This window comes from Propionivibrio pelophilus DSM 12018 (assembly GCF_059569095.1).
In genome coordinates this window covers 121189-178859 of the sequence record NZ_JCANUT010000002.1, presented here as the reverse complement: position 1 = coordinate 178859, position 57671 = coordinate 121189, and the positions used below count along the sequence as shown (strand labels likewise).

Here is a 57671-nt window from a genome sequence, read left to right as displayed (position 1 = left end):
CTCGGTGCGGCGGGCCGCGTCGATGCCGGAAAGGTTCTCGGCGAGTTCCGAGAGTACGGTGTTGGCCGTCGCCTCCTTGCGCGCGCGGGCGGCGGCGAGCATGGATTCCGATTCGCGCTCCATGGCCCGGCGCGAGGACTGCTGCAGAGGAATATTTACCTCAACCATCAACTGCCATTCCTTGATGGAGCTTTGATACTGCACCGGCGTCACGCCCAGCATGAAATCGGGGTAACGCTCCTTGTACGTGAGATCGCGCTTTTTCTCAGCGGCGCGGATCGCCGCATCATCGGCGAAAAGGCGCGGATTGCGGGCACGCACCCGGTCTTCGAGTGTGACGTAGTCAAGCTTGGCTGGCGTCGGCAGGTCGGGCAGTCCCTCGGGAACCGCGAGCGGCGCACCGGCAGGACGCCCGAGCAACATGTTGATGCGGGCGCGAAGCATGGTGCTTTCGTTCTCCAGCATGATCAGCTCGTTACGCATGCCGGTCTGCTCCACCTGGGCACGGATCACGTCCTGTTGCATGGACAGGCCACTGGCGTAACGAACCTGGGCGACCTTTTCCAGCCGTACCATCAGGTCGAGGAGTTCGCGAGTAATTTGCTCGTTTCGCTGCAGGAAATACCACTGCGCGTGGCCGGCCTTCAGCCGCGCGGCGATTTCCGCCCACGCGCCGCGGGCGCGCCCCGTGGCGCCGTCGGCCTCGAATCCCGCGATTTCGCGCTTGAGATCACGCTTGCCGTACCACGGAAGTTCCTGCGTGATCGTGTATTTGGTGCTACCGACGCGGCTGGGTGAGAGCGTGGCGTTTTGTTCCCCCATGCGGGTGAGATCCATCAGCTCGATCCGGAAGCGTGGGTCGGGCAGGGCGCCGGCCGGTGTTACCCGTTCGCCGGCCGCATCGGCTTCATGCCGCATCGACGCGAACTCGGGGTTATTCTGCGCCGCGTAGTCGAGCAGGCTGGCGGCCGTAGAGCCGATCGGCACTTCCTGCGCAAGGGCTGCAGGTGCCGACAGGAGCGCGAGCACCACGGCCATTGTCCGCACGGAAAAAGGTGTTGGCATGCGTATCTCCGATTGCCAGGAATCGTTCGTCCTGGGGGTTTTTTTGCGCAGATACTATTTGGCCCGTTCGAACTGCACCACGGTAATAGCGCCATTTACGTTGTCAGCGAGGAAGCGGATCTTGTCGCCTTCCTTCAGCTGATCGAGCCAAGCCGCGTCCTTCACGCGAAAGACCATGGTCATCGGCATATCCATTCCGAGGTTGGTGAGCGGGCCATGGGCCAGGGTGACCTTGCCGGCAGCCTTGTCGATCTTCTTCACTTGACCGTCGACCATCTTCGCCTCTCCTGCAACAGTGGAATGCGAGGACATGGCGCCGTGGCTGCCGTGATCGTTGGCGGCCATTGCAGCCATAGGGGGGATAGCAGCGAGAGCGACGAGTAGGGATGCAATTGTGGTTTTCATGCGTTTCTCTCGGAAAGGTCAGTGTTTGGCGAAGACTTGGGTGCTGCCGTCGTTCTTGACAAGCAACGTTTCATAGGAAGGGGAGTTCGGGACGTCCATGCCCGGGGAACCTGGCGGCATTCCGGGGACTGCGAGCCCGAGCGCCTTCGGCTTTTCCTTGAGCATTCGCTTGATGTCTTCAGCCGGCACATGCCCTTCAAGGAGGTAGTTGCCAATTTTTGCCGTGTGGCACGAACCGAGCTTCTCGGGCATGCCCAGTTTCTTGCGCGTACCCGGAACGTCATCGACCTCATGGGTCTTGACGGTGAAGCCGGCCTTGGTGACGTGTTCGACCCATTTGCCACAGCAGCCGCAGTAGGGGCTCTTGTAGATGTCTATTGTTTGCTGCGCCTGTTGTGCCAGCGCACCGCCGGAACCGAGAGTCAGTAGGGTGAGCAGGATGGGTAACTTCGGTGTCATTGGAGAACCTCCTTGAATTGGGTAGTGGCAGTATGAAGAGACGAACCCGACGGGAAACTGACTTGAGAATTACATTTCTGTAATGTTTCCCGGCTGCAGTGGCATGGCCTGGATAGCAAGACGGCCCTCTGGAGGGCCGTCAGGAGGGGGTTATTGGGAAATGTATTTCAGCGAGTCGAGTCTCGCGACCTCGTCGCCGTGCATGACGATCTTCCGGCCATCCTTGGCTTCCATGGTTTCTCCGGGGAGCATGCGTGTTACCCGGCCGAACTTCGATTCCATGGCCATCTTGCCGTCCTCGAAGACGTACACCGACGAACCATCCTTCAGTTCAATAATCTGCGTTGGCGCGGCACCAGGGGTGAAGTCGGCGAAAGCATGTGCATTCGTCGCCACAATACCGACGAGGCTGAGGGCGGCGATCAGGGCAGATTTGGTAAAGCTCGTTTTCATCGTTTCTCCTTGAAAGGTCAGTTGTTCGCGCCAGACGGAGAGTCGTCAGACGGTGATGCCATCTTAAGAACCCGATCCCGACAGGACGGTGACGGAGAAATTACGTTTCAGTCAGGTTGCCGTGCGGGTTGGGAAAACGCCACCGGCGTCCCGGCATGGCCGGAGCGCCCGTGGCGTGGAGTTCGGTAGAGGCGATCGGTAACGGTTGTCGGAGAGTGCAGAGCAGTACTTCGTTACTTGGCCAATTGAATGTCCGTCACGACCAGCTTTCCGCCCTCGTCCACGGCCATGAAGCGAATCTTGTCACCGGCTTTAACCTTGTCGAGCAATGTCTTGTCCTTGGCCGTAAAAACCATGCTCATCGGCGGCATGTCCAGGTTCTTGATCGGCCCGTGCTTGATGGTGATCTTGCCTGCCTCCTTGTCGATCTTGCGGACCTCTCCGTCGCTCAGTACATGCGCCTCGGTCATCGGCATCGTGCCGTGATTCATGGTGCTCTGGGCGAGACTGACCTGCGACATCAGTGCGGTGGCGCCGAGCAAGGCTGTAGCTGCAAATCGAATAATTTTCTTCATCGTCGTCTCCTCGGTTGTCATTTGCCCTTGTTCTTGGTGTTCGCCGCCAGAACCCGGATCTTGCCCACCATCCCAGCCTCGTAATGACCCGGCAGCAGACAGGCGAAGTCGAATTCGCCACTCCGGTTGAAGGCCCACACGATTTCCCCTTGTTTGGCAGGAGCTACGTGGGCCATGTACGGCTCGTCGTGTTCCATGCCGGGGAACTTCTTCATCAGTGCGGCGTGCGCGTCGAGTTCGTTTTTCGTGCCGAGGACGAACTCGTGCATCGCCGCGCCGTTGTTCCTGTGAATGAATCGGACGGTTTCACCCTGCCTGACTTCGATGCGGCTCGGCGTAAAACGCATGTCGTCGGTCATCAGGATCTCGATGGTGCGCCCGGCGGCTTTTGCGTTACCGGCAATGCCCCAGGGTTTTTGCTCGAATTTTGCTTGGCGACTTGTGGGATGCTCCGCGTCACCATGCGCAATGGCCAGAGACGAAGACGCGAGCAAGCCGGCGAGGACCAGTGATTTTGATAGATGCATCGGGACAGTCTCCGTGTGGAAAAAACAGTTGTTGTGGGTTTTGCGGAAAATCACTGAGAGTGGCTGCGATTGGCCGGTTTGACGGCACGCGCGAGAGGCGGCGATACGTCCCCCTCAGCCTGCGGACGAACTTCCGGGGGCAAGTTCTCCCGCCATTCCCCGGCGACGGTGCCGGGAGGATGTGCGAACGGGCCGGGGTCACTGTAGTCTCGAGGTTTCTGCTCCCGGCGTACCTTGAACACGGTGAACATGCCGCCCATCTCCAGCGGGCCGTACTGGCCGCTGCCGGTCATCATCGGTACCGTGTTATCCGGCAGCGGCATTTCCATCGCGCCCATGTCGGCCATGCCGCGTTCGCCCATCAGCATGTAATCGGGCACGACCTTCTGGATCGTGCCCAGCAGGCCGCGGTGGTCGATGCCGATCATCGTCGGGACGTCGTGGCCCATCGCGTTCATGGTGTGGTGGCTCTTGTGGCAGTGCAGCGCCCAGTCTCCTTCCTCGTCGGCGATCAGCTCGATCTGCCGCATCTGGCCGACGGCGATATCGGTCGTGACCTCGGGCCAGCGCGACGCGGGCGGTGTCGGACCGCCGTCGGTGCCGGTGACGGTGAACTCGTGACCATGCAGGTGGATCGGGTGGTTGGTCATCGTCAGGTTGCCGACGCGGATACGTACGCGATCGTTCAGACGAACGTTCAGGCTGTCGATGGCCGGAAAGATGCGGCTGTTCCAGCACCAGATGTTGAAATCGGTCATCGTGTTGATCTTCGGTGTCCTGCTGCCCGGTTCGACATCGAACGCGTTGAGCAGGAAGCAGAAATCGCGATCGACCTGGCTAATGTGCGGGTGCCTGGTTTTCGGGTGCGTTACCCAGAAGCCCATCATGCCCATCGCCATCTGCACCATCTCGTCGGCGTGCGGGTGGTACATGAAGGTGCCGGGGCGACGTGCCTGAAAATCGTAAACGAAGGTCTTGCCTGACGGAATCTGTGGCTGGGTCAGGCCTCCGACCCCATCCATGCCGTTGGGCAGGCGCTGGCCGTGCCAGTGGACACTGGTGTGCTCGGGCAGACGATTGGTGACGAAGATGCGCACGCGATCACCTTCCACGACCTCGATCGTCGGCCCCGGGCTCTGTCCGTTGTAGCCCCACATGTTGACCTTGAAACCCGGCGCGACTTCGCGCACGACGGGTTCGGCCACGAGGTGGAATTCCTTGACGCCGTTGTTCATCCGCCAGGGAAGAGTCCACCCGTTGAGCGTGACCACGGGCGTGTAGGTCTGTCCCGATGCCGGGAAAAGAGGCGAGGCGGTTTCGGCGCTGTCGCGCATCACCGGATCGGGCAAAGCGGCGAGGGCCGGGCGTGAGACCGCGAGGGCGGCCATGCCGGTGCCAAGCCTGGTCAGGAATTGACGGCGTGGGTTCATGATCGTTCTTCCCTTTCAATGTGCCGCGGAGGCGTTTCCACCGCTCACGCCTTGGCCCAGAGAAACGAATCCTTCCAGTTCGCCCCCGAGCAGCACGTGCTGCAGGTCAGCATCGGCGATCCAGAAGGCCCGCAATGCTTCGGTGGCGGCGATAGCGGCTTCGGCTCGCCGGCGAGCCTCCGCAAGGACATCCCACACGCTCTTGAGCATCCCGTTGTAGTGCAGCACGGTTTCATCGGCCACCAACTCCTGCAGTGTCAGGAGCGTCTGTTGCCGCTGGGCGATTTCGTGGCCGGCGCGGTAGGCGTGCCACGCCAGCGCCGCGTCGGCCCGCATGCGCAGGGCGTTGGCGCGCGGAAGCACTTTCTCCAGTGCCTCGATTCGTTGTTGCACGGCCTTTTCCGACCAGATCGAAGCCGGCAAACCGGGCAGCTCTTCGGGAATATCGACGTCGGAATAGGGGGCGATCAGTCGTACGCTCCGGAGCAGTTCAGCCTGGGCCGTGGCGCGTGCATATCCGGTGTTCGCCACGTCAATGTGCGCCGTTTCCGTCGCAATCCGCACTCGTGCCTCCTGCAGACGGCTCCAGTTGCCGAGCCGAGCCATGCGTGCGCCGAGCTCGCCGGCAGCTTCGGCTGCGTGCAGCGCGACCTCTCTGTTTTTCAGGGCTTGCCGAGCCGCGACAGCATTGATCCATGCCTTTCGTGCGTCAGCCGCTACATCCAGAATTTCGTCGATCTCGTGGACGCGACGGCGCGCATCCGGATCGATATCGTTCAAGCGACCGGCAGCGGCAGGTTCGGCCGCCTGTGGTCCCAGCGTGGCCAACGCGGAGGCTAGCTCAAAGTGCGCGTTCCAGGCTTCGCGTACTGCTGCATCCGGAGTCCTCAGCACGATGCGTCCGACGGGCGTTCCCGCACTGGGCGCAACAGCGAGATTGGATTGTTCCCACTTGAGTACGTCGGCGTGCCCCCGTCCGTACCGGCCTACGGTGTCATTCGCGTCCCGCCAGTCGCCGCCCTCGTCAAATGAAACCGACTGCGCCAGTAGGGTTGCCGAAGCGCCGGCAAGCAGTCCTGCCAGCAAAAATCGACGGATCGAGCGGCAAGTAAATTCTCGGATCACGGTCTCTCCTCTCGCCAAGTCGCGTGCGAATCGAACCTGGCCATTCGCATCCCATTGGCGCAATGGTGTACCGCGCGATCTGACAGAACGCTGACGTGGGAATTACATTTCTGTAATCTTTTGCGGCGGGCCGTGAAAACGACGGAGAATTCCGAGCCTGAGGCGAAAAGAAAGGAAAGTAATGAAGATTCTGGTGGTCGAAGACGAAGCCAAAACCGGCACCTATCTGAAGCAGGGGCTGGCCGAAGCCGGTTTCGTTGTCGATCTGGCAGCCAACGGCTTCGACGGGCTGCATCTGGCAACCAGCGAGGGCTATGATCTGGCGATTCTCGATGTGATGCTTCCCGGCATCGACGGCTGGCAAATTCTCCAGGGCATCCGGCGCGCGGGGAGCGACATGCCGGTGCTGTTCCTCACTGCCCGTGACCAGATCGAGGATCGCGTCAAGGGGCTGGAACTCGGCGCCGACGATTACCTCGTCAAGCCTTTCGCCTTTTCCGAACTGCTGGCGCGAGTCAGGACGCTGTTGCGGCGCGGAAGCAAAAGCAAGGAGGCCGACGTGCTGCGCGCCGCCGATCTGGAACTCGATCTCCTGCGTCGCCGGGCGACCCGTGGCGGGCGGCGCATCGACCTGACGGCCAAGGAATTCGCCTTGCTCGAATTGCTGCTGCGGCGCCAAGGTGAGGTCCTGCCGCGTTCGCTGATCGCCTCGCAGGTGTGGGACATGAACTTCGACAGCGACACCAACGTGGTCGAGGTCGCCGTGCGCCGCCTGCGGGCGAAGATCGACGACGATTTCGAGGTGAAGCTGGTGCGTACCGTGCGCGGCATGGGTTACGTCCTCGACGTGCCGGAGGGGGCGGCGTGAAATCCGTCGGCCGCGCGTCGATCACGCTGCGCCTGACGGCGCTTTTTGCCACGGTGTCGACGCTGGTACTGCTCGCGCTCGGCTACCTGATCGGCAGCACGGTCGAGCGGCACTTCGTTGAACAGGATATCGAGGTGCTCACCGGCAAACTCGATCTGACGCAGCGTATCCTCGAAAGGGCGCGGTCGCGAACCGATCTGGTCGCCGTTCCACAGCAACTCGATGACGCGCTGGTCGGACACCGCGGGCTTGCCGTTGTCGTCGCTCTGCAAGACGGAGAGTTGCTGTTCGCCACCAGCGGCGCGGAATTTCCCGGCGTACTGCTCACCGGCCATCCTGCGTCCGATGTCGCGCATCCGCGTGTCTGGCACACCGCGCGGGGGACGCCGATGCGCGGTATCTCGGCGAGCGTGCCGACCGGCATTGCCGGGGTTCCGGCGGTGGTGGTCGGCGTAGCGACCGACATCACCCACCACGAACGGTATCTGGCCGGATTTCGTCTCACGCTGTGGGCCTTCGTCGCCTTCGCCGCTGTGTTGACCGGGCTGCTCGGATGGCTGGCGGTGCGCCGCGGCCTCGCGCCCCTGCAGGCGATGAAGCGCGAGGCGGAAAACATCACGGCGCAGCGCCTGCACGCCCGCCTGGCATTGGATGCCGTACCGGCAGAACTGGTCGATCTGGCGGATACGCTGAACGCGATGCTGGCGCGACTGGAGGAATCGTTCCGCCGGCTCTCGGATTTTTCGTCCGATCTGGCGCATGAATTTCGCACGCCGATCAGCAATCTGATGACCCAGACGCAGGTGATGCTGTCGCGGCCGCGCTCTCCCGACGAGTATCGCGACGTGCTTGCCTCGAACGTCGAAGAATACGAGCGGCTTTCGCGCATGGTTGCCGACATGCTGTTCATCGCCAAGGCCGAAGACGGACAGATCGTGCCCAACCGGGAAACGCTGGAACTGGCGCCGCTGGTCGACGATCTCGTGGAATTTCATCGGCTGGCGGCCGAGGAAAAGGATGTCGAACTGACGAGCGACGGCGAGGGGGAGATCCAGGGTGACCGGCTGATGGTTCGCCGGGCCATCAGCAACCTGCTGTCCAACGCCATCCGCCACACCCGTGTCGGTGGTCGTGTCACGCTAAGCCTTCGGCACAATGGTTCGGCTGTGGAAGTGGATGTGGCTAACACCGGAGAGGCTATTCCTCCCGAACATCTGCCGCGATTGTTCGATCGCTTTTACCGGGCCGACCCGTCGCGCGCCGGCGAAGGGTCGCACTCCGGCCTTGGCCTGGCCATCGTCAAATCGATCGTCGAGGCGCACGGCGGACATGTCGCCGCATTCTCGGCCGAAGGAACGACCACGTTCAGGCTGTCGTTCGAGCCTTGATTTTCAGAGCGATGTGTCAAATGGTTTGGTATCGTTGCGCGGTTCGCGACAACCCATTTGACTTCAGGAGCATCCCATGAGCGTGATCGGCAACTTTCTCTGGTTCATCCTAGGCGGCGTATTCATGGGCCTGGGATGGTGGCTGGCCGGGGTGCTGGCATTCCTCTCGATCGTCGGCATCCCGTGGGGGCGCGCCTGTTTCGTGATCGGTACCTTCACCTTCTTCCCGTTCGGCAAGGAAGCCATCGACCGGGAGGATCTTTCCGGCCAGGGGGATATCGGCACCGGAGGGTTCGGTGCCCTTGGCAACATCATCTGGTTCATCCTGGCCGGCTGGTGGCTGGCGCTCGGGCACGTGATGTCCGCGATCGCCTGCTTCGTGACCATCATCGGCATTCCGTTCGCCGTGCAGCATCTGAAGCTGGCCGGCATCGCGCTCGCGCCGATCGGGAAGACCATCGTGGACAAGGAGGTCGCCTCGGCGGCACGCGGCCGTCGGGCTGACGAGGAACTGTCGCGTATCAGAAGGGGGTAGTGACGGGGGCGGTGAAACCGCCAGCCGGTGCGCTGGCGGTTCAGCGGAGGGATGAAATCAGTCCTTCCCGCAGCACTGCTTGAACTTCTTCCCGCTGCCGCAGGGGCAGGGGTCGTTGCGGCCGATCCGGGGTTCGTCGTTGCGGATCGTCGCGACGCCGCGTTTGGCCAGCCAGAAGCGATAGATGTCGACCACCGCCTGTGGCAGGTCCTCCTCGCAGTCCTGCTCGATCTCCGTACGCTCGTCGCCTTCCGGCCATTCCTCGCCGTGTTCCCTGGCGGCGGCTTCGGCTTCGCCAGTCAGCACCATCAGGGGGAACAGGCGTTCGTCGAGGTAGTTGGTTTGTTCCTCGGCGTCCTCGCCGCGGCCCTCTTCGAGGCACTCGAACCAGTCTTCCGCCGCTTGGTCGACGCCGGCCAGGTAGGCCTGGCACCACGGCAGGTAGTCGCTCGGACTGTCTTCGGATTCATCCTTCGGGTAGAGCAGCAACACCGGCGGGTTGCCGGCCGCCAGATCGGCTTCAAGCGCCTTGGAAAACAGCCCGATGATCTGCGCGGCCTCCTGGCCGGCATCGCTGTCGAGCGCGTCTTCGCTGCCGAGGATGTCGACCAGTTGGTCGTCCGGGTCGATCTGCGTGGGGCCGGAAAGGGCTGCGCAGAGATAGCCCTGGAGTTCATCCAGGCGCATGGCTTCTTCCAGCGCGGGATCGTCGAGCAGGAATTCCAGACGATCGAGCAGTTGGTCGTCAAGAAGGGAGGGCGTTGTCGCTTGTTCGGTCATGGTGCTTACCCCCGTGTGTTGGATTGGGTGTCGAAATCGACCAGTTCAACCCGCGGCTGCGGTGTCCATCCGTCCTTGCGGTATTCGGCGACCACGTTGGTGAAGATGCCGCCGCGCACGAAGAACTTGGCGGTCACGCGCATGAAGCGGGGTTGAGTGGCCTGTACCAGGTCGTCGAGGATGCGGTTGGTGACGGCCTCGTGGAAGCAGCCTTCGTTGCGGAACGACCAGACGTAGAGCTTGAGACTCTTGAGTTCGACGCAGGTGTCTTCGGGAATGTAGTCGAGGAACAGGGTGGCGAAATCGGGCTGCCCCGTCTTGGGACAGAGGCAGGTGAATTCGGGGATTTCCATGTGGATGTGGAAATCGCGGTGCGGCGCGGGGGTGGGGAAGGTCTCGAGCGTCTTGGAAGGCTGGGTCGTCATGGCTGAATCGGTGGGTGGAACAAGATGCTATTATAGGCGGCCCGGCGCGTGGGTGTCGCCGTCATACCGAGCTTTCAAGACCTTAATTTGCACGCAGCCCCCGGCTGCGTTCTGTTTAATGCGCCTGACAAAACTAAAACTCGCCGGTTTCAAGTCGTTTGTCGACCCGACGACCATCGCCCTTCCCGGGCAGTTGGTCGGCGTCGTCGGCCCGAATGGCTGCGGCAAGTCGAACGTGATGGACGCGGTGCGCTGGGTGCTGGGCGAGTCGAAGGCCTCGGAACTGCGCGGCGAGTCGATGCAGGACGTCATCTTCAACGGCTCGGGTACCCGCAAAGCGGTGTCGCGCGCCTCCGTCGAACTGGTCTTCGACAATTCGCTCGGGCGCATCGCCGGGCAGTGGTCGCAATATACCGAGTTGTCGGTCAAGCGCGTGCTCACCCGCAACGGACAGTCCGAGTATTACATCAACAACCTGCACGTCCGGCGCAAGGACATTACCGACCTGTTTCTCGGCACCGGCCTGGGGCCGCGCGCCTACGCGATCATCGGGCAGGGGACGATCTCGCGCATCATCGAGGCGCGGCCGGATGAATTGCGCGTCTTCCTCGAAGAGGCCGCCGGCGTCACCAAGTACAAGGAACGACGCAAGGAAACCGAAGGGCGGCTCGCCGACACGCGCGAGAATCTCACCCGGGTCGAGGACATCCGCGCCGAACTCGGTTCGCAGATGGAGCGTCTGGAAGGACAGGCGGCGATCGCCCGGCAGTACCGCGAATACCACGACCAGATGACGCGCAAGCAGCAACTGCTCTGGCTGCTCAAGCGCAACGAGGCGCAGGCGGAACGCGAGCGGTTGGCGCACGAGATCGACGCCGCGGTCACGGGCCTCGAAGGGCAGAATGCCGCCTTGCGCGAGACGGAAGCGCGGCTGGAAGAAACCCGGGAACGGCACTTCGCCAACAGCGACGGTCTGCACACCGCCCAGAGCGCGCTGTTTACGGCCAACGCCGAAGTGGCGCGGCTGGAAGCGGAGATTCGCCACCGGCGCGAATCGCAGCATGAATACCAGTCCCGTCTAGCTCAGCTTGCCGAAGACAAGATCCATTGGGAAGGGCAGTTCGAAAAGCTCGAAGCAGATCACGAGCGCTGGCAGGAGTTGCTCCTGTTGGCCGACGAGCGCGTCGAACAGGGCGAAATGCGCCTCGCCGCGCAGCAGGAGCGGCTGCCGATGGCGGAAGACGCCTTCGCCGCGGCGCAGGACGAGGTGGGCAGCCAACGCAACGACCTGGCGCAGGCCGACAAGCGTCTGCAGGTCGAGATCGCCAACCATGGACACGCCCAGCGCTCGCTGCAGATCCTCGCCGGCCGCCGCGAACGGTTGCAGCAGGAACGGGGCGCGCTGCCGGTTCCCGATACCGAAGCGTACGAGATCAAGCAGGAAACGCTGGCCGAATTGCGCGAACGCATCGTCGAGGCGCAGGACGAAGTGGCGAGCCGCCAACGGGAATTGCCCTCGTTCGACCAGCAGCGGCGCGAGATCATGGCCCGCGTGCAGCATGCGCAGAAGGATCGCGCCGAGGCGCACGCTCGCCGTGCGGCCCTGGAGCAACTACAGCGACGGATGCAGGGCGACGGCAAGCTCAACGACTGGCTGCAGCGGCACCGCATCGACAACAGTCACCCGCTTTGGAAGTCGCTGCACGTCGAGGCCGGCTGGGAGGACGCGGTCGAGGCCGTGTTGCGCGAGCGCCTGAATGCGTTGCCGACCGGTGCTGTCGATCCGGCGTGGAGCACAGAGCGCCCGGGAGGCAAGCTGACATTGCTGTTGCCGCAAGCGGTGATTGCCGAGCCGGGCGAGGGCAGCCTGCGCACCCGTATTCGTTGCGACAACCCGGTGCTCTCCGCGGTGCTCGACGAATGGCTTGCCGAAGTCTTTGCCGTTGCCAGCCTGGGCGAGGCGCTGGCGCGGCGGGAAAATCTGAGTCCGGCGGCCTGTTGCGTGACCCCCGCCGGCGACATCGTCACCCGCCAGAGCGTGTTGCTGTTCGCGCCGGATGCGGCGGAACACGGCCTGCTCGAACGTCAGAGGGAAATCGACGAGCTGGCGGGAACGATTGTCACGCTGGAAGAGCGTGTCGAGGAAGAGCAGGGCCGTTTGGCCGAACTTGAAGCGCGGGCGGCGGATGCGCAGAATGCCCTGCAATCGGCGAGAAAACAGCTCGACGACCTGCAGGAACAGGCGCATGCCATCCAGGTCGAGACGCTCAAGCTGGCGCAGGCGCTGGACCGCTTCCGCGAGCGGCAGGCACAGATCGACGCCGCGCTCGAAGAGATGGCTGCGGAGGAAGAGACCGAGAACGAACGGCTGTTCATCGCCGAGGAGGCAATCGAAACGCAGCGCGAAGAAATCCGCGAACTGCAGCAGACGATGAGCGGCGCGCTGGGCCGCCTTGAACAGGCCGAGCGGGCCTTGCGCGACGAGCGCGAGCGCGTCAGTGCCGTCGAACGTGAATTGCGCGAAGCGCAGTTTTCGCAGCGCGAATGCCGCGGCAAGATCGACGAAGTCACCAACAACCGTGCTCTGGCGCAGAAGCAGATCGGCCGCATCGTCGACGAACTAGCTCACTGCGAGGAGAACGCGCAGGCCATGCAGGCAGAGGATCTGGAGCCCAAGCTGCAGGCCGCGCTCGAACAACGGGTCGCGTGCGAACAGGCTCTTGCGGCGGCGCGCGACGCGTTGGAGGTTGCCACCGCTGAACTGCGCGGACTCGAAGAGCAGCGGATGCGGGTCGAGCACAGTCTCGAGCCGCTGCGCGAACGGATCAGTGAATTGCGCCTCAAGGAACAGGCGGCGGCGCTCAACGTCGAGCAACTCGCCGGTCAACTTCAGGAAGTCAACGCCGACGAGGCCGGCCTGATGCCGGAGCTCGCCGGGGTGCGGCCGGGTCCGTTGCAGGGTGCGATCACCGGTTTGCAGCGATCGATCGAAGCGCTGGGCGCGGTCAACCTGGCGGCGCTGGACGAACTCGAATCCGCCCGCGAGCGCAAGGGTTTTCTCGACGCGCAGTCGGACGACTTGACGCAGGCGATGGAAACGCTGGAGAACGCCATCCGGCGGATCGACCGGGAAACGCGCGATCTTCTGCAATCGACCTACGACGCGGTCAACCGCAGCTTTGGCGAACTGTTCCCGATCCTCTTCGGCGGTGGCGAAGCCAAGCTGATCATGACCGGCGAGGAAATCCTCGATGCTGGCGTGCAGGTCATGGCCCAGCCGCCGGGCAAAAAGAACTCGACGATTCACTTGCTGTCCGGCGGCGAAAAGGCATTGACGGCGATCGCCCTGGTGTTCGCCATGTTCCAGCTCAATCCGGCGCCGTTCTGCCTGCTTGACGAAGTGGATGCGCCGCTGGACGATACCAACACCGAACGTTTTTGCGCGATGGTGCGGCGCATGTCGGCCAATACCCAGTTCCTGTTCATCAGCCACAACAAGATCGCCATGGAAATGGCGCAGCAACTGGTCGGCGTGACGATGCAGGAGTCGGGTGTTTCACGCATCGTCGAAGTGGATATGGAAGAAGCGCTGCGGATGCGCGAACAGATCGTTTAGGACGAAATATGACCGAATTGCAGATGGGGTTGATTGGCCTGGGCGCGGTTGCCGTGGTGGGCGTGCTGGGATACAACAAGTGGCAGGAGGTCCGTCAGCGCAAGGCGGCGGAGACGGCGATGAAAGCCAGCCATCCGGACGTGCTGCTTGAGACACCCTCGGATGATGCTTCGCGCGTTCAGACTCATGAGGCAGATGCGTTTCCTGGCCAGGATCTGCAACCGAACAATCCTGAAATCGGCTCGCCGCGTCATGCGCCGCTATCTGGCGAGCGCATCGAGCCGGTTCTCGGTGACGAATCTTTTGCGCAGCCGGGGATTGCGCCAGAGCAGGACGATTCCGCTGCGTTGGACGAGAGTGCGAAAGAGTACGCGCCGTCTCCAGAGGTTTCTCCCGTGCCTGCGCAGGTAGAGATGCCTCCTCCCGCACCACGCCGGGCTGCCCAGGCCCGACCGATGACCGAGACACAACTCTTGACCCCGCACGCCGATTTCATCGCGGCCATCGACGCCGTCGAACCTGCTCCTGCATCGCGCATCGCGGAAGCGCAGCGGGATCTGCAGGCGCGCGTGCGCAAGCCGGTCCGCTTCGTTGGCTACAACGAGGAAAACGGCGAGTGGGAAAGTGTCTCAGGGGAAAGCGCGGCCGAGTACCGCCATCTCCGCGTCGGTCTGCAATTGGCCAACCGGCAAGGTCCGGTGTCCGATGACGAATTGACGGTTTTTTCCGTCACCGTGCAGGATTTTGCCGATCAGCTCATGGGCCTCGTCGAGCTGCCGCATCGCCAGCCGGCGCTCGATGCCGCTGCGAAACTCGATGAGTTCTGTGCCGGCGTGGACATCCAGATCGGCATCAACGTGATCAGCGAGGGGCAGGCGTTTCCCGGCACCAAGCTGCGTGCCTTGGCCGAGGCGGCCGGGATGACGCTCGACGCGGGCAAGCGCTTCGTGCGCCGCGACGACGATGGCAACATTCTCTATGTCCTGCTGAATCAGGATCCGTCGGGCTTTTCCGCGGAAACGATCAAGACACTGAATGCGCAGGGTCTGACCTTCCTTCTCGATGTACCGTGCGTGGCGCACGGGGAGAGGGTATTCAACCAGATGGTCGATACGGCGCGGCGTTTCGCCGACGTCCTTCACGGTGCCCTGGTCGATGACAACCGCCGCCCCCTCTCGGAAAAGGCGCTGGAACCGATCCGCAAGCAGATCACGCAATATCAGGCGGTGCTCGCCGAGCACGACTTGCACGCCGGCAGTCCGCTGGCCCGACGCCTGTTCTCCTGATACGGACGCCGACAGGATGGACGTTGTGGAACGACTGCGGGAACTGCGTGCCGAAATCGAAGCGCACGATCATCGTTATTACGTCCTTGACGATCCGCTAATTTCCGATGCCGAGTACGATCGGCTGTTTCGCGAACTGCAGGCGCTCGAAGCCGCGCACCCAGAACTCGTAACGTGCGATTCGCCGACGCAGCGGGTGGGGGGAAAAGCGCTCGAATCGTTCCGGCCGGTGCGCCACGTCGTGCCGATGCTCTCGATCCGCACCGAGACGGACACGGAGGCGAGCGGCGCCTACGCCTTCGATGCGCGGGTGCGCAACCAGTTGGGACTCGCCGAGAATGATCCGCCGGTCGAGTACGCCGCCGAACTGAAATTCGACGGTCTGGCAATTAACCTGCGCTACGAAGCAGGGGTTCTGGTATGTGCCGTGACGCGCGGCGACGGCGAGACCGGCGAGGATGTCACCGAGAACGTGCGAACGGTCAACCAGGTGCCGTTGCGCCTGCATGCCGCCCATCCTCCCGAAGTGCTTGAAGTGCGCGGCGAGGTGTACATGAAGCGGGCCGACTTCGAGCGCTTCAACGCCCGTGCGCTGAGCCGGGGTGAAAAGACGCTGGTCAACCCGCGCAATGGCGCGGCGGGGAGTATCCGCCAGCTCGACTCCCGGATCGCGGCAACCCGGCCGCTGTCCTTTTTCGCCTACGGTCTGGGCGAAACCAAAGGATGGGCTGTTCCACAGACGCATAGCGAGGTGCTGGATGCCCTCGTTACCTTGGGGCTCCCGGTATGTCCCGAACGCGCCGTCCTGAGCGGCCCCGAGGCATTGGCCGCGTTTCACGCCCGCGTCGGCGAGCGGCGCGGACAGCTGCAGTTCGATATCGACGGCGTGGTTTATAAGGTCAATTCGCTGGCGCTGCAGCAGGAGTTGGGGTTCGTTTCACGCGAGCCGCGCTGGGCCGTGGCGCACAAGTACCCCGCCGAAGAGGCGACGACCGAGGTGCTCGGCATCGACGTGCAGGTCGGCCGTACCGGCGCGCTGACACCGGTTGCACGGCTGGCGCCCGTTTTCGTCGGCGGGGTGACTGTGACCAACGCGACCTTGCACAATGAGGATGAGGTCCGACGCAAGGATGTGCGTATCAGCGACACGGTGGTAGTGCGACGCGCCGGTGATGTCATCCCCGAGGTGGTGCGCTCCCTCCCCGAGAAACGCCCGATTCTCGCGCCGGAGTTTGTCATGCCGGCCACCTGTCCGGTCTGCGGCTCGCACGTCGTCCGGGCAGAAGACGAGGCGGTGGCCCGCTGCAGCGGCGGACTCTACTGCCCGGCGCAGCGCAAGCAGGCCCTGCTGCACTTTGCTTCGCGGCGGGCGATGGACATCGAGGGTCTCGGCGACAAACTGGTCGAACAGCTCGTCGACAACGATCTGGTGCATACCCCGGCCGATCTCTATCGGCTGGATCGGTCGGTGCTCGTCAATCTCGAACGGATGGCGGAAAAATCGGCGGATAACCTGCTGGCGGCGATTGAAGAGAGCAAGCAGACAACCCTCGCCCGTTTCATCTTTGCGCTCGGCATCCGCAATGTCGGCGAAGCGACGGCCAAGGACCTCGCTCGGCATTTCGGCAGCCTGGAACGCCTGCTGGCCGCAGATGAGTCTGCCTTGCTAGAGGTAGCGGATGTCGGTCCGGTGGTGGCGCAATGCCTGCGGCAGTTTCTCGATGAGCCGCACAATATCGAGGTTGTCCGGCAACTTCGCGCCGCCGGTGTCGCCTGGACCGAAGGCGAACCGCAGCCGACCGGCGGAGCACTCTCCGGCAAGACATTTGTTTTGACCGGCACCTTGCCCTCGCTTTCGCGGGAACAGGCCAAGGCGCTGATCGAGGGCGCCGGCGGCAAGGTGAGCGGATCGGTGTCGAAAAGGACGGATTATGTCGTTGCTGGCGCAGAAGCGGGCTCCAAGCTCGAAAAGGCTGTTTCGCTAAATCTGAATGTCATTGATGAGGCACAATTGCGGTCGCTCCTCGACAACTGAAAGGATCTAACAATGAGCAAGCTTAAAAAAGCCGTATTCCCCGTCGCCGGTCTCGGAACCCGTTTTCTCCCGGCGACCAAGGCTAGTCCGAAGGAAATGATGCCGATCGTGGATAAGCCGCTGATCCAGTATGCGGTCGAGGAGGCCGTGGCGGCGGGCGTGACCGACATGATCTTTGTTACCGGGCGGACAAAACGGGCAATCGAGGACCATTTCGACAAGGCATACGAACTGGAAAGCGAGCTGGCACTGCGGCACAAGACCGAAATGCTCGAGTTCGTCCAGAACATGCTGCCGAAAAATATCAACTGCATCTACATCCGCCAGCCCGAAGCGCTTGGCCTGGGGCATGCGATCCTCTGCGCCAAGCCGGTGATCGGCAACGAGCCATTTGCCGTCCTGCTGGCCGACGACCTGCTCGACGGCGAACCGCCGGTCATGAAGCAGATGGCCGACGTATTCGACTACTATCGCTGTTCGGTGATCGGCGTGCTCGACGTGCCGTTGGCCGATACTCGCAGCTACGGCATCGTCAAGTCGGCGCCGGTCGCCGATCGGATCGAGCGGATCGAGGCGATCGTCGAGAAGCCCAAGCCCGAAGAGGCGCCATCGACCCTCGGTGTGGTCGGACGTTACATCCTCACGCCACGCATCTTCCATCATCTGGAAAACGTGACGCCGGGTTCCGGCGGCGAAATCCAGCTAACCGACGGCATCGCTTCGTTGCTGCGCGAAGAGCAGGTCCTGGCACATCGTTATCAGGGCACGCGTTACGATTGCGGCTCCAAGCTCGGCTATCTGCAGGCGACCGTCGAGTTGGGCATGCGTCATCATGAAGTCGGCGAGGAATTCGCCAATTACCTTAAAAAACTGGAACACGAATGACAGATATTCTGGAAGCGAGGGAGATTCTGGGCAACGCGGAGGTCATCCATTCGGCCGAGACCGTGTCGGCCGCGGTAAGCCGTGTGGCCGGGGAAATCACCGAGAAACTGGGTGAAACGAACCCGCTGGTACTCTGCGTCATGAGCGGCGGCGTGCCGTTTGCCGGCCAGCTGCTGACGCAGCTGGAGTTCCCGCTCGACTTCGACTACATGCACGTGACCCGCTACGGCAAGGAAACATCGGGCGGCGCGTTGTCCTGGCGCTCGGCGCCCTGGACGTCGGTGGAAGGGCGCACGGTGCTGATTCTCGACGACATCCTCGATGAGGGCCTAACCCTGGCTGCCATCGTCGAACGGCTGCAGGAGCTCGGCGCGAAAGCCTGCTACACGGCGGTGGCAACCGACAAGCTGAACGGCAAGGTGAAGCCGATTCAGGCGGATTTCGTGGCGCTGACTGTTCCCGACCGTTTCGTCTTCGGCTTCGGCATGGACGTCAGTGGCAAGTGGCGCAACCTCGCAGCCATCTATGCGATGAAGGAAAACTGATCATGCTGGCAGTCATTGGCGGAAGCGGATTGAGCCAACTGGCCAATCTCGATGTGTCACACCGTGAGGTCTTGCGTACTCCCTACGGCGAAGCCTCCGGTGCGGTGACATTCGGGCAGATTTGTGGCCGCCCGGTGGCGTTTCTGGCCCGACACGGCTACGGGCACACCATCCCGCCGCACGAGGTGAATTACCGGGCGAACATCTGGGCACTGTGCAAGCGCGGCGCCACGGCCATTGTTTCGGTGGCCTCGGTTGGCGGCATCCGGGCCGACCTCCGGCCAGGCGATGTGATCATCCCGCACCAGATCATCGACTACACTTGGGGGCGGAGGATGACGTACCACGAGGGGCACGATAGCCCGGTCGTGCACATCGATTTCACCGAGCCCTACGACGGTGCGTTGCGCGCCCAGCTGATCAAGGCGGCCAGACTCGCCGGCGTCGCCGTCAAGGATTCGGCGGTCTATGCCGCGACGCAGGGCCCCCGCCTGGAAACCGCGGCGGAGATCAACCGCTACGAGCGTGACGGTGCCGACGTCGTGGGTATGACCGGCATGCCGGAAGCTGCCTTGGCCAGAGAATTGAATGTGCCTTACGCGGCCATCAACGTGGTGTCCAACTACGCGGCGGGCCGGGCCGACAGTCTCAACGGAATCAGTTTCGACGCCATCGAGGCGGTCCTGCAGGAGTCCATGGGGCACGTGCGCTCCGTCATCGAAAGCCTGGTGGGCTGTGGCGATCCATCCTGTTCTTAGAATGGGCGACCCGCGCCTGTGGCAACGTGCGCGGGAAGTGACTGACTTCGACACCCCCGAGTTGCACGGGCTGATCGCCGATATGGAAGACACCATGCGTCATTTCGAGGGCGTTGGCCTTGCCGCGCCGCAAATCGGCGTCGGGCTGCGGGTGGTGATCTTCGGTTTCGAGGCCAGCGGGCGTTACCCGGACGCCGAGAGCGTGCCGCGCACTGTCCTGATCAATCCGACACTTACTGCACTCTCGGAAGAAACCGAGGACGGCTGGGAAGGGTGCCTCTCCGTTCCCGGCTTGCGTGGAGTGGTTTCCCGCTGGCAGCAGCTCAGGTATCAGGGATTCGATCAGTACGGCGATCCGATCGACAGAACCGTGAACGGGTTTCATGCCCGTGTCGTCCAGCACGAATGCGACCATCTGGACGGTGTCCTGTATCCGATGAGAATGGATGATTTCCGCCGGTTCGGCTTTACCGACGTGCTCTTCCCCGATCTCGATTCAGGATCCGAATGAACAGCCCTAGGGGATTCCCCTACGATTTCAACTGATTCAGGAGTTCCGTTTCGAGCCTGATACGGCTGGAAGCTTCCCCGAGATCACCGTCGGTGATCAGGAAGGTGTCTTCGACGCGCTCGCCGAGCGTGACGATCTTGGCTGTATGCAGGTTGGCGCCGTGTGCTGCGATCACTTGGGCGACCGTGTAGAGCAGACCCGGACGGTCTGCTGCGCTGACGGAAAGGACAAACTGCGCCCCTTTTTCGTCGTTCTCGATGGTGACCTGCGGCTGAATCGGAAAATGCTTGACCTGCCGAGATATCCGCCCTGACGCCGGTGCCTCCGGCGGCCCTTGATGAATCAGCCTGTCCTTCAGTTCATGCTCGATGTAGTTGATCATGCTGCGATCGCTGTCACGCCCGGTGACGTCGAGCATGATGAAACTGTCCAAGGCGTAGCCATGTTTCGTCGTGTGGATACGCGCATCGAGAATGTTGTAGCCGGCCCGGCCGAAGAAGCCGACCAAGCGTGCGAACAAATCGCGCTGGTCGCGGGTGTAGGCCATGACTTCGATGCCGTCGCCATGGGGGTTAAGGCGTGCCTTGACGACCGGCTCCTCGCTGTTGATGCGGTAGTGCAGGGCGCGCGTGTGCCAGGCGATTTCCTCGGCGGAATGCCGCAGGAAGTAAGCGGTGTCGAGTTGGCTCCACAGCTGCTCGTGCGCGGACTCATGGATGCCGTGATAAAGCATCAGGCGAACCGCTTCGGCCTTGCGTTCCTGGATGATTCCCTGTGCCGGGACTTGACCACCAGAGAGCAGGAGACGCCGCGTCTGGTTGAACAACCCCTCCAGCAACTGGCCTTTCCAAGAATTCCATACTTTCGGGCTGGTACCCCGGATATCGGAGACCGTCAGCAGATAGAGAGCGGTCAGGTGACGTTCGTCTTTCGCTATTTTGGCGAACGCGGCGACGACGTCCGGATCGGAAATATCTTGCTTTTGAGCGACGTTGGACATCACAAGGTGATTTTTAACCAGCCAGACGATCAATTCGGAGTCCTCTTCCGACAATCCGTGCTCGCGGCAGAACTCCTCTGCATCGATCGCGCCAAGCTCGGAATGGCCACCGCCGCGTCCCTTGGCGATGTCGTGGAATAGGGCGGCGATATACAACAGCCAAGGGCGCTCGAATTCGCTGATCAACTGGCTGCAGAACGGATATTCGTGAGTAAATGCGGAATCGGAAAAACGCCGCAGGTTGCGCAACACCTGCAGGATGTGCTGGTCCACGGTGTATACGTGGAACAGGTCATGTTGCATCTGCCCCACGATCGTCCCGAATTTCGGCAAATAGCGGCCGAGAATGTCGAACTGGTTCATGCGCCGCAACTCGTGGAGGACACCTCGCTGCTGCTTGAATATCTCGACGAAGCGTTCCTTGTTCAGCGGATCGCTGCGGAAATCGTCGTCGATCAGCTTGCGTGCCCGCCATAGCGACCGGATCGTTCTCGCCGTCAGCCCCTTCAGTTCGGAATGCTGCGCCATGATCAGGAAGGTTTCGAGCATCGCCCCCGGGTGTTGGCTGAACACCCGCTCGTGCATGACATCGAGCAACTGGTGCGCATTCTGGAAGCGCTCGTTGATCGGCTGCGGTGCCTGCTCTGGCGGGGGGAAGATCGCGGCGCCCATGTTCTGCAACAGAATCGTGTTCAGTTGCATGATCGTCTTGGCCGTGCGGTAGTACTCCTGCATGAGCTGTTCGCTGGCCCGCTTCGCCGGCGTGGCTTCGAATCCGAGCTGTTCAGCCAGTGCCGTTTGATAGTCGAAGAGCAAGCGGTCTTCACGTCGCCGAGCATGGAAGTGCAGGTGAATGCGCAATTGCTGGAGGAAGCGTTCCCGTCGCTCCAGCCCTTGCTCTTCCTGGTAGGTGATGAACCCGTGGCGCTTGAGATCCTTCCAGCTGTTGCCATAACCGGTCGCCTGCGCAATCCACAGTATGGTTTGCAGGTCGCGCAGCCCCCCCGGGCTGTCCTTGCAATTCGGTTCGAGGCTGTAGGGAGATTCGTGATAGCGCCGGTAACGTTCTTCCTGTTCGATGCGTTTGGTGTGGTAAAACGCCTGTGGATCAAGGTGGTTCTTGAATTCCGAGACCATCCGGGTGAACAAGGCGTAATTGCCGATAATCAGGCGGGCTTCGACCAGCGCTGTTTGCACTGTCAGGTCGCCTTCTGCCTCCTTGAGGCAGTCTTCCACGGTTCTGACGCTGTGGCCAATTTCCAGGCCGATATCCCAGAACAGCCCTACCAGTTGCTCCAGTTGTTCCGCCAACACGGCGTCCGGGTCAGCGGGCAGCAGGATGAGCAGATCGATATCCGAATACGGCCACAATTCGCCCCGGCCGTACCCACCGACCGCCGCCAGCGCGAGGCTGTCCGAGAAGTGCAGTTCCGTCCACAGATCACGAAGCACTTCATCAACCAGATGACTGCGTTCGTAAAGCAGTCGGGCCGGATCAGGATCCTGGTTGTACTGCTCGCGCAGTTCTTGTTGACCTTTCTGAACCCTCGACTTGTAGCGGGAAAGCAAATCTGATCGGGCTGCAGAATCGAGTTTCATGGGGTCATTCAATCCATTCAGGCGGCGGGCGCATCCCGTCGGAGACAGTGAGAATTTCGTAGCCCGTTTCGGTGACGAGAACGGTATGTTCCCACTGCGCCGAGAGGCTGTGGTCCTTGGTGACGACGGTCCAACCGTCCGCGAGTGTGCGGATCGCGGCTTTGCCGGCGTTGATCATCGGTTCTATCGTGAAGATCATGTTCGGGCGTAACGCGACACCGGTGCCCGGTTGTCCGTAGTGAACGACCTGCGGATCCTCGTGAAAGCTGGCTCCAATTCCGTGTCCGCAAAACTCGCGTACCACCGAAAAGCCGGCAGCCTCGGCGTATTGCTGGATGACGTGGCCGATATCCCCCAGATGTGCGCCCGGGCGAACCTGCTCGATCCCTTTCCACATGCAATCGAACGTGACATCGCACAGTCTTTTTGCCTGGATCGATGCCTCGCCGACCACGAACATCCGGCTGGTATCGCCGTGATAACCGTTCTTGATCGTGGTGATGTCGATATTGACGATGTCGCCATTCTTCAGTTGTCGTTCGCCGGGAATGCCGTGACAGATCTGATGGTTGACTGACGTGCAGGTCGATTTTGGATACGGCTTGTAGCCCGAAGGGGTGTAGTTCAGCGGGGCGGGGATGCAGCCCTGCACATCGACCATATAGTCATGGCAGAGCTTGTCCAGTTCGCCGGTCGTCACGCCGGGTCTGACGAAAGGCGCGATGTAGTCGAGTACTTCTGCGGCGAGCCGGCAGGCAACCCGCATTTTTTCGATTTCGTCGGGAGTTTTCAGAATGATGCTCATGTTGGCGACGCTGGCCGGGCAAAAGGCGAAGAATAAAGTAACGAACCGCCTTAAGCAATTTTATGGCCGGTTGAGCGAAGCGAGATCAACGGAAGAGTCGATCCGCAACGGGGAGGAAATCGGTGGCCGGGACAGCTCCCGGCCCGTACAGCGCTATTTTCAGGCGTTTACTTGCAGTTCGACTCAAGGAACGAGCGTGCCTTCGCAATTTCCTGGCTACGCTGCGCATCGTCCATGAAATATCGTTCGCCTTTTTCGTCCCGCAGCGCGACTCGCTCGCCGGATTCGAGCAACTGGAGTTGCCGGTGTGCGTTGTTGCAGTTCTCCTGCTTGTCAGCGGCAGCGGCTTCCTCCTTGCGGGTCTTTCCGGCAAGATCCTGTGATTCCTTCTGCCTTTTTCGGAAGTCCATTTCGCGTTCGGCAAGCGATTTTTGCGTCGGCGCACTGGTTGAGGAGGTGCCGGCGCCAAATTTTTTCTGCGCTTGAACTGCGCCAACGGGGGGCTTGTCGGAGATTACAGTTTTCCCCTTCTCGTCCTTCCATTGGTAAATCTGTGCGTGGGCCGAGAAGGTGATGGCGGCTACTGCGGCAAGGAGAGCGATTCGTTTCATGGCGGTCCTGAGTCAAGGAGCATGCTGTATAATATGTTTTTGTGACATCGGATTATAGGCCATGCGTGTAATTCAAAAGGCTCTCACGTTTGACGACGTCCTGTTGGTGCCTGCTCATTCCACCGTTTTACCTCGCGATGTCGGCCTCCAGACGCGCCTGACTCGCAACATCTCCCTCAACATGCCCCTGGTTTCGGCCGCCATGGATACGGTGACTGAAAGCCGGCTGGCGATCACGCTGGCGCAGGAAGGTGGCATCGGCATCGTCCACAAAAACCTTTCGCCGAAAGCGCAGGCCGCCGAGGTGTCCAAGGTCAAGCGTTTCGAATCAGGCATCCTGAAGGATCCGATTACGGTCCCGCCAACGATGTCGGTACGCGATGTGGTGGAACTTGCCAGACAGCACAAGATTTCGGGTTTTCCCGTCCTTGACGGCGCTGTAGTTGTCGGAATCGTGACCAACCGGGATCTGCGTTTTGAAACCAGTCTCGATCAGCCTGTTCACAACATCATGACGCCGAGGGAGCGACTGGTTACCGTCAAGGAAGGTGCAACCGTCGAGGAAGGGAAAGCACTGATTCACAAGCACCGCCTGGAGCGAGTGCTGGTTGTCAACGACGCATTCGAGTTGCGTGGGTTGATTACGGTCAAGGACATTATCAAAACGACCGAACATCCGGATGCATGCAAGGATCCGCTCGGTCGCTTGCGTGTCGGTGCTGCCATCGGTGTCGGCGCGGGAACCGAAGAGCGAGCCGAGTTGCTCGCAGAAGCCGGTGTCGATGTGATCGTTGTCGATACGGCTCATGGACATTCCCAAGGCGTTCTCGAGCGTGTGCGTTGGGTCAAGAACAATTTCCCGTCGATCGAGGTGGTCGGCGGTAATATCGCAACGGCAGATGCAGCGATGGCACTCATCGATCATGGGGCCGATGGAGTCAAGGTCGGAATCGGCCCGGGTTCGATCTGCACGACGCGGATCGTCGCGGGCGTCGGGGTTCCCCAGATCACGGCTATTCAGATGGTTTCGGACGCGCTGAAGGGAACCGGCGTACCGTTGATTGCCGACGGCGGGATTCGCTACTCCGGTGATATCTGCAAGGCGATTGCGGCCGGCGGTCATTGCGTCATGCTCGGCGGCTTGTTTGCCGGTACCGAAGAGGCTCCCGGCGAAGTCGAATTGTTCCAGGGGCGCTCGTACAAGTCCTATCGCGGCATGGGTTCGATCGGGGCAATGGCCGATGGCGCGGCAGATCGCTATTTCCAGGACGGCTCGGCCAATATCGACAAGCTGGTTCCGGAAGGGATCGAGGGCCGCGTTCCCTACAAAGGCTCAGTTCTGGCGGTGATTCACCAGTTGATGGGCGGCTTGCGTTCTTCGATGGGGTACCTCGGTTGCGCAACGATTGCCGACATGCACGAGCGTGCGGCCTTCGTCGAGATTACGTCTGCCGGCGTGCGTGAATCGCATGTCCACGACGTCCAGATCACCAAGGAAGCCCCGAACTACCACGTCGACTGATCGTTCATTTCTCCGAAGGGCGGCTTGCGAGCCGCCCTTGTTTATTCAAGGCGCGAAAATGGCTCACCAGAAAATCCTCATCCTTGACTTCGGCTCCCAAGTTACCCAACTGATCGCCAGACGGGTCCGTGAACAGCGGGTCTATTGCGAACTGCATCCCTACGATGTCAGCGAGGATTTCGTTCGCGAATTCAAGCCGAACGGCATCATCCTCTCCGGCGGTCCGAACTCCGTATACGAAGCCGAAGAGTGGCGTGCGCCGCAGGTCGTTTTCGAGTTGGGCGTGCCGGTGCTCGGAATCTGCTACGGAATGCAGACGATGGCCCAGCAACTCGGCGGCAAGGTCGAGAGTTCCGGGAAGCGTGAGTTTGGCTACGCCGAAATCAGGGCGCAAGGTGATTCCAGCCTGTTTCACTCGATCCAGGATCGCGTCGCGCCGGATGGCAGCGCCTACCTTGACGTCTGGATGAGCCACGGCGACAAGGTGACCGAGATGCCCTCAGGCTTCAAGGTGATCGCCGGCAATGACTCCTGTCCGATCGCCGCGATGGCTGACGAATCGCGCAAGTTTTACGCGGTTCAGTTCCACCCGGAGGTGACGCATACCCTCAAGGGCAAGGAAATCTTCGCGCGTTTCGTCCACGAAATCTGCGGTTGCGGGCACGACTGGAACATGCCTGATTACGTGGAGGAAGCGATCGCCAAAGTGCGCCAGCAGGTCGGGACGGAAGAAGTCATTCTCGGACTGTCCGGCGGCGTTGATTCTTCTGTCGTCGCGGCCCTGCTGCACCGTGCCATCGGCGATCAGCTCACCTGTGTTTTTGTCGACAATGGCTTGTTGCGCCTGAACGAAGCGGAGCAGGTCATGCAGACCTTCGCGCGCAATCTCGGTGTGAAAGTCATCCATGTGGATGCCACCGCCCAGTTCATGGGCCATCTCTCCGGCGTGGCTGACCCAGAACAAAAGCGCAAGATCATCGGTCGCGAGTTCGTCGAGGTTTTTCAGGCCGAAGCCAGCAAGCTGCCCAACGCCAAATGGCTGGCCCAAGGCACCATCTATCCGGACGTAATCGAATCGGCCGGATCGAAGACAAAAAAGGCGCATACCATCAAGAGTCACCACAACGTCGGCGGCTTGCCCGAGACGCTCAACCTGAAGCTGCTCGAACCGCTGCGCGAGCTGTTCAAGGACGAAGTGCGCGAACTCGGCATCGCATTGGGATTGCCGCACGAGATGGTCTATCGCCATCCGTTCCCCGGACCGGGGCTGGGCGTCCGCATCCTTGGTGAAGTCAAGAAGGAGTACGCCGATCTGCTGCGCCGCGCCGACGCCATCTTTATCGACGAGCTTCGCGCCGCCGACTGGTACGACAAGACCAGCCAGGCCTTCGCTGTATTTCTCCCGGTAAAATCGGTCGGCGTGATGGGCGACGGGCGTACCTATGAATACGTTGTGGCTCTCCGTGCCGTCCAGACGCAGGATTTCATGACCGCGCACTGGGCCGAGTTGCCGCATAGCTTGCTCGGCAAGGTGTCCAACCGGATCATTAATGAAGTACGCGGAATCAACCGCGTGGTGTACGACATTTCCGGAAAGCCGCCGGCCACTATTGAGTGGGAATAGCCGTTTCGGCAGTTGTTGACTTGCCTCCGGCGCCTGTTGGGGTTAGTACCCCGCAAGCGCTATAGGGCGACCGGTCAGCAGCAAATTGCCTGTTGTTGATGCAGTACTTCGAAAAGGCTTCTGGCAGGGATCGGCTGGAAGTAGTGATATCCCTGCATCGTCGTACAGCCGCACTGCTCGAGATAGCGCGCCTGCACTTCCGTTTCGACACCTTCCGCGATGAGGTTGAGCCCCAATCCCTTGGCAATCGAGATGATGGCCAGAACGACGGGGAAATGCCCGTCCTCGCGCTGGATTTCCTTCACGAACGACTGGTCGATCTTTACCGTGTGAATGGGGAAACGGTGCAGGTACGAGAGTGACGAATATCCCGTCCCGAAATCGTCAATGGCCACGCTGACGCCGATCTGACACAGGCGTGTCAGTTGTTCGTTGACGTGCTGCGGGTTGCGGATGCAGATATTTTCAGTAATTTCGACTTCGATCTGCTTCGGCGGAATGCCATATTGCGGCAGCACCTGGCGCATGCGTTCGGCGAAGTCTCCCCGGTCAAGATACTGCGGCGAGACGTTCATCGATATGCGAATCGGGGCAAGCCCTGCCTGCGCCCTGTCACGCATGTCCTTGCAAACTGCCTGGAGCATCCAGTCGGTGATCGGAATCATCAGTCCGTGCTCTTCAGCAAAAGGCAGGAATTCGCCGGGCGAGAGCACCCCACGTTCGGGATGATTCCATCGAATCAGCGCCTCCGCTCCCGAAATGCATCCTGTCGCGACGTCGACTTGCGGCTGGTAATACATCACCAGCTCATTCTGCTCCAGCGCCCGCCGGATGCTCTTTTCCAGCGTCATCTCGCGATAGGTTGCGTCGTACATGGCTTCTTCATAGAAGGCATGGCCGTTCTTGCCCTGCGCCTTGGCGTGGTACATCGCCATGTCGGCATGGCGCAACAGTTCATCAATCGACTCGCCGTCTTCCGGATAGACCGAGATACCGATACTCGCCGAGATATGAAACTCGCTGCCTTCAAGCACAAACGGTAGCCGCAAGGCTTCGAGGAATTTTTCCGCAATGAGTTCGGCGTCGTTTTTTTCGCGCAATTCCGGCAACACGACGGTGAATTCGTCGCCACCGAGGCGGGCCAGCGTGTCGCCGCGCCGCAGGCAATTTTTCAGACGGCTAGCGACCTGCTGCAGCAATTCGTCGCCCTTGACGTGCCCCAAGGTGTCATTAACCAGCTTGAACCGGTCGAGGTCGATGAACATGACCGCCAACCCGCAGCGGTTACGCTTGGCCTGGATGACGGCGAGACCCAGGCGATCCTTGAAGAGAACCCGGTTGGGAAGATCGGTGAGGATGTCGTGGTAAGCCTGATAGGAAATCATCGCTTCGGCGCGCTTGCGCTCCGTGACGTCGCGCGCCACGCCATAGGTTCCGAAGAACTCGCGCTGTTCGGGGTCGGCTCCGACGGCGTACATGCCCATCGAATTGAACGAGATGGTCATGAGCGTGTTTTCGAAAGTCAGATCCTGCTCGTTGCCCAGATTGCTTTTCAGACGCAGTTCAACGTTCCGCGACGCGCGCTGTCCCACTCGCCGCTCGTTGAACACGTAGCGCGCTCGTTCGAGATCCTCGTCGTGGACCAGTTCCGAATAATGCTTGCCGATCAACTCGGATGGCGCGAAACCGAGTAGCTGCAGGACGCGATCGTTGATGAAGGTGAACCGCCCGTCCCCGTTGAGCGTGTAGATGATGTCCGGCGAACTGTCGACCAGATAGCGGTAAAGCTTTTCCGAACACTCAAGTTGCCAGGCAATGTTGTGATTTTCGTTTTCCAGCTGCTTTTGCTTCAGTGCGTTGTCGACGGTCGTCAGCAATTCTTCCCGGGTATGTGGTTTGCGCAGGTAGTCGTAGGCGCCGCGTTTCAGTGCGCCAATTGCTGCATCGATCCCCGTATCGCCGCTCAGAACGATAACTTTCGTGTCGATACCGCGGGTATTGATGACATCCATGATCTCGTGCCCGCTGTAGTCAGGCAGGCGAAGATCCAGCAGTGCGAGGTCGAATTTCGTTTGTTCCAGATGACCGATGGCTTCTGAACCCGTTGATGCCGTCACCAGTTGATAGCCGCGCCCCTTGAGCAACTCGCACAGGCTATTCAGCAGCATCGGTTCATCATCGACCAACAGCAGACGTGGACCACACTCTCCAGCCCCAAGAGTCCTTTGTGACTGGTTGTTTCCCAGCGCGACTACCAGAGCGGCAGAATCATCAGTCGAAATCATGTTCATGGTTGTCTCACGCGGGATGTCCGGTTTATGTGTCCTGATTCACGCTTCCGCGAACAGGTAGCAACAATTCAAACTTGGTCCCTCGGGCGCTGCTTCGGCAGGAGATCAACCCCTGATGCTTCTTGACAAGGCCGTGCACGATACGCAGCCCGAGCCCTTGATGTCCGTCGCCTTTCGAGCTTTCTAGCGGGTGGAAGAGATGGCTCAGGATCTCCGGGGGAATCCCGGGGCCGTTGTCGATGACGCAGACCTCGACATACAGGGAGCCGTCCCTGTTCACGTGGCCATTGTTGACGATCTGGATTTCCCCGGCCGAATGAACGGCCTCGACGGCATTCTTGACGAGATTGACCAGGATCTGCTTGAGCGTGTCCGGTGGAATGTCGATTTCGGTCGGATTGTCCTGTGTCTGGGCGACGATCTTTACGGAAGCGGGGACATATTCGGTATCACGGAATAACCGCGCCACATCGCGGATCACCCGATTGACTTCAGCGAAGGCATCCGGTGTTGCCGGTTTCAGATCGGCGAGTCCGCGAACGATCTGGCTGACACGGTCGATTTCCTGGTTAAGTATCGATATCTCGTTGGAAACAAGTTCTTGCTGCTCCAGTTTGCTGTCAAGCACACTCAGGTAATTCTTGATGATCGACAATGGGTTGTTCACTTCATGGACTATCTTGCGCGAGGCTTCCTGATATTCCGCGACGACATCGGCCACCCGCTGCGACGCCTCGTTGCTTTCGTCAAGCGCACTCCCCAACGCAGACGCAGCTTGTTCCCCAAACGACTTCAGGAAACGCTCACGCTTACGCAGGCCAGACACCTGCCACGCAGCAACGCCACCGACCAGCACTCCGAGACACCGGCTCCGGAAGGCGAGCGGGAGACAAACCAGCGAGTCGCAACGGAGGATGCGCAACAGTTGCTCTTCAGTAACACCGAGCGGATTGCCATTGGTCACGATGAACGCCATGCGCCGCTGCATGGCCGCTTCGGCGACGGGGCCGCCGCGCGACAGTGTGACGGTGAATTCCTTGAGGCGTTGCTTGTCTTCCCCGAGCGGCATGCCGACAAGGTGTTTTCCGTCTCCGTTCATCAGGAGGATGGCCGTATCCTCGAAATCGAACAGGATCCGTGCCGAACGCGCCATGGCTTCCAGCAACTTCGCCTCGCCCTGCCTTGGCGCAAGGAGGCGCCGGGCCTCGGAGGTCAGTACCAAATTGAGTACTTCTTCCGACAATTGTTTTTCGGTAGCACTGGTTTCAGTACGGGCCGGTTCGGGTTCGCAGGCCGTCGGAAGGTCGATATCCTTCGCGCCGGTCAGGTCGATGCCAAGATAGGCGGCTGCCCTTTCGACCTTCTCAGTGGCGCCTGAAGCAATTCGCGACAGGTCTTCCTCGTTGATTTCACACAACGACGCAGCCTCCCGGACGGACAGGTCGCTGGCGTCGTAAATACTCATGAGATGGGCTAGCCGCACGACCCGAATCAATGGATGGGTGTTTTCCAGCCGGGAGACCGGGTCGTGGTGATAAAGCACACTGTCGGAAAGGAAGGAATCAAGGTTCCAGCGTTCGATGAGCCAGGCACCTGCTTCCTGATGGGTGATCTTGAACGTCTGTTCTTCAATCTCGGAAAGGGTCTCGTCGTCCTTGGCAAGAAAATTGGCAGCGTACTCTTTGTTCGCTGCCGACAGTAGTGCCAAACGACCGACGTCATGCAGCAGGCCGGCGAGATAAGCTTCCTCAAGATGCGGATACTTCATCGCTGCGGCAATCTCTCGCGCCAGGACCGCGGACGACAAGGAGTGCTTCCAGAAGGAGCGCAGGTCCGTACTGCTCGAATGGGAGAAATTGTTGAACACCTGCAGAACGGATTCACTGATGACAAGCGTCTTGATCATTTCAACGCCAAGTGTCATCAGCGAGTGTTCAAGCCCGACCTTTCGATTGTTGCGGTGATACGCCGAACTGTTCGCAATGGCCAGAATCTTCCCGGCCATCCCGGCATCCTTGGAAATCAGTTCCGCCAGTTCGGACATTCCGACGTCGTCGGACTGACATTGCTCGATCAGTTTGAGAAGAATCTGCGGCATCGCCGGCAGACGTGCGACGAGCAATCGATGGTGAATATCTGATTCTTTTTCGTACATGTTGTTTGCCCAGAGCGTCATGTAATGCTGCAGACCATGCGATGACGCCCAAGCTCTCCCTGATCGAAAATTTATCTGTCCATCTGTAAAGCCGCACCTATAACTAACTGCATATGCCAAAGCTAATATACAAAAATGAACAGATGTACGCCAGCGTGAAATCGTGATCTGGCGGCGAATCAGCCGTCGTCGTTGTATTTACGCCCGGATACTGCCAGAAAAGCCGTAGTAATAGCTACGGCAGCAGGAAGGAGAACTGAAGAAGGATGACGGGAAAAAAGTCGGGAAGCCAGATGGCTTCACTTCAGGTCAGCCACGACCTATTTCCTCGTCATCGGCCAGCAGGGCAGGGCTGGCGATTGCCATCACGGCATGTTCAGGCGGCAGCAAGTGCCTGTTCGAGATCCTCGATCAGGTCATCGAGGTGCTCGATGCCGATCGAAAGCCGGATCATGTCCTCCGATACGCCGGCTTTTTGCAGTTCGGCCGCCGACAGTTGCCGATGCGTTGTCGACGCCGGATGACAGGCAAGCGATTTGGCATCGCCGATGTTGACCAGGCGGGTGAACAGCTTCAATGCATCCTGAAAACGGCCTCCTGCAGCAAGACCGCCCTTGACGCCAAACGTCAGCACGCCGGACGCTTTTCCTCCCATGTATTTTTCCACCAGAGGAAAGTCCGCATGGTCGGGCAGGCCTGCGTAATTCACCCAGGACACCTTTTCATGTGATTTCAGGAAACCGGCGATTTTCAAGGAATTTTCACAGATCCGGTCCATGCGCAACGGCAAGGTTTCCAGACCCTGCAGGATCAGGAAGGCGTTGAAGGGGGAAATCGCCGCTCCCATGTTCCGTAGCGGAACCGTACGACAACGGCCGATGAACGCAGCCGGGCCTAGAGCTTCCGTATAAACGACGCCGTGATAGGAGACCTCCGGTTCGTTGAGTCGCTTGAAGCGTTCCTTATGCTGCGCCCAAGGGAATTTCCCGCTATCGACGATGATGCCGCCGATCGAATTTCCGTGTCCGGCGATGTACTTTGTCAGCGAGTGAACGACGATGTCCGCGCCGTGTTCGAAGGGGCGGCAGAGATACGGGGAGGGAACCGTGTTGTCGACGATCAGTGGTACGCCATGCCGATGGGCGATCTCCGCGAGTTTCTCGAAATCGGTGACGTTACCCAGCGGGTTGCCCACCGACTCGCAGTAGATGGCCTTGGTTTTCTCGTCGATCAGTTGCCCGAAGGATGCAGGGTCGCGGTAGTCGGCGAAACGCGCCGCGATGCCATATTGCGGCAGGGTGTGCGCGAACAGGTTGTACGTCCCGCCGTAAAGGGTCGAGGCAGAAACGATATTGTCGCCGGCTTCGGCAATGGTCATGATCGCGTAGGTGATCGCCGCCTGACCGGAGGCCAGTGCCAGCGCACCGACACCGCCTTCGATCGCCGCGACGCGCTTTTCAAGCACATCCTGCGTCGGATTCATGATGCGTGTGTAGATGTTCCCGGGAACCTTGAGGTCGAAAAGGTCGGCCCCGTGTTGGGTGCTGTCGAAGGAGTAGGAGGTGGTCTGGTAAATCGGGACGGCGACGGCCTTGGTTGTCGGCTCCGGGCTGTAGCCGCCGTGGACGACGAGGGTTTCGAGCTTCATGGGCGTTCCCTTTGTTGTTGGAGATGACTCGCTCCATCTTAGCAGCAGAAACGCAGACGCTTAGACCGATTGCGCCTATCCAAATAACCGGAGCCACAAATGACAAGCGCCCCGTCGGGGCGCTTGAGGAGAGCGAGGGATTGTTATTCGGGGCGCATCTGCGGGAACAGGATGACGTCCCGGATATTCGGGGAATCGGTCAGCAGCATCACCAGACGATCGATCCCGATGCCACAACCGCCAGTCGGCGGCAAACCGTACTCGAGCGCGCGGATGAAGTCTGCGTCGTAGTACATCGCTTCCTCGTCGCCGGCGTCTTTCGCCTTGGCCTGCGCCATGAAGCGCTCAGCCTGATCCTCCGGGTCGTTCAGTTCGGAGAACCCGTTGGCGATCTCGCGACCGACGATGAATAGTTCAAAGCGTTCGGTAATTTCCGGGTTGTCGTTGCTGCTGCGGGCCAACGGGCTGATTTCCGCCGGGTAATCGACGATGAACGTCGGATCCCAGAGATCGGCCTCGGTGGTCTCCTCGAACATCAGAAGCTGCAGCGTCCCGAGTCCCATGCCAGGCTTGAGTTCAACCTTCATTGCCGTCAGCTTCTGCCGCAGCCAGTCGGCGTCAGTCAGTTGCTCCAGCGTATATTGCGGACGATATTTCATGATCGCCTGAACCATCGTCAGCCGATCGAAGGGCTTGGACAGGTCGAGCGTCCGGCCCTGGTACTCGAAGACTTCGGCGCCGAGCGCTTCACGTGCGGAGTGGCGCAACAGACCTTCGGTGAAGTCCATCAGCTTGTTGTATTCGCTGTAGGCTTCGTAGAACTCCATCATCGTGAATTCCGGATTGTGCCGGGGGCTCATGCCCTCGTTGCGGAAATTCCGGTTCAGTTCGAATACCTTTTCGAAGCCACCGACGACGAGCTTCTTCAGATACAGCTCGGGCGCGATGCGCAGGAACAATTCCATGTCCAGCGCGTTGTGGTGCGTCTTGAACGGACGCGCCGAGGCGCCGCCCGGGATCGGGTGCATCATCGGCGTTTCGACTTCGAGGAAGCCGTGGTTGCACATGAAGTTGCGGATCGACTGGACAATACGGCTGCGCGCCATGAAGGTGAAGCGCGACTGCTCGTTCATGATCAGGTCGAGATGACGCATCCGGTACTTCTGTTCCTGATCGGTCAGGCCGTGGAATTTCTCCGGTAACGGACGCAGCGACTTCGACAACAGGCGGATTTCGTTGGCCTGGACGGTCAACTCGTTGGTTTTCGTGCGGAAGAGGGGGCCGACAACGCCGACGATGTCACCAATGTCCCAGCGCTTGAACGCGGTGTATGTTTCCTCGCCGACCTTGTCGCGCGCGACGTAGATCTGGATACGGCCGCCGACATCGGAAATGGTGATGAAAGACGCCTTGCCCATGACGCGCTTGAGCATGACCCGGCCAGCAACCTTGACCTCGACGGGATTGGCCTCCAGCTCTTCGCCAGTCTTCGCGTCATAGAGCTCGATGATCTTGCCCGAGATGTTCTCGCGCTCGAAGTTGTTTGGATAAGCCTTGCCGGTGGCACGCCACTCGGCAAGCTTGGCTCGCCGGTCGGCAATGATGTGGTTTTCGTCTTGGTCCTGCGGTGTGTTGGTCTGGTCGGACATCTCAGGTCTCGTGATAAGTGAAATTTCTTCCGTAGCAGCGTGTTTCAGACACCCTGTTTCAGGCTGGCTTCGATGAACTGGTCGAGGTCGCCGTCGAGTACGCTCTGTGTATTGCCGACTTCGACATTGGTGCGAAGATCCTTGATCCGCGATTGATCTAGCACGTAAGAACGGATCTGGTGCCCCCAGCCGATATCTGTCTTGGCATCTTCCAGTTTTTGCTGTTCAGCCTGGCGTTTGCGTATTTCCATCTCGTACAGCCGCGATTTCAGCATGGCCATCGCCTCGGCGCGGTTCCGATGCTGCGAGCGGTCATTCTGGCATTGCACGACGATTCCGGAGGGTTCGTGCGTGATACGCACGGCGGAATCGGTCTTGTTGATATGCTGGCCACCAGCGCCGGAAGCGCGATAGGTGTCGATGCGCAAATCGGCCGGATTGATCTCGATCTCGAACGAATCGTCGATTTCCGGGTAGACGAAAACGGACGCGAAACTCGTGTGGCGGCGGGCATTGGAATCGAACGGCGACTTGCGTACCAGCCGATGGATTCCCGTTTCCGAGCGAAGCATGCCGAAGCAGTACTCGCCCGAGAACTTGATCGTTGCGGTCTTGATCCCCGCGACGTCGCCCTCTGACTCTTCCAGAACTTCGACCCCGTACCCCTTGCGCTCACCATACTTCACGTACATCCGGAGCAGCATCGACGCCCAATCCTGGGCTTCGGTTCCACCGGCGCCAGCCTGGATGTCGATGAAGCAGTTCAACGGGTCGGCCGGATTGTTGAACATGCGGCGGAATTCGAGGCCGACGATGTCTTTTTCGATGTCATCGATGTCGGCGGCCACCGCCAGCACGGTATCGTCATCGCTCTCCTCTCGGGCGATGGCGAACAACTCTTCAGAGTCTTTCAGTGCCTCGCCGACCCGGTTGAGTGTCAGCACGACGCCTTCGAGCGCTTTCTTTTCCTTGCTCAGTTCCTGCGCACGCTCGGCGTTATCCCAAACCGCCGGATCTTCGAGTTCGCGTGAAACCGCGCTCAGCTGATCGAACTTCTGATCGTAGTCAAAGATACCTCCGTAATTCGGTGGACCGGAGGGCGAGATCGTTGAGGCGATTGGCGATGATATTGAGTTGCTCTGCTTCCATGATGGTCCAGGAGGTAAGTCGTCGAATCGCGCATTATATACGCAGGCGTTCACAGGTTGAATTGCCCAAAAGAGTTCGTCGCGCCGATTGTCGGGACGCATAGCTGGCGCAATCCAATCGGTCGGAACGGTTCCCGGGTTTATTGTCGGGCGGAATGGAACTAATGTGAAAGCGTGTTAATCAAGGGATTCGAGGGTTGTCGAACGACAAAGTCAAGACTCTGATTTTCGAATCCAGTAGTACAAATTTGTTCCTTCGAGGCTCAATGCTTGCGGTATAATTTTTGGTCTTTTCGTCGCAGGGCTACGCATTCGTGATGCGAAAACTAATGGTTATATTGTGGAATTAAAATGGTTTTTTATAAAATGGCCGGTTTTTTCAAGAAAACCGGTTCCGAATTGTGAAATTAGTCACAGCAGTGGGGTTGTGGTGGATGCTAATCTGCAGTTCAAGAAAAAACGAAATCCTTCAACCGTACACACGGCGATGAATTGCCGCACTTTTCATACGTCAATTACCATCGTTGCCGTGGCTGACTAATCGAAGGCATGATCATGATCAAAGTGTTCAGCCACTGGATTCACTGGAAGACGATCGTCCAAATCTTTCTGGATATCACGCTCCCGATTGCCTGCGTCTTGCTGGCTGTGTTGATCTGGGGGCTGGGTGGACAAGCCGATCTCCAAACTGTTGTCACCTATGCAACCATCTACGCGCTCGTTATGGTTGTTTTGAATTCTTGGCTTGGTTTGTACACACGGGCGCACAACCGGAATGTTGCACAGACCCGCGCGCGCGCAGTAGTGTCCCTGTATCTGTCGGTCCCGATTGCTTATGCTGTGTTCGCGCTGCTTTCGATCGCTGACGACAATCAGAAAATGCTGCTGCTTTCGGGATTGGCGGCATTATTCGGCACCTTGGCGCATCGCGTTTACACCATGCACAGTCGTACCGGCGCGTTAATGGTCAATCGCGTCATGATTTTCGGCTCGGGGCCTGAAGCACGCACGGTCGGAAACGTTCTGAAGAAATCCGATCCGGATATCCAGATCGTAGGGTTCTACCCGGGGCCGACGGAAAGCGAGATCTGCGTCCCGGAACAACTGTTGTTGCCGCGATCCTGTTCGTTGACCGATACGGCCAGAAACCTCAACGTGAATGAGATCATTATCGCGGTCCAAGAGCGCCGGGGCGGCGTCCTCCCGTTGAGGGAACTGCTCGATTGCAAGTTGTCCGGCGTCAATGTCCTTGATCTGGCAAGCTATTTCGAGCGCGCACTCGGGCAGATCCGGCTGGATTCGCTCAAAGTCGGTTGGCTGATCTTCGGCGAGGGGTTCCGGCAAGGTTGGAGCCGGACGTTCATCAAGCGTCTATTCGACCTCACGGCGGCAAGCATCCTGTTGTTGCTCGCGCTTCCCGTCATGTTGCTCTCCGCCATTGCAATCGTACTGGAAGACGGATTCCCGATTTTTTACCGCCAGGAACGCGTGGGACGAAATGGCCGGTTGTTCAACGTAATCAAGTTCCGCAGCATGCGCCGGGACGCCGAAAGTGACGGCAAGCCGCGTTGGGCTTCCGCCAATGACGATCGGACGACCCGTGTCGGACGAATCATCCGCAAACTGCGCATCGACGAACTCCCGCAACTCTACAGCGTCCTGACGGGCGACATGAGCTTGGTCGGACCTCGTCCGGAACGGCCTTATTTCGTCGATCAGCTGACCCGGGACATCCCGTTTTACGCCGTTCGCCACAGTGTCAAACCCGGCGTGACCGGCTGGGCCCAAGTTAGTTATCACTATGGAGCGTCTGTCGATGATTCGATCCAGAAACTCCAATATGATCTGTACTATGTGAAGAATCACACGCTGTTCCTGGATATCGTGATTCTTTTCGAAACGGTCGGCGTCGTGCTCACCGGAAAAGGCGCTCAATAAAAAGACAACCAAGTAGTACCACGTATCCCGGACCAATTGAGTTTCGGGATACGTTCTGACTCCCTCCGGGTGTGTCATAGTGTCTTCGGTGCCGGGCCCGATCTGAAGGAGTTTTTGCTTGGAAGCAGGCATGGAAACAATGAGCGCCTGGAGCTATGGATTAGCCGGGTTCGCCTATGCCATCTTCGGTGTTTTTCTTGCCGACGGATGGAAAGCGGGCGTGCGCAGCCGCAGGCTTTTCGTTGTCGTGACGCTCAGTGCGCTCTGGGGGCTCACGAGCCTGGCATTTACGCTGACCGGATCTTCAGTCTTACTGGCTGGCAGTCTGCTGGCCGATTTGCTGCGCTATGGGAGCTGGTTCGCGTTTCTTCTGATCCTGGAAAAGCCGGATCCCGACAGCAACTCCGGTATTTCGACCCGTTGGAAACGGCTGCGCGCCATCGCCACCAGTCTGGTCGTTATCGGCCTCGTGGCGCAGTTGATGGTGCTGACAAATGTCGCGGCGGGGTTTCAGCCGCAACGCATTGTCCTTCTCGATGCGCTCGGAACGTCCGTTTTTTCAGTGGTACTGGTCGAGCAATTGTTGCGCAACGTCACGCCTGACTTGCGCTGGAGCATCAAACCATTATGCCTGGGCTTCGGCGGCGCGGCGCTATTCGACCTCTATCTCTATTCCGATGCGCTGCTTTTCAACCGGATCGACGCCGACGCCTTCAGCATTCGCGGGTTCATTCACGCGCTGGCGGTTCCGTTGATCGCCATATCGACGTCCCGCAGCCGGGATTGGAAAAAGCGAGTCGTACTTTCGCAGCGTGCAGCGCTGCAGTCAGCGTCGCTGGTCGCCACGGGCTTGTATCTTCTCTTCATCTCTGCCGCCGGTTATTACGTACGCTATTTCGGCGGCGACTGGGGGCGTGCGCTGCAGATTGCCGTTGTGTTCGTCGCCATGCTGTTGCTCGCCGTGCTTTCCCTGTCCGGGTCGATGCGGGCGAGATTGCGGGTTCTGATCGGCAAGAATTTCTTCAGCTATCGCTACGATTACCGCGAGGAGTGGCTGCGTTTCACCAATACGCTTTCGGCGCAGGACGGCGTTTCCGAGATGGGAACGCACGTGATCAAGGGGCTCGCGGATATGGTGGAGAGTCCCGCAGGAACGCTCTGGTTACGGGATCCTGCCGGGCGTTTCTTTGCCCAGTCCGCGCGCTGGAACCTGCCGGTTTCGGAAGCGACCGAGGATGCGACGAGCAGCCTCTGCCGATTCCTGTCCGACAGCGGCTGGATCATCAATCTGGAAGAGTATCGCGCGTCGCCGGGGCGTTACGAGCAGTTGCAGTTGCCCGAATGGTTGCTCGATGTACCCAACGCCTGGCTGGTGGTGCCGCTGGCGACGGGAAACGAACTGATCGGTTTTGTCATCCTGGCGACTGCGCGTACTGCGGTGGAGGTCAATTGGGAAATCAACGATCTGCTGAAGACGGCGGGGCGTCAGGCAGGGGCTTTTCTCGGGCAAATGCAAGCCGCAGACGCCTTGCTCGAAGCCCGGAAATTCGACGCCTTCAACCGGATGTCAGCCTTCGTCGTACATGACCTGAAGAACATCGTCGCCCAGTTGTCCCTGATGCTCAAGAACGCGGAACGCCACCGGGACAACCCGGAGTTCCAGCAGGACATGCTGATGACCGTCGAAAACTCGGTGGAACGCATGCGGCAGTTGATGATGCAGTTGCGTGAGGGCGCCACGCCGGTCGCCAGTCCGCGTGGTGTCGATCTTGGTGCGGTCGTCCGCAGGATTCAGGCGGCAAAAATGCGGCAGGGACGAAAGCTGGAAATCGAGGCGGGAGAAAAGCTGGTCGCCAAGGGGCACGAGGACCGCGTCGAGCGCGTGATCGGTCACGTCGTCCAGAATGCACTCGACGCCACGGAGCAGGGCGGAGAAGTCCGCGTGGCGATTGCCCGCCAGGATGACCACGCGCTGGTGGTCGTCAGCGATACGGGCCACGGCATGAGTCCGGAATTTCTCCGCGAACGCCTGTTCAAGCCGTTCCAGACGACCAAGCCGGCCGGGATGGGAATAGGTGCCTACGAGAGTTTCCAGTATGTGCAAGAACTCGGGGGCAAGGTGTCGGTCGATAGTGAAGTCAACGCCGGAACGCGTGTCAGCCTGCTGTTGCCCCTGTTCGTTGCCGGAAACGAAGTGAGTTTAAACGCTGCAAACACTGTAAACACTGGAGTCTCCGCATGAGTTCCGAGAAACTGCGACCGTTGCTGATCGTCGAGGATGATCCTGCGTTGCAGAAACAGATCCGCTGGGCATTCGATCAGTACGAAACACTGGCGGCGGGTGACCGAGAAAGCGCCCTGGCGCAGATTCGCCGCTTTTCTCCGCCTGTCGTGACGATGGACCTCGGTCTGCCACCCGATCCCGATTCGGTTTCCGAGGGATTCAAGCTGCTGGAAGAAATACTGACGCTTGCGCCGGAAACGAAAGTCATTGTGCTCACGGGGCAGAATGATCGGAGCAATGCGCTGCGTGCGGTTGCCCTCGGCGCCTACGATTTCTTTGCCAAGCCGTTTGAAGTCGACATGCTCGGCCTGACGATCGATCGCGCGTTCCGCCTCTACGATTTGCAGCAGGAAAATGCCCGCCTGCAGCTGATGCACCAGCCCGACGTACTTGCGGGCCTGATCAGTCGGGATCCGGAAGTCCTGCGGGTTTGCCGTACCGTGGAAAAGGTCGCTCCGAGCGATGCAACGGTTCTGGTGCTCGGCGAAAGCGGAACGGGCAAGGAATTGATCGCACGTGGGGTACATGCCGCATCGAACCGAAAGAAACAACGGTTCATCGCCATCAACTGCGCGGCCATCCCGGACACGCTTCTTGAAAGCGAACTGTTTGGCTACGAGAAGGGTGCGTTCACCGGTGCTGTGAAGACCACCCCGGGAAAGATCGAAGTGGCCGATGGCGGCACCCTGATGCTCGACGAAATCGGCGATCTCCCCATGCCGTTGCAGGCGAAGCTGCTCCGTTTTCTGCAGGAGCGGGTGATCGAGCGGATCGGTGGCCGGCAGGAAATACCGGTCGACGTACGCATCGTCTGTGCGACGCACCAGGATCTCAAGGCGCTGATCAGTGAAGGTCGGTTCAGGGAAGATCTTTATTACAGGCTGGCCGAAATCGTGGTCAGCCTGCCACCCTTGCGCGCCCGTCAGGGCGATGCAGCGCTTCTGTCGCATGCCTTCGTCCGCCGATTCGCGGAAGAGCACAAGCGGGGCACGATGACCCTGCGTGAAGATGCCCTCCGGTCCATCGAAAACCACCCGTGGCCGGGCAACGTAAGGGAACTGGAAAATTGCATCAAGCGGGCCGTCATCATGGCCGATGGCAACCAGATCACGCTGGAGGATATCGGTCTGGGTGACGCCAGGGAAGGCGAAGAAGCCGTCCTCGATCTGCGTCTGGCGCGCGAGGAAGCTGAACGGCGCGTAATCATCACGGCACTCGGGCGAGCTGACGGCAACGTGCTACGCGCCGCCGAGATGCTTGGGGTCAGTCGGCCGACGCTGTACGACCTGATGCATCGCTACGGACTAAAATGAATTGGACAGCTTCATCCCGAATGACACACCTACAGAGTGGGGTTCGTATGAATAACAGGAAAATGACTGGCCGGAATACGGTATCAATGCTGCTGACAGCGCTTGTATTGTCTGCTTGCGGAGGCGACAGTCCGGAGGCGATGTTGGGCTCCGCGAAAGACTATCTGGCCAAAAATGACAGCAAGGCGGCGGTCATCCAGTTGAAAAATGCGCTTCAGAGCAAACCTGACCTGGCCGAGGCGCGTTTCCTTCTGGGCAAGGCCTTGCTGGAAGAAGGCAACCCAACGGGCGCGGAGGTTGAATTGCGCAAGGCAGCGGACCTGAAGTATTCAGCCGATCAGCTTGTCCCGTTGCAGGCCCGCGCGCTGCTTGCCTTGGGGCAGGCGAGAAAGGTCGTCGATGACCTGGGGAAAGTGCAATTGACCTCTGCTGACGGCAAAGCCGATTTGAACACCTCAATCGGGCGCGCCTGGCTTGCCCTCGGGAAGATGGACGCTGCGCAAACCGCCTTCGGCGAAGCGTTGGCTGCCGTGCCGGACTATGGTCCGGCGGTTTTCGGCCAGGCGAGGATCAAGGCCGCGAACCGCGATTTCGCCACGGCCACGACGCTCGTCGATTCCGTCCTGGCAAAAAATCCCGGGTTCGTCGAAGCCCTGCAGTTCAAGGGAGACATTCTCTCCGTACAAGGAAAGAGCAGCGAATCGATCGAAGCCTACCGCAAGATTCTCGAGACAAAGCCGGATTATCTGCCTGCCCATGCCTCGCTGATCGCGCGCCAAATCGAGGCGGGAAAACTCGATGAAGCGGGCAAGCAATTCGAGGCGATGAAGAAGATCGCTCCGTCTCACCCGCAAACCACCTATGTCCAGGCCGAACTTCTCTTCCGGGAGAAAAAATTCAAGGAAGCGCGGGAAGCGATTCAGTTGCACCTGAGAGCGATACCGGAAAGCATCCAGGGGCTGCAACTGGCTGGCGCCATCGAATACGAACTTCGATCGTATGCCACGGCAGAGACACATCTGAAGACGGTCCTGTCCAAAGTGCCCGGACTCGGCCTGGCGCGCCGAATGCTCATCGCTACCTACCTGCGCAGCGGGCAACCCGACAAGGCGCTCAGCGCTCTCGAGTCCATCCTCGACAAGATCGACGACAATTCGAACCTGCTGGCTTTGGCCGGTGAGGTATTCATGCAGAATGGTGACGCCGAGAAGGCGGAAACGTACTTCGCAAAGGCCGCTTCGCTGGATCCGGAAAACCAGGCCAAGCGCACCTCGGTAGCACTTTCCCAGCTTGCCCAGGGGGAAACCGACACGGCCACCCGGGAACTCGAGAAGATCGCCTCGACCGATACCGGCATCAAGGCCGACCTCGCGTTGATCGCTTCACATCTTCGCGGTCGCAAGTTCGATCAGGCACTCAAGGCAATCGACGTACTGGAGAAAAAACAGCCCGGAAATCCGCTTTCGGACAATCTTCGCGGCAATGCGCTGCTTGGGAAGCGCGATATTGGCGCAGCGCGACAAAGCTTCGAGAAGGCGCTTTCCAAGAACGCAGCTTATTTCCCGGCGGCGGCCAGCCTTGCTCGGCTGGACGTGGCGGAAAAGAAACCGGATGAGGCGAAAAAACGTTTCGAGAGCGTTTTGGCCAAAGACCCCAAGAATACGCAGGCCTGGCTGGCATTGGCCGAGTTGTTGGCCCGTTCCGGCGGCAAACCGGATGAAGTCGCCACGCTGATAGGCAAAGCGATTGCCGCCAATCCGGCCGACGTACCGGCGAGACTGGCGTTGATCAACCTGCATCTCGGTACCAAGGACGCGAAGAAGGCAGTATCTGCGGCGCAGGAGGCTCTCGTTGCCTTGCCCGACAACCCGGCCATCCTCGATGCGGAAGGACGGGCGCAACAGGCGACTGAAAACTATAATCAGGCACTGGCTATCTACGGGAAGCTGGCGGCTCTGACTCCGACATCACCGCATCCGCATTTGCGCATGGCGGAAGTGCACATGGCGGCAAAGAACAAGGAGGCCGCGCTGCAAAGCCTGCGCAAGGCGTTGTCGGTCAAACCGGATTCGATCGAAGCGCAGCGGGGCATCATGATGTTCGACCTCGAAGCCGGCCGAACCAGTGATGCCGTCGCGCGTGCACGCAACATCCAGAAGCAGCATCCCAAGAACGTTGCCGGCTATCTGCTGGAAGGCGATGCCTACGCGCTCGGGAAGTCCTGGAAGGAAGCGGCAAACGCCTACCGGAACGGGATCCGGCAAATAGCCGTCACTGATCTCGCCGTCAAGCTCTACGCTGTCCTGATGGCGCAGAATCTTCCCGCCGACGCGGACAAGTTCGCGGAAAGCTGGATGAAGGACCATCCGGCTGACGGTCGTTTCGTGCTCTACGTTGCGGAAACCGCGACGGCGCGCAAGGATTACGCGTCGTCGATCAAGCACTACAAGTTCCTTCTCGACAAGCAGCCGAACAACCCGGCGATGATGAACAATCTGGCCTGGGCCATGGGACAGATGAAAGATCCGAAGGCAATCGACCTGGCCGAGAAGGCCTATAAGCTCGCGCCCGAACAACCGACGATCATCGATACGCTCGGGACGCTGCTGGTCGCCAAGGGCGATGTCGATCGCGGCCTGGAATTGCTGCGAAAAGCCAATTCCCTCGCCCCGAAACACCCAACGATCAAACTCAATTTCGCCAAGGCGCTCATCAAGGCCGGCAAGACGCCGGAGGCCCGGAAAGAACTGGAAGAGATCGTTTCGCTCGGTGAGAAACTGCCGGCGGCCAATGAAGCCAAAACCCTGTTGCAGGGACTGAAATAACAAGAAAGGAACATGAATTGACTACAGTTGCAGTCGTCGGACTGGGATACGTTGGACTTCCCCTTGCCGTGGAATTTGGAAAGAAATGGCGGACCATCGGCTTCGACCTCTCGCCAGCGAAAGTCGCGAACTACAAGAATTTTTGCGATCCGACGGGAGAGGTTTCTGCCGATGAGCTCAGGGCGTCACAGCATCTGGAGCCTGTTTGCGATCCTGGCGCCTTGCGTGAAGCGGACTTCATCGTGGTTGCCGTTCCCACGCCGGTCGACGTGGCGCATCAGCCCGATTTCGGACCGCTGATTGGCGCTTCCCGCTTCGTCGGCCAGAACCTGAAAAAGGGCGCCACCGTCGTTTTCGAGTCGACGGTCTATCCCGGCGCCACTGAGGAAGTTTGCATCCCGATCATCGAGCGGGAATCCGGCCTGAAATGGAAACAGGACTTTTTCGTCGGCTATTCGCCGGAGCGGATCAACCCGGGCGACAAGGAGCGGACGCTGACGAAGATCGTCAAGGTCGTTTCCGGCGACACGCCGGAAACCCTCGCGCGGGTCAAGGAGATGTACGCAAGCATCATCACCGCGGGGGTCTATCCCGCGTCGTGCATCAAGGTCGCGGAGGCGGCCAAGGTCATCGAAAACACCCAGCGCGACCTGAATATCGCCCTGATGAACGAACTGGCGATCATCTTCGAGCGGCTCGGCATCGACACGCTGGAGGTGCTCAACGCGGCAGGAACCAAGTGGAACTTCCTCCCGTTCCGGCCGGGACTGGTCGGTGGGCATTGCATCGGCGTCGATCCGTATTACTTGACGCACAAGGCGGAGATGCTCGGCTATCACCCCGAGGTCATTCTGGCCGGACGGCGCATCAATGACGGCATGGGCAAGTTCATCGCCGAGATGACGATCAAGAAGCTCGTCGGCAATGGCTGGAAAATCAAGGATGCACCGATCATCGTGCTCGGCCTCACGTTCAAGGAGAATTGCCCGGATCTGCGCAATTCGCGCGTTATCGACGTGATCCACGAACTGCAATCGTACGGTGCCCGGGTGCTGGTCCATGAACCCGTCGCCGATGCCGACGAAGCCATGCACGAATACGGCGTCGAATTGACCGCATGGGACGATCTTCCGCAAGCGGCGGCAATCGTGGCAGCCGTATCGCACACCGAGTTCCGGAACCGGCCGCTGTCGGACTACCTCGGCAAATTGCAGTCCGGCGGCGTCGTGGCCGACGTGAAAAGCATGTTCGACGAAACGGCGCTTGCCGAGCAGGGGGTAACGGTGTGGCGCCTCTGACCGCCTATGAACAACTGACCCGGCGTTTGCCGGATCAGCCGGCGCGCTGGCTCGTCACCGGCTGCGCCGGTTTCATCGGCTCGCACCTGGTCGAGACGCTGTTGCGTCTGGGGCAGGACGTCGTTGGCCTCGACAACTTCGCCACCGGGCATCAGCGCAATCTCGACGAAATACAGTCTTCGCTCGATGCGTCGCAATGGCAGAAGTTTCGTTTTGTCGAAGGTGATATCCGCGATCCGCAGGCATGCCGGGCAGTGTGCGAGGGCGTCGACTACGTGCTGCATCAGGCCGCGCTCGGTTCGGTTCCGCGTTCCCTGGCCGATCCTCTGGCCACCAACGCGGCGAATATCGACGGTTTCCTGAACATGTTGGTCGCTGCACGCGACGCGGGTGTCCGAAGGTTTGTCTACGCTGCTTCCAGCTCGACCTATGGCGATCACCCGGCGTTGCCGAAAGTCGAGGAGAACATCGGCCGTCCGTTGTCTCCGTACGCCGTGACCAAGCTGGTTAACGAGCTTTACGCCGACGTTTTCGGACGGTGTTATGGGTTCGAATCGGTAGGTCTGCGCTACTTCAACGTCTTCGGGCCGCGCCAGGATCCGGAAGGTGCCTATGCGGCGGTTATTCCGCGTTGGACACGGGCGATGCTTCTCGGCGAGGCGGTGGCGATCAATGGCGACGGAGAGACTAGCCGCGATTTCTGCTTCGTCACCAATGCCGTTCAGGCCAATCTGCTGGCGGCCACGACCGGTGACAAGATGGCGGCCAATCAGGTATTCAACATCGCGTTGAACGAGCGGACCTCGCTCAATACGCTGTTTTCGTTGCTGCGCGATGCGCTGGTTGAAATACGCCCGGAGTTGACCGTCCCGCCCCCCGTGTATCGTGATTTTCGGGCCGGTGATGTCCGGCACTCGCAGGCGGATATCACAAAGGCCCGGCGACTTCTTGGCTACGTGCCAACGCACAGGCTGGAAGAGGGCATTCGTGTCGCCATGCCCTGGTACGTGTCGCGTTTCTCGTAGTCAATGAGGGAGAGCGCTCATGGCCACCGCAAACCGGAAAGTCGCAGCAGGCAAGCCGCTCATCCTTGTGGCGGCGTTGCTCGCAACGACCTGCGTCGGCGCCGCCGAGCCCGTTACCGAGGAAAAGCTGCTCAAGCTGAGGACTGACGCGCGCGCGCTCGAGCACGGCGAGGGTGTGGTGAAAGATCCGCTGCGGGCCGCCGAACTGTATTGCGAGGGAGCGCGACGAGGTGACGCCGAAGCGCAATTCAGCCTGGGCTGGATGTATGCCAACGGTCGCGGCGTCCCGCGCAGTGACGATGTCGCTTCAGCTTTTTTCCAGATGGCGGCAGTACAGGGGCACGAGCAGGCGCGAAAGATGTTGCGCTTTGTCGGTGAAAGCAACCCCCAGCCTCCTGATTGCATGAAAACGACTTCCATCGAGGAGGATGATCCGGCTTTTTCGCCTGCCACGCCAATGCAGCAAAAGGTGTACCAGATTGTCCGCGATCTGGCCCCTGAATACGGCGTCAGCCCGCGACTTGTCATGGCGGTGATTCGCGCTGAATCCAACTTCGAACCTGCCGCTGTCTCCCCCAAAAACGCGCAAGGGCTGATGCAGTTGATTCCGGAAACCTCGCTCCGCTTCAACGTGCGAAAACCCTTCGACCCGGAGCAGAACATTCGCGGCGGGATGGCCTACCTGCGCTGGTTGCTGGCGTATTTCGAGGGGAGTGTTCCTCTGGTTGCAGCGGCTTACAACGCCGGAGAAGGTGCAGTCAACAAGTACCGTGGCGTCCCTCCCTTTGCCGAGACGCGCTACTACGTGAAGCGCATCGTGCAGATTTTCGACAAGCTCGAACACCCCTTCGATCCCGACGTGACCGAACCGTCGCCGGAGCTTCCACGCATCCGGCTTGCCGGAAAACGGCAGGGGTAGAGAACGGATTCACAGGAGTTAACAGGAGCGTACTATGGCGACTCATGCCTACTCGACACTTAGCCGGATTTTTTCGACATGGGCCTCGATTGTGGCGATCGCACTCCTGTTCGTTCCGGGAGTTGCCTTTTCCGATCTTCCGGATCTCATTCAGCGGCTCAAGCCCTCCGTTGTCGCCATCGGTACCTTCGACAAGATGCGGAGCCCAGCCTTCATCATGCGGGGGACCGGATTTGCGGTTGCCAACGGCAACCTCGTGGCGACAAACGCTCACGTCATTCCGCCGTCCCTTGCCGCTTCGGGAAGCGAATCGCTGGTCGTGCGCCTCCCGCAGGGAAACGGAAACTCTCAGCAAAGAACTGCGCGCCTGGTCAGTAACGATGCAGCGCATGACCTTGCCTTGCTTGAGATCGACGGTCCGCCGCTGACTCCTCTTTCATTGCAAACGGACCAAGTCAGGGAAGGGAGAAGCGTCATCTTCATGGGCTTTCCGATCGGCACCGTACTTGGGCTTTCGACGGTAACGCATCGCGCGATCATTTCATCGATTACCCCGATTGCACTGCCTGGCGGCAATTCGCAACAACTTAACGAACGCATGATTCGCCAATTGAAAAGCGGCGCATTCAACGTTTATCAACTCGATGGAACGGCCTATCCCGGCAACAGCGGCGGGCCACTTCTGGATTCGGAAAGCGGCGAGGTTATCGGGATCATCAACATGGTTTTTGTCAAAGGATCGAAAGAAGCGGCCCTGACTCACCCTTCCGGAATAAGCTTTGCGATTCCATCGAGTTTTTTGCAAGAACTGTTGCATAGTTCACGATAGATCCGTGTTTTTTTTACTATATTGAAATCGAATGTCGGGATTTCTTACATTATCATCGGTTTGTCATGCTGTCGGGCAAAGGCGGTATTAAAATACTCAATCAGTCAGCACGTTACAGTAGTCGGCATTTTTATTGCTTTTCGAAGCTTTGTTCTCGGGTTTCAATTTTTCCCGAATTATTGGAGGGGTTGCATTGATGAAATCTAACGAATCTCATGATGTCGCGAGAAATCCGGTGGATTTATCGTCTGCGACTGAGGAAGTGTCAGCTCCCGATAATCTCGAGGCGCATGAAAACAAGCGGCGCCGGTTGATCCGGGGCGCGGTTGCTTGTGCTCCGATCGTGTTGACACTGCGTAGTGGGGCGCTTGCGGCGGCATCGTGTACAGGAGCGAGGTTTGTAGTTCCCGACAGCAACGGTAAAATTGAAGGCGCCGTTAGCGAGAATGACTCTTGCGTTCTAACATACCAACAATGCGACGGTAGTGCTATTGAGACGCAGAGCGCAGACGGCGTCTATCCTCTCTCGCTTGATGGTAGCAATTACCGCTGTATAGCGGATGGTAATGTCATTAAGAATCGGCCCGTTGCAATCGTCAGTTCAGTGAGCGCCACTTCCCTGATAAGTCAGAGATTAGGGATTTGATAGCATTAGCTTCAGATGACCGGCCGCTAGTCTGCGAAAAGCTGGATGACTTATATCTTGCTTTCCAACCTGTTTCCGCCGAGACCCATGTATTTAATGAGGTTACTTTTTTGATCTTGGAATGCTTGGCCAGTGGGCCGCGTTCGTTTGAAGACATCAAGGTGCGGACCGAAAAATTGCTTGGAGTGCGGGCAGGGGAGATCGATACTGGTGATTTCTCCTTTGCCATGGGGCGACTTGAGGAATTGGGCATCATCGAATATCTAAATGATGACCAGCGGCCCCAATGATTATTGGCGAACTGAGTCACCGCGAGTTCCAGAAGCGCTTGTCAGGTGCAGGGGTGAATGTGGGATTCGGTCCGTTCAATCTGCGGATTCGTTCCAACCTTGAGTCTTTCGCTAACATCGCCCACTCGCTGTACGAGCACTATCCGATTCCAGGCCCCGGAGAAATAAACGATTTCCACGTGGAAATATCCGCTCCCCGAGGCGTTCGTCGATTGATTCGGCGGCAGGCGTGTTTCGGCATTGACGGCGATTTTCCATTTGCGCCCTATGCGGTCGAGCATGCTTTTCCGGCTCTCGAATGGGGCGTCAACTGGTGCGTTGCGACCCGGGCGCACCATCTGCTGATGTTGCATGCTGCCGGTGTGGAGCGCGATGGAAAGGCGATCTTGTTTCCAGCCTCGCCCGGCGACGGAAAGTCTACTCTTTGCACTGCTTTGATTCACTCGGGGTGGCGTCTGCTTTCCGATGAGTTCGGGCTTGTCCGTCCGGAGGATGGACTGCTGCTTCCAGTGCCTAGGCTCATCCCGCTCAAAAATGAATCAATCGATGTCATCCGAAAGTTTTCCCGTGAGGCCGTTTTCGGTCCTTCTTTCCTTGGGACACGCAAGGGAACGGTTGCCCACGTCCGGCCACCGTTAGAAAGTATCAGGCGAGCTCAGGAGCCTGCCCGACCACGTTGGCTTGTTTTTCCGCGCTGGAGCCAGGGCGCATCGACTGCGCTTGAGCCGTTGAGGAGGAGCCAGGCGTTCTTGATGGTCGCGACCAACGCATTCAACTACGAAGTATTGGACGAATCTGCCTACCGTTTGGTCAGTAGCATTGTCAGTTCATGCGACGCCTATTCGCTTGTTTATTCGGATCTGAGCGAAGCTGTAGAGATACTTGGCAGGCTCGACCAGTACAGTCATGATTAACAGATTCAGAGAAAATCGTCGGGCACGGCGCCTGCTTCTCGGCGCACTCGCTGCACCGCAGAACTTGCCGTTGCTTTCCAACGATGAGTGGGATCTTCTGCTCCGTATTGCCAGGCGTGCTCGGCTGCTTGGGCGGCTGGAATCCGATCTTTCTCGTATTGGGCTCCTTGAACAAATCCCTAAACGTGCCGCTGAGCACCTCCTGGCTGCTCGCAACGTCATTGTGCATCGTCAAACGCTGATTTCGTGGGAGGTCAATCGCCTGCTCTGGGCTCTCAAGGGAATTGACCAACCGGTGATTCTGCTCAAAGGTGCAGGCTACCTGCTCGGAGATCTCCCTCCGTCTAGAGGACGCATCTTTGCCGATGTCGACCTGCTCGTTCCAGAAGAGAGAGTAGGGGAGGTCGAGGAGAGGCTGATAGAACGCGGTTGGCTAAAAACTCAGATCGATCCCTACGATGAACGCTATTACCGGGTCTGGATGCACGAGATTCCGCCACTACGTCATCGAGAGCGTAATACTGAGATAGATGTCCACCACCGCTTGCTGCCGAAGACCAGCCATCTGAGATCGGATCCCGCGCCGATTTTCGCCGCAGCGCGCCCGCTGTCGAATCCACGTTTGAAAGTACTTGCCCCAATCGACATGGTGCTTCATGCACTGGCCCATCTTTTTCTTGAAGGTGATCCGGATGAGGGATTGCGCCTGCGCGATTTGGTGGACGTTCATGATCTCCTTGGCCATTTTGGCAAGGAAGCTGATTTCTGGGATCAACTGGTGCCTCGTGCCCAGCTTTTAGGCCTTCAACGCCCGCTTTTCCACGGACTGGTTAACGTCCGACGATTTCTTGGAACGCCTGTTCCTCCCGACGTATTGCAACAAATAACTTTTATTGGGCCGATTTGGCCTTGTCGTTACCTGATGAGCGGCCTCATTCGCCTGGCAATTCTCCCCGAGCATCCGGATCATCCTTCGTATCTGGCGGCACTCGCTCGCTGGATGATCTACGTGCGCGCACATTGGTTACGAATGCCCCCCAGGTTGCTTGTCAGGCATCTTTCGCAGAAAGTATGGCTTCGGTTAAGGGGTTATAAAAGGCGGATCGATTTGGCCCAACTAGATCTCAGACAGCAATAGACGGGACTTGATAAAGGATCGTTTTAAGCTTTGCTTTTTCTATCTGGGCTGTATCATGAAACATAGATCTCCTAACAATCAGGAGAAGCACATGTTGTTAAGAAGACTCCGATCGGTCGCGCGACGACTAGTGCATCGAATGGCCAGGAAGACCATTTCCTGGCTCCCCCGGCAACAGCGCTTCAAGGTCTTTCGTTCCTTTGCCGACTGCAATCCGAACCCCAGCCGGCGCCTTGTTCTGAAGATTGCCGAGACGCGTGACGAGTTGGAGGAGTGCTTCACACTCCTGCACGATGCCTATGTCGAAAGCGGCTTCATGAAGCCGGACCCGTCCGGGATGCGCGTAACCATCTACCACGCGCTTCCAACAACAACGACGCTCTGCGCCAAGTATGACGGTCAGGTCGTCGGGACGATCTCCCTGATTCGCGAAAGCGCGCTCGGCGTACCGCTGCAGAAGATTTTCGACCTGACCGGCGTCCGTGAGAAGGAAGGGCTGGTGGCGGAAGTCTCGGCGTTGGCAGTGCACCGCGATTTCAGGAAAACGGGCGGGAGCATCCTGTTTCCCTTGATGAAGTTCATGTATGAATACTGCACCACTTTTTTCGATACCCGGCATCTGGTCATCGCGGTCAACCCCAGCCACATCGAGATGTACGAATCGTTGTTGTTCTTCCAGCGTCTCTCTGCGAACGTCGTCGAAAATTACGACTTCGTGAATGGTGCTCCCGCCGTCGGAGCTACTCTCGACCTTCGCGAAGCCCCCGAGATATTCCGGAAACATTATGAATCGAAGCCGGCAAGGCGAAATCTTTACGCGTATTTCACCAAGATCAAGCTTCCGAACATCGAATTTCCCAATCGACGCTTCTTCACCACGAATGATCCGGTACTGACTCCAGACCTTATCGATTACTTCTTCAACGTTCGAACCAACACCTTCAGAACACTGAGCGACCGCAAGAAGGTGCTTTTGCATACGATTTACGACTTGCCTGACTATCGCGCCGTCCTCCCGGATTTGCCTTCGACGTCAGAGGGAATCCCTGTTCGCAAGCATGAGCGCTTCTCGGTAAGATGCCCGGCCAAGCTCGTTGTTTCTGGCGAGGAAGGTGACCACGAAGTTCCGATCGAGGTCATCGAAGTTTCCCGTTACGGCTTCCAGGCACGGGTCCGGGAATCGCTGCCGTTGAACATCTGGTTCGACACTGTCGTGCAACTGGGGCGCAGCGATGTCTCGCACATCCGCGCTCTTGCACTTCGAGGCCACAGCGAAGGCGACAAGGCGTTCTACGGATTCAGTCTCGGCGAACCCGATCTTTTGTGGCGAAAATTCGTATCGGCGCTGTATCACAGCAAGACGTACATGGACTTGGATACACCGACGCGGTTTCTGCATTGATCCGGGGAGCAAGCCGGCGCGAAAGCGATTTCGATGCAAATTGACAAAACGGACACCGTTCATATATCTAAAACACGCATAATTTGTATTATGTAAAGTTAAGGCACTCATCAGAACTCTAGCCGCAATTGCGCAGCGTACGATCGCCACCTTTGTTCCGCGTTGCTGTTTTTCAGGTTAGCCAGATAGCGACAAAGCAATCTAACCTCCTCCGGATCGACGCCGACTTCCTCAACAAGTCGGCGTTTTTCTCTTTCGATCAGTCGATAATAGCGACGCCTTCCGGCTTGATCGAATCGGCGTTTGTATCGCAGGAACCAGTATAGATTTCGGAGCGTGCTTGACCATGACGGCATAGATACGCGTGTTGTTATTCCGCAACAGCGAGAGGCTATGAACCCGCCAAAAACGGCCTCAAGGAATCCACCGGGATCGAAAGGCATCTGTTTTGATAACGGATCACGCCCCAATTCAGACCAATAAGCTGCCCTTTTGCGTTGACAACCGGACCACCGGACGATCCTTTATCACAGAAAGCCGATAGGAGAATTGATCGGCCCTTGTTGGTGTCGATATATCTATCGACAGCACCTTGACCCACTACCGCAAGCCCTTTGGGAAAACCAAATATCCAAACGTTTTCCCCTTCTTCGATTTCTTCAGCTAGCCGGACAGGTTTTCCAATAAAGCCACCAACGAGAACGCATGCATCGTAATCGCCCAAACTGTAATACTTGGAACCCCTGAATTTTTGCCCAGTTTCCCGGTGCACTACTTGCGGCCAGCCATCCGGCTCTTTCACAACGTGGCAATTAGTCAATATCTTGTCAGGCGCGAGAAGAACGCCGGTTCCAAAACTGAGTTTGTTGCGATCTCGATAATGAACTTCGACCCGATAGATAGCGGATTCAACCAGATAAGGATTAGCCGTTACAGTCGTTGCACTGATCGCCCAAAGAGCAATTGCCACAAGGTATTTCATGTTTTTGACTGGTTTTTGATGTTGTTGTCTTAATCATATCCGCAGCCACCTGGAGGAAATGAGGAATTTTTTCCTTCTTTAAGCTTCTTTGCGCGAACCCTTCGGGCCGGGTGCTGCCAAAGATCCGCTTCGCTCCTGTCCTTCGGACCGGCTTCGCCGCCTTTCCGCCCCCTTTCGCCTGACGCGCTCCGCTTGTCGGATGAAAGCTTTCGTGTCCAACTCATTCTGCTATGAAAATCCTGTCACTGGAAAGGGACATGAAACTGTTAGGAGATAGGTAACAACATAGTAATTGAGGTGCCCCATTCCAAATCTTCACGTACCTTTTTTGTCCACCTGCTGCGATTTAAGATAACGCCTGACTCATCGGAGTCGATCCTGATTCAACGAAAACGAGATGTTGCCCAGAATGACCAAGAAATTTCCCTTGCATCCAAAATACCCCGAGCGGATCTGCTGGGGATGTGACAAGTACTGCTCTGCAGATGCGATGGGTTGCGGCAATGGTTCCGACCGTACGCAGCACCCCGCTGAGTTGCTCGGAGAGGATTGGCTGGCGTATGGCGACTGGGGAATCGACACCGAAGACACTACTGGGAAGGTGTCTTCGCACGCGGATGAATAGCGCTTGCATCCGCAAAAATCATAAGCACTACGAGATTGCCCTCCCGTTCGGGCTCGGAATGGAGATTGTTGCCTGATTCCTCCTGACTGCTGCCACTGCGGCGATGGCAATGCCCGGTATCATCAGCATGCCCACCAGCATCAAGGGATCCAGATGCTCGCGGTCGAAGACGCCGAACAGCATCAGGTAGCAGCCACTGGCGTAGAGCAAGACGCGGCGCGCATCATTCTGCTTGCCTGCTAACAGGGACCGCAGCGCGAGCCCGGCAGCGACCAGAAGCAGAACGCCGATGATGCCGTAGGCGAGCAGAAAATCGAGATACACGTTGTGCGCAAAAGCGAACTTCTCGGGCAGTTCTGGGGCAATCACCCGCAGAAAATAGGCACTACCCGTCCCGGTCCATGCATGTGCGCCGAAATGGCGCAGTACCGCCTCCCACACAATATCCCGCGTATTGAGCACACTGTCGCCGTGGAGCCAGAACGACGGTTTCATCCAGAACAGCAACAGTGCTCCGGCAGCAACCGCGCCGCCGAAGACGGCCACCTTGCGTGGCGACAGCAGAAACAGCCCTAGCAGTGTCGCGACGACCATGGACAACATCGCGTTCCTGCTGCCATTGGCGATCATCAGAATAACCAAAAAGATGGTGAGCGGGCCCCACACCCACATCGGCCAGACCGGTCTGACCGCCAGCAGGATCCAGCAGGCGAGGAGCCCGAGAGGAACGGCCAGCGCGTTGCGATTCATTTCGCTGACAAATCCGTTGACAGCCATTGTCAGTGGCGAGCTCAAGCCGGTCTTGATTTGTTCCAGGCCGAGGTAGGCAATGACGCAGGCGATGCCGATGGCCGTCGCACAGCGGAGGCTTTTGCACCAAATCTGAAAATCCAGTTGGCTGCAGGCGATCAGGCCGAGGACCAGCAGGCTGGCCTTTAGCGTGCGCTCGCCGGCCCGCCAGTCACCGCCAGTGCTGACATCACGGTACAGCATCCAGACGATCAGGATAATAAGCAGCAGAAAGAAGCGCCCTGCTTCGCGCGGATGGTCGCGCCAGGTGAGAAAAGCGAGAGCGCTGCCGGCGATCAGCGGGTACGCCGAACTGACGTGCCAGCCGCTGAAGCGGTCGAGCAGGAGCGTGACGAGAAACCAGGTGGCGAGCGCAATCGTTGCGGTTTGTCTGGAGAGAGTTGGCACGATTACTCCCGCCAATGCTCGGCGACCCAAGGCACCGGAAGCAGGTAGCGCTTCAGGTAGCGATCGAAAGGCACGGTGCGGCTGCCGTCGAAAAGACGCCGGAGATGGGTCAGCGGTGGTTCGTGTACGACGATGTCCGACCAGCGACCGGCGATGGCATCCGCCGGATCCGGCTTGCCGGGAAACATGATGATGCGCGCATCGCGCGGCAGCTTCGCCGGGCGCAGATAGCGCAACGGCCATGGCCCGAGACAATCGAGACGGAAATGTCGCACCCAGGCAGAGGGAAAGAACTTCACGCCGCCGCGCACGCAGTTCGTCACGTAACGCTGCTCGAACTGATAGCGCCCGGCCAGGCCTTCAGGATTCGCCCGAAAATCTTCGAGCAAATAGGCGTGTCCGCCGATCGGAAAACGGAACACCGAGGTCTGCCCCAGCCGTTCCAGCGGCTTGATCCAGTTGCGGGCAAGAAACACGTCGTTCGGATCGCCGCAGGTGAAAAGTTCATCCAGCGAGCCGGTGACGACAACATCGAGATCGAGGAACAACGCGGTTCCGCGCAGTCCGAAAAGATCGGCACTCCAAAGCGCAAGCTTTCGGAACTTTCCCGGCGCATTGGTCGGCACCGGGCAGCCGAGGTCGGGCAGGTCGAAACAGGCGACTTCCGGCCGGATACCGCGCCGGTCGTCGGTGAAGCAGATCACCTGGAACGGCGGGGTGAGATTGCGCGCAACCATGCCGTAGATGCGGTTGACGTATTCGGGGCCGTAGCGCGTACCCCACTTGATGCACAGGACTTGTTTGGTGTTCACAGTTGAGGACACTTCAGTAGGACGGCTTGTTGGCGGAGCCAGAAAATCGCTTGAACTTCAAGGGCATCCCCCTCCAAGGGCATACCGTATGCACAAATCGCAAATGCTCCGTCATCCCGGCCTTCGCCGGGATGACAAACATCTAGTGTGCATACGGTTGCTCTTCAAGGGGTGGGAGTGATTGTTCATACGCATCTCCTCGTTGCTGCCGCTCCGGACCGCGTACGCTTTGACGCCAGCAAGCGCAGCACCCGTCCGGGCGTCTTGAGCAGCTCGAGCCCGAGATAACGATAGGCGGCAGCCAGTTCCGGCCGCAGGAGCACGGCTTGCAGGTGACGTGCATAGCGGGAGCGGACCTCGCGCCAGGTGCGCGGATGCCGTGAGTTGGTGCGAGTGATGCCGTCGTCCAGGTAGCGGATCCGGCGACTCGGGAACGGATAGGCCCAAGGCAACGTGCGCGCCGCCAGTGGCTGGAAGAAGTGCCAGGTTTCGACGCGCAGCGTGCCGTCGAAGCGGATGTCTCCGAGTTTCTTCAGGGAAATCACGTGCGTCTTGTCGCCGCGCAGCGTTCGCCCATAGACGTAGTCGGCGAACCAGTCGACGCGCCCTTCCCGCTCGATGTCGCGCTGCCGTGCCTTGCGGTCGCCGCAGGTGTTGGAGATCAGCCAGCCGGCCTCAGGATGCTCGGCGAGCTTCGCGGCCGCCACTTCCAGCGCCTGCGGCTCCAGCCGGTCCTCGTCGTCCATGAACACGATGTAATCGCAGCCTTCCTGCTCTGCCCGGTCGATGGCGATGTTGCGCGCCCGGTTGGGCCCGCCGTTTTCCGCCGCCCGGGTCACGACGACGCGCGGGTCGGCCAGGAAGGGCGTGACCGGCGCGTAGTCGGCAGTGGACGCGTCATCGCAGATCAGCATCTTCCAGTGCGGGTACGTTTGCGCCTGGAGCGAGTCGATCGCCTCGATCAGGTAGGCCGGCCGGTTGTAGGTCGGCACGATGATCCCGAAAATGGGTGGCTGCGCAGGACCGACGCCGAGCCGCGCGGCGGCCGTCCGTGCCAGCTCCGGGCGGCGATCGGCCGTCAGCAGTGAAAAATCGCCCGAGTCAAAGTGCATCTTCGCCAGCGCGGCCATGCCGACCCGGCGCAGGCGGCGCTCGGCCTGCGCGCCTTCCAGAATCGTGTCGATCAGGTGCGATGGCAACACCCGGCGCGGCGCCAGCGCCACGGTCGGCTTGCCGGCGGCGACCGCCTCGCTGAGCATGCTCAGGCTGTCACGCGTGACCATCACCACGTCCGCCGCGTCGAGGAAGGCGGCCATCACCCGCTCCGGCGCGGCGTGCCACCAGACTGCGTGGATCAGGTACTCGCTGCGAATGTCCCGGCGCAGGCGGGCCTCGACGTCCGGCGGGGTTCGCCGCGAGGTCGACAGCAGCCAGCGCCAGCCCTGCTCGCCGAGACGATTGACCGCGGCAGCGAGATCCGTCCAGTCCTCCTCGGTATAGCGGTGGCTGCG

At 59.4% G+C, this 57671-nt stretch carries 47 protein-coding genes (2 of these 47 only partly in view); 25 read left to right on the top strand and 22 right to left on the bottom strand.

The window, feature by feature from the left end; translation table 11 throughout:
- From BO74_RS02180 to BO74_RS02145, 8 genes are all read right to left on the bottom strand, one after another.
- Nucleotides 1-1065, bottom strand: partial view of a TolC family protein gene (locus BO74_RS02180; protein ID WP_496439674.1) — the 5' portion only. The gene continues 207 nt to the left of window position 1, outside the view; the window shows 1065 of its 1272 coding nt (coding positions 1-1065); it begins with the start codon at nt 1063-1065; its stop codon lies beyond the left edge, outside the window.
- A gap of 54 nt (nt 1066-1119) precedes the next feature.
- Entirely contained in the window at nt 1120-1470 is a 351-nt protein-coding gene (locus BO74_RS02175) for a copper-binding protein (protein WP_496439673.1), read from the bottom strand.
- Between the two features lie 18 nt (nt 1471-1488).
- Nucleotides 1489-1929 carry a DUF411 domain-containing protein gene (locus BO74_RS02170; protein ID WP_496439672.1) on the bottom strand — a complete coding sequence of 147 codons (441 nt, stop codon included), beginning with the start codon at nt 1927-1929 and terminating at the stop codon, nt 1489-1491.
- A gap of 150 nt (nt 1930-2079) precedes the next feature.
- The gene (locus tag BO74_RS02165) at nt 2080-2382 is read right to left on the bottom strand and encodes a CopK family periplasmic copper-binding protein (RefSeq protein ID WP_496439671.1); all 303 of its coding nucleotides are present in this window, start codon (nt 2380-2382) and stop codon (nt 2080-2082) included.
- Between the two features lie 233 nt (nt 2383-2615).
- Nucleotides 2616-2957, bottom strand: a complete 342-nt coding sequence (locus tag BO74_RS02160) for a copper-binding protein (RefSeq protein WP_496439670.1) — start codon at nt 2955-2957, stop codon at nt 2616-2618.
- Nucleotides 2958-2974: 17 nt separating this feature from the next.
- Nucleotides 2975-3484, bottom strand: a complete 510-nt coding sequence (locus BO74_RS02155; RefSeq protein WP_496439669.1) for a cupredoxin domain-containing protein — start codon at nt 3482-3484, stop codon at nt 2975-2977.
- Between the two features lie 50 nt (nt 3485-3534).
- Nucleotides 3535-4914 carry a multicopper oxidase family protein gene (locus BO74_RS02150; RefSeq protein WP_496439668.1) on the bottom strand — a complete coding sequence of 460 codons (1380 nt, stop codon included), beginning with the start codon at nt 4912-4914 and terminating at the stop codon, nt 3535-3537.
- Between the two features lie 15 nt (nt 4915-4929).
- Nucleotides 4930-6039, bottom strand: coding sequence for a hypothetical protein (locus tag BO74_RS02145; RefSeq protein ID WP_496439667.1), 1110 nt, complete (start codon nt 6037-6039; stop codon nt 4930-4932).
- Between the two features lie 181 nt (nt 6040-6220).
- On the opposite strand from BO74_RS02145, the gene BO74_RS02140 reads away from it, so the two are divergent.
- From BO74_RS02140 to BO74_RS02130, 3 genes are all read left to right on the top strand, one after another.
- Nucleotides 6221-6907, top strand: coding sequence for a heavy metal response regulator transcription factor (locus BO74_RS02140; protein ID WP_496439666.1), 687 nt, complete (start codon nt 6221-6223; stop codon nt 6905-6907).
- Complete coding sequence (locus BO74_RS02135; protein WP_496439665.1) at nt 6904-8295, top strand: heavy metal sensor histidine kinase; 1392 nt, start codon at nt 6904-6906, stop codon at nt 8293-8295. Before BO74_RS02140 ends, BO74_RS02135 begins: the two co-directional genes overlap by 4 nt.
- A gap of 76 nt (nt 8296-8371) precedes the next feature.
- Nucleotides 8372-8830, top strand: coding sequence for a YccF domain-containing protein (locus tag BO74_RS02130; RefSeq protein ID WP_496439664.1), 459 nt, complete (start codon nt 8372-8374; stop codon nt 8828-8830).
- 57 nt (nt 8831-8887) lie between these two features.
- Here BO74_RS02130 and BO74_RS02125 read toward each other — a convergent pair whose 3' ends face one another.
- Together BO74_RS02125 and queF are read right to left on the bottom strand one after the other, a co-directional pair.
- On the bottom strand, nt 8888-9610 hold the full coding sequence (locus BO74_RS02125) for a UPF0149 family protein (protein WP_496439663.1): 723 nt from the start codon (nt 9608-9610) through the stop codon (nt 8888-8890).
- Nucleotides 9611-9615: 5 nt separating this feature from the next.
- Entirely contained in the window at nt 9616-10035 is a 420-nt protein-coding gene (gene queF / locus BO74_RS02120) for a preQ(1) synthase (protein WP_496439662.1), read from the bottom strand.
- Nucleotides 10036-10153: 118 nt separating this feature from the next.
- Here queF and smc point away from each other — a divergent pair, with 118 nt between their 5' ends.
- From smc to def, 7 genes are read left to right on the top strand one after another with little or no spacing between them, the layout of a single operon-like run.
- On the top strand, nt 10154-13651 hold the full coding sequence (smc, locus tag BO74_RS02115) for a chromosome segregation protein SMC (protein WP_496439661.1): 3498 nt from the start codon (nt 10154-10156) through the stop codon (nt 13649-13651).
- An 8-nt stretch (nt 13652-13659) separates the two neighbouring features.
- Nucleotides 13660-14937 carry a cell division protein ZipA C-terminal FtsZ-binding domain-containing protein gene (locus BO74_RS02110; RefSeq protein WP_496439660.1) on the top strand — a complete coding sequence of 426 codons (1278 nt, stop codon included), beginning with the start codon at nt 13660-13662 and terminating at the stop codon, nt 14935-14937.
- Nucleotides 14938-14953: 16 nt separating this feature from the next.
- Nucleotides 14954-16972, top strand: a complete 2019-nt coding sequence (gene ligA / locus BO74_RS02105; protein ID WP_496439659.1) for an NAD-dependent DNA ligase LigA — start codon at nt 14954-14956, stop codon at nt 16970-16972.
- Between the two features lie 12 nt (nt 16973-16984).
- A complete protein-coding gene (galU, locus tag BO74_RS02100) occupies nt 16985-17857 on the top strand; it encodes a UTP--glucose-1-phosphate uridylyltransferase GalU (RefSeq protein WP_496439658.1) in 873 nt (290 codons plus the stop codon).
- Nucleotides 17854-18402 carry a hypoxanthine-guanine phosphoribosyltransferase gene (locus BO74_RS02095; RefSeq protein ID WP_496439656.1) on the top strand — a complete coding sequence of 183 codons (549 nt, stop codon included), beginning with the start codon at nt 17854-17856 and terminating at the stop codon, nt 18400-18402. The genes galU and BO74_RS02095 overlap by 4 nt, the downstream gene beginning before the upstream one ends.
- Nucleotides 18403-18404: 2 nt before the next feature.
- Nucleotides 18405-19160, top strand: coding sequence for an S-methyl-5'-thioinosine phosphorylase (locus BO74_RS02090; protein ID WP_496439655.1), 756 nt, complete (start codon nt 18405-18407; stop codon nt 19158-19160).
- A gap of 1 nt (nt 19161) precedes the next feature.
- Entirely contained in the window at nt 19162-19671 is a 510-nt protein-coding gene (gene def, locus BO74_RS02085) for a peptide deformylase (protein ID WP_496439654.1), read from the top strand.
- Between the two features lie 19 nt (nt 19672-19690).
- Here the strand turns inward: def and BO74_RS02080 are convergent, their stop codons facing one another.
- The 3 genes from BO74_RS02080 to BO74_RS02070 all read right to left on the bottom strand — a co-directional run bounded on the left by BO74_RS02080 (nt 19691) and on the right by BO74_RS02070 (nt 23686).
- Nucleotides 19691-22270: a [protein-PII] uridylyltransferase gene (locus BO74_RS02080; protein WP_496439653.1), complete on the bottom strand. Its 2580-nt coding sequence runs from the start codon at nt 22268-22270 to the stop codon at nt 19691-19693.
- Between the two features lie 4 nt (nt 22271-22274).
- Complete coding sequence (map, locus tag BO74_RS02075; protein WP_496439651.1) at nt 22275-23075, bottom strand: type I methionyl aminopeptidase; 801 nt, start codon at nt 23073-23075, stop codon at nt 22275-22277.
- A gap of 167 nt (nt 23076-23242) precedes the next feature.
- Nucleotides 23243-23686, bottom strand: coding sequence for a DUF4124 domain-containing protein (locus tag BO74_RS02070; protein ID WP_496439650.1), 444 nt, complete (start codon nt 23684-23686; stop codon nt 23243-23245).
- Nucleotides 23687-23747: 61 nt separating this feature from the next.
- Here BO74_RS02070 and guaB point away from each other — a divergent pair, with 61 nt between their 5' ends.
- Nucleotides 23748-25208 (top strand): IMP dehydrogenase, encoded by a 1461-nt coding sequence (gene guaB, locus BO74_RS02065; protein WP_496439649.1) that lies wholly within the window; start codon nt 23748-23750, stop codon nt 25206-25208.
- A gap of 58 nt (nt 25209-25266) precedes the next feature.
- Nucleotides 25267-26832, top strand: a complete 1566-nt coding sequence (gene guaA / locus BO74_RS02060) for a glutamine-hydrolyzing GMP synthase (RefSeq protein ID WP_496439647.1) — start codon at nt 25267-25269, stop codon at nt 26830-26832.
- Nucleotides 26833-26906: 74 nt separating this feature from the next.
- On the opposite strand, the gene BO74_RS02055 is transcribed toward guaA, so the two are convergent.
- The 5 genes from BO74_RS02055 to prfB form a co-directional block, all read right to left on the bottom strand.
- On the bottom strand, nt 26907-29117 hold the full coding sequence (locus BO74_RS02055) for a sensor domain-containing protein (protein WP_496439755.1): 2211 nt from the start codon (nt 29115-29117) through the stop codon (nt 26907-26909).
- A gap of 31 nt (nt 29118-29148) precedes the next feature.
- Nucleotides 29149-31299, bottom strand: a complete 2151-nt coding sequence (locus BO74_RS02050; RefSeq protein ID WP_496439645.1) for an HDOD domain-containing protein — start codon at nt 31297-31299, stop codon at nt 29149-29151.
- Between the two features lie 355 nt (nt 31300-31654).
- Nucleotides 31655-32926 (bottom strand): O-acetylhomoserine aminocarboxypropyltransferase/cysteine synthase family protein, encoded by a 1272-nt coding sequence (locus BO74_RS02045; protein WP_496439643.1) that lies wholly within the window; start codon nt 32924-32926, stop codon nt 31655-31657.
- Nucleotides 32927-33069: 143 nt separating this feature from the next.
- A complete protein-coding gene (gene lysS, locus BO74_RS02040) occupies nt 33070-34575 on the bottom strand; it encodes a lysine--tRNA ligase (protein WP_496439642.1) in 1506 nt (501 codons plus the stop codon).
- A gap of 44 nt (nt 34576-34619) precedes the next feature.
- Nucleotides 34620-35724, bottom strand: a protein-coding gene (gene prfB / locus BO74_RS02035; RefSeq protein ID WP_496439641.1) for a peptide chain release factor 2 whose coding sequence is annotated in 2 segments (ribosomal slippage) — nt 34620-35642 and nt 35644-35724 — 1104 coding nt in all. Because the reading frame shifts where the segments join, the coding sequence is not laid out codon by codon here.
- 554 nt (nt 35725-36278) lie between these two features.
- Here prfB and BO74_RS02030 point away from each other — a divergent pair.
- The 12 genes from BO74_RS02030 (at nt 36279) to BO74_RS01975 (ending at nt 52544) form a co-directional block, all read left to right on the top strand.
- Nucleotides 36279-37661, top strand: a complete 1383-nt coding sequence (locus tag BO74_RS02030; protein WP_496439639.1) for a TIGR03013 family XrtA/PEP-CTERM system glycosyltransferase — start codon at nt 36279-36281, stop codon at nt 37659-37661.
- A gap of 130 nt (nt 37662-37791) precedes the next feature.
- Nucleotides 37792-39903 carry an XrtA/PEP-CTERM system histidine kinase PrsK gene (prsK, locus tag BO74_RS02025; RefSeq protein ID WP_496439638.1) on the top strand — a complete coding sequence of 704 codons (2112 nt, stop codon included), beginning with the start codon at nt 37792-37794 and terminating at the stop codon, nt 39901-39903.
- Nucleotides 39900-41258, top strand: a complete 1359-nt coding sequence (gene prsR / locus BO74_RS02020; protein WP_496439637.1) for a PEP-CTERM-box response regulator transcription factor — start codon at nt 39900-39902, stop codon at nt 41256-41258. The genes prsK and prsR overlap by 4 nt, the downstream gene beginning before the upstream one ends.
- A gap of 20 nt (nt 41259-41278) precedes the next feature.
- Nucleotides 41279-44083: an XrtA/PEP-CTERM system TPR-repeat protein PrsT gene (gene prsT, locus BO74_RS02015; RefSeq protein WP_496439636.1), complete on the top strand. Its 2805-nt coding sequence runs from the start codon at nt 41279-41281 to the stop codon at nt 44081-44083.
- Nucleotides 44084-44100: 17 nt separating this feature from the next.
- Nucleotides 44101-45381, top strand: coding sequence for a nucleotide sugar dehydrogenase (locus BO74_RS02010; RefSeq protein WP_496439635.1), 1281 nt, complete (start codon nt 44101-44103; stop codon nt 45379-45381).
- On the top strand, nt 45369-46406 hold the full coding sequence (locus tag BO74_RS02005; protein WP_496439634.1) for an SDR family oxidoreductase: 1038 nt from the start codon (nt 45369-45371) through the stop codon (nt 46404-46406). Before BO74_RS02010 ends, BO74_RS02005 begins: the two co-directional genes overlap by 13 nt.
- Nucleotides 46407-46425: 19 nt before the next feature.
- Nucleotides 46426-47325 carry a lytic transglycosylase domain-containing protein gene (locus tag BO74_RS02000; protein WP_496439633.1) on the top strand — a complete coding sequence of 300 codons (900 nt, stop codon included), beginning with the start codon at nt 46426-46428 and terminating at the stop codon, nt 47323-47325.
- 34 nt (nt 47326-47359) lie between these two features.
- A complete protein-coding gene (locus tag BO74_RS01995) occupies nt 47360-48154 on the top strand; it encodes a S1C family serine protease (protein ID WP_496439631.1) in 795 nt (264 codons plus the stop codon).
- A gap of 642 nt (nt 48155-48796) precedes the next feature.
- Entirely contained in the window at nt 48797-49090 is a 294-nt protein-coding gene (locus BO74_RS01990) for an HPr-rel-A system PqqD family peptide chaperone (protein ID WP_496439630.1), read from the top strand.
- Nucleotides 49087-50004 (top strand): HprK-related kinase A, encoded by a 918-nt coding sequence (locus BO74_RS01985; RefSeq protein WP_496439629.1) that lies wholly within the window; start codon nt 49087-49089, stop codon nt 50002-50004. Before BO74_RS01990 ends, BO74_RS01985 begins: the two co-directional genes overlap by 4 nt.
- A complete protein-coding gene (locus tag BO74_RS01980; RefSeq protein ID WP_496439628.1) occupies nt 49997-51142 on the top strand; it encodes a nucleotidyltransferase domain-containing protein in 1146 nt (381 codons plus the stop codon). Before BO74_RS01985 ends, BO74_RS01980 begins: the two co-directional genes overlap by 8 nt.
- 139 nt (nt 51143-51281) lie before the next feature.
- Nucleotides 51282-52544 (top strand): GNAT family N-acetyltransferase, encoded by a 1263-nt coding sequence (locus tag BO74_RS01975; protein ID WP_496439627.1) that lies wholly within the window; start codon nt 51282-51284, stop codon nt 52542-52544.
- Nucleotides 52545-52935: 391 nt separating this feature from the next.
- On the opposite strand, the gene BO74_RS01970 is transcribed toward BO74_RS01975, so the two are convergent.
- A complete protein-coding gene (locus BO74_RS01970) occupies nt 52936-53526 on the bottom strand; it encodes a S1 family peptidase (RefSeq protein WP_496439626.1) in 591 nt (196 codons plus the stop codon).
- Between the two features lie 409 nt (nt 53527-53935).
- On the opposite strand from BO74_RS01970, the gene BO74_RS01965 reads away from it, so the two are divergent.
- Entirely contained in the window at nt 53936-54151 is a 216-nt protein-coding gene (locus tag BO74_RS01965; RefSeq protein ID WP_496439624.1) for a DUF3079 domain-containing protein, read from the top strand.
- A gap of 27 nt (nt 54152-54178) precedes the next feature.
- On the opposite strand, the gene BO74_RS01960 is transcribed toward BO74_RS01965, so the two are convergent.
- The 3 genes from BO74_RS01960 to BO74_RS01950 form a co-directional block, all read right to left on the bottom strand.
- Nucleotides 54179-55348 carry an O-antigen ligase family protein gene (locus BO74_RS01960; RefSeq protein ID WP_496439623.1) on the bottom strand — a complete coding sequence of 390 codons (1170 nt, stop codon included), beginning with the start codon at nt 55346-55348 and terminating at the stop codon, nt 54179-54181.
- A gap of 2 nt (nt 55349-55350) precedes the next feature.
- On the bottom strand, nt 55351-56160 hold the full coding sequence (locus BO74_RS01955; RefSeq protein ID WP_496439622.1) for a hypothetical protein: 810 nt from the start codon (nt 56158-56160) through the stop codon (nt 55351-55353).
- 185 nt (nt 56161-56345) lie between these two features.
- A protein-coding gene (locus BO74_RS01950; protein ID WP_496439620.1) for an ELM1/GtrOC1 family putative glycosyltransferase crosses the window boundary here: on the bottom strand, nt 56346-57671 show its 3' portion. The gene runs 543 nt beyond the window's last position; the window shows 1326 of its 1869 coding nt (coding positions 544-1869); its start codon lies beyond the right edge, outside the window — the gene reads right to left on this strand; it ends in the stop codon at nt 56346-56348.

Coding starts and splice junctions, on each gene's coding strand:
- BO74_RS02175 (WP_496439673.1), bottom strand. CDS start 1,470: ATGAAAACCACAATTGCATCCCTACTCGTCGCTCTCGCTGCTATCCCC.
- BO74_RS02170 (WP_496439672.1), bottom strand. CDS start 1,929: ATGACACCGAAGTTACCCATCCTGCTCACCCTACTGACTCTCGGTTCC.
- BO74_RS02165 (WP_496439671.1), bottom strand. CDS start 2,382: ATGAAAACGAGCTTTACCAAATCTGCCCTGATCGCCGCCCTCAGCCTC.
- BO74_RS02160 (WP_496439670.1), bottom strand. CDS start 2,957: ATGAAGAAAATTATTCGATTTGCAGCTACAGCCTTGCTCGGCGCCACC.
- BO74_RS02155 (WP_496439669.1), bottom strand. CDS start 3,484: ATGCATCTATCAAAATCACTGGTCCTCGCCGGCTTGCTCGCGTCTTCG.
- BO74_RS02150 (WP_496439668.1), bottom strand. CDS start 4,914: ATGAACCCACGCCGTCAATTCCTGACCAGGCTTGGCACCGGCATGGCC.
- BO74_RS02140 (WP_496439666.1), top strand. CDS start 6,221: ATGAAGATTCTGGTGGTCGAAGACGAAGCCAAAACCGGCACCTATCTG.
- BO74_RS02130 (WP_496439664.1), top strand. CDS start 8,372: ATGAGCGTGATCGGCAACTTTCTCTGGTTCATCCTAGGCGGCGTATTC.
- BO74_RS02125 (WP_496439663.1), bottom strand. CDS start 9,610: ATGACCGAACAAGCGACAACGCCCTCCCTTCTTGACGACCAACTGCTC.
- queF (WP_496439662.1), bottom strand. CDS start 10,035: ATGACGACCCAGCCTTCCAAGACGCTCGAGACCTTCCCCACCCCCGCG.
- smc (WP_496439661.1), top strand. CDS start 10,154: ATGCGCCTGACAAAACTAAAACTCGCCGGTTTCAAGTCGTTTGTCGAC.
- BO74_RS02110 (WP_496439660.1), top strand. CDS start 13,660: ATGACCGAATTGCAGATGGGGTTGATTGGCCTGGGCGCGGTTGCCGTG.
- ligA (WP_496439659.1), top strand. CDS start 14,954: ATGGACGTTGTGGAACGACTGCGGGAACTGCGTGCCGAAATCGAAGCG.
- galU (WP_496439658.1), top strand. CDS start 16,985: ATGAGCAAGCTTAAAAAAGCCGTATTCCCCGTCGCCGGTCTCGGAACC.
- BO74_RS02095 (WP_496439656.1), top strand. CDS start 17,854: ATGACAGATATTCTGGAAGCGAGGGAGATTCTGGGCAACGCGGAGGTC.
- BO74_RS02090 (WP_496439655.1), top strand. CDS start 18,405: ATGCTGGCAGTCATTGGCGGAAGCGGATTGAGCCAACTGGCCAATCTC.
- def (WP_496439654.1), top strand. CDS start 19,162: ATGGGCGACCCGCGCCTGTGGCAACGTGCGCGGGAAGTGACTGACTTC.
- BO74_RS02080 (WP_496439653.1), bottom strand. CDS start 22,270: ATGAAACTCGATTCTGCAGCCCGATCAGATTTGCTTTCCCGCTACAAG.
- map (WP_496439651.1), bottom strand. CDS start 23,075: ATGAGCATCATTCTGAAAACTCCCGACGAAATCGAAAAAATGCGGGTT.
- BO74_RS02070 (WP_496439650.1), bottom strand. CDS start 23,686: ATGAAACGAATCGCTCTCCTTGCCGCAGTAGCCGCCATCACCTTCTCG.
- guaB (WP_496439649.1), top strand. CDS start 23,748: ATGCGTGTAATTCAAAAGGCTCTCACGTTTGACGACGTCCTGTTGGTG.
- guaA (WP_496439647.1), top strand. CDS start 25,267: ATGGCTCACCAGAAAATCCTCATCCTTGACTTCGGCTCCCAAGTTACC.
- BO74_RS02055 (WP_496439755.1), bottom strand. CDS start 29,117: ATGATTTCGACTGATGATTCTGCCGCTCTGGTAGTCGCGCTGGGAAAC.
- BO74_RS02050 (WP_496439645.1), bottom strand. CDS start 31,299: ATGACGCTCTGGGCAAACAACATGTACGAAAAAGAATCAGATATTCAC.
- BO74_RS02045 (WP_496439643.1), bottom strand. CDS start 32,926: ATGAAGCTCGAAACCCTCGTCGTCCACGGCGGCTACAGCCCGGAGCCG.
- lysS (WP_496439642.1), bottom strand. CDS start 34,575: ATGTCCGACCAGACCAACACACCGCAGGACCAAGACGAAAACCACATC.
- BO74_RS02030 (WP_496439639.1), top strand. CDS start 36,279: ATGATCAAAGTGTTCAGCCACTGGATTCACTGGAAGACGATCGTCCAA.
- prsK (WP_496439638.1), top strand. CDS start 37,792: ATGGAAACAATGAGCGCCTGGAGCTATGGATTAGCCGGGTTCGCCTAT.
- prsR (WP_496439637.1), top strand. CDS start 39,900: ATGAGTTCCGAGAAACTGCGACCGTTGCTGATCGTCGAGGATGATCCT.
- prsT (WP_496439636.1), top strand. CDS start 41,279: ATGACACACCTACAGAGTGGGGTTCGTATGAATAACAGGAAAATGACT.
- BO74_RS02000 (WP_496439633.1), top strand. CDS start 46,426: ATGGCCACCGCAAACCGGAAAGTCGCAGCAGGCAAGCCGCTCATCCTT.
- BO74_RS01995 (WP_496439631.1), top strand. CDS start 47,360: ATGGCGACTCATGCCTACTCGACACTTAGCCGGATTTTTTCGACATGG.
- BO74_RS01985 (WP_496439629.1), top strand. CDS start 49,087: ATGATTATTGGCGAACTGAGTCACCGCGAGTTCCAGAAGCGCTTGTCA.
- BO74_RS01980 (WP_496439628.1), top strand. CDS start 49,997: ATGATTAACAGATTCAGAGAAAATCGTCGGGCACGGCGCCTGCTTCTC.
- BO74_RS01975 (WP_496439627.1), top strand. CDS start 51,282: ATGGCCAGGAAGACCATTTCCTGGCTCCCCCGGCAACAGCGCTTCAAG.
- BO74_RS01970 (WP_496439626.1), bottom strand. CDS start 53,526: ATGAAATACCTTGTGGCAATTGCTCTTTGGGCGATCAGTGCAACGACT.
- BO74_RS01965 (WP_496439624.1), top strand. CDS start 53,936: ATGACCAAGAAATTTCCCTTGCATCCAAAATACCCCGAGCGGATCTGC.